The following is a 57671-nucleotide window of genomic DNA, read 5'->3' as shown; positions in this document are numbered from 1 at the left end:
ACCGCACTGTCTGATACCGCCGCTGCCATCGCGGATGCCGTGATCACCAGCCTCGCCGGTCCGGACGCGCGCCTGCGGGACGACCAACTCGAGGCGATCACCGCGCTGACCACCCGGCCGGCGGCCCGGGTGCTGGTGGTGCAGGCCACCGGGTGGGGGAAGTCGGCGGTGTACTGGGTGGCCACCGCGATTCTCCGGCGCGATTCGGCGGGCGGGCCGACTCTGCCCGGCGCCGGGAGCGCAGCGAGCGGGCCGACTCTCATCGTTTCGCCGTTGTTGTCGTTGATGCGTGATCAGGTGGCGGCGGCGGGGCGAGCCGGGTTGACGGCGGCGACGCTGAACTCGTCGAATATCGACGAGTGGGATGAGATCGAGGCGTCGTTGCGGGCGGGCGAGATCGACGTGTTGCTGGTGTCACCGGAGCGGCTGGCCAATCCCGGATTCGGGCGGCGGGTGCTCGACGCGATGGCCGGGCGCCTGGGTTTGCTGGTGATCGACGAGGCTCATGCCATCTCCGACTGGGGCCACGATTTCCGGCCCGACTATCGGCGCGTCTCGGATGTGTTGCAGTCGCTGAATCCGGCGACACCGGTGCTGGCCACCACGGCCACCGCCAACGAGCGGGTCACCGCGGATGTGGCCGCGCAACTCGGTGGGCAGACGTTGGTGTTGCGTGGTTCCCTCGCGCGGAAGTCGTTGCATCTGAACGTGATCGACGGACTGTCACCGATTCAGCGGTATGGCTGGGTGGCGCAGTATCTGCCGGAGCTGCCGGGGTCGGGCATCGTGTATGTGCTCACCGTCGCCGACGCCGATCGCCTCGTCGGCGCCATCCGCGCGGTGCACGGCGACGATTACCCGGTCGCGGCCTACACCGGGCAACTCGAGGGCGATACCCGTCATCGACTCGAAGATGCGTTGTTGCGCAACGAGATCAAGGCGTTGGTGGCCACCTCGGCGTTGGGGATGGGATATGACAAACCCGATCTGGGGTTCGTCGTCCATGTGGGTTCGCCGCCGTCGCCGGTGTCCTATTACCAGCAGGTGGGTCGCGCCGGGCGTGCGCTCGACGACGCGGTGGTGATGCTGCTCGCCTCGGCCACCGACGCGCGGATCTGGGAGCACTTTGCCACCTCGACCATTCCGGAGCCGACGCGGATGGCGGCCGTGCTGGACGCGTTGAACTCGTCGCCCGAACCGATGAGCGTGGTGGCGTTGGAGGCGCAGACCGGTCAGCGTCGTGGCCGAATCGAGTTGATGCTCAAGCAACTCGCAGTGGACGGCGCCACCGAACGCGGCCCGGACGGATGGTCGGCGACGGGGCGGGATTGGACCTTCGACGCCGCGCACTACGACGGTGTGCTTGCCGTTCGACGCCGCGAGGCCGACATCATGCGCGACTACGTGGCGGGCCGTCGATGCCTCATGCAGTTGCTCACCGAGTCACTCGACGATCCGGCGGCCGAGCCGTGTGGCCGGTGTTCGGTGTGCCTGGGACATCTCACCGACCCGCTCACCGCGGATGTCGACGCCACCGTGATCCGGTCGATCACCGCGTCGCTACGACAAGCGGCCCAGGTGCTCGAGCCACGCAAGATGTGGCCGGCCAAGAACGACTTCGGGCGGCGCGGACGGATCGCGGCGGCGGCGGCCGCCGAACCCGGGCGGGTGCTGGCGCACGCCGATGCGCCCGAATGGACGGATCTGTTGGCCGCGGCCCGCGATCATGACGAGCAGGCGGTGGCCGATCTGGGCGATGCGGCGGTCGCCACGCTGGCGGCGTGGGGTCGCGAATCGGGTCTGCGCCCGGAGGTCATCTGCTCACTGCGCCTGGGCGGCACATCCCTGGCCGAGGACGTCGCAGCGTACCTGTGTCGCGTCGGCAAGCGCGACGGCACGTCGTTGCCGGTGCGCCTGGGCGACCCGCCGCCGCGCGATGCCCCCGGCACCGTCGAGGCGGGGTACTGGCATGACCATCTCGGGCCGGCGCCCACCGAGGTCGCCGGCCGTTCGGTGCTGCTCGTCGTCGACGAGTCCCGCTCCGGTTGGGCGATCACCCTGGCGGCCGCACTGCTCCGGGAGTCCGGCGCAACCGCGGTGTTGCCGTTACTGATTCACCGGACGGTGTAGCGCGCTGACAGCGCCCGCCGCATCGCTGACAGCGCCCTCTCCACCGTTGACAGCGCTCTCGACGGTGCTGACAGCGCCACGCAGCGGGATCACCGAGCGCTGTCAGTGATCAGGTGAGCGCTGTCAGTGATCAGGTGAGCCGCGGGGCTTCGCCTCAGTCGTCGACGTATTCGGTGTAGCCGGTGGCGCGCAGGGCCGCCCGGATCTTGTCGGCGTCGGCGTCGAGTTGTTCCGGGGTGATGTCCTTGCGGGCGTTGCCGAGATCGAAGGTGTCCATGCTCAACGCCGGAAACACGTGGATGTGCACGTGCGGTACCTCGAGGCCGGCGATCAGCAGGCCCATGCGCGGTGCGTCGAAGGCCTCCCGTACGGCACGGCCCACCTTCTGCGCGACGTCGGCGAGGTGGGTGAAGGACGCGGTGTCCATCTGCTCCCAGTGATCGACCTCTTTGCGCGGCACCACCAGCACGTGGCCGGGGGTGACGGGCTCGATGGTCAGGAAGGCTACGGCCTGACCGTCACGCCAGACGAATCGACCGGGCAGTTCTCCGTTGATGATCTTCGTGAATACCGACGACATGACCCACAGTCTAGGGCCGGACACCCCACCGACAGTGGTGTTGGGGCCGATGTTCGGGGCGTTCGTCTCACCACGACGACCGGAGTTCACCGACGTGTTGATCTTTTGTTGTCGGAGGTCCGTGACATCCTGTGTGCTGTGAGTCGCCGAGCCTTCGATCCCGCCCGTGGTGCGCCCGCCGCTTCCGTCGACATCGTCGATGCGGCGCAGCGCTTCCCGCGGCTTCGCTACATGGGCTCGAAGTACCGACTGCTCCCGCACCTCGAACGCGCCTTCGCCGAGATCGGCGGCGCGACGGCGGTCGATGCGTTCTCCGGCTCCGGTGTCGTCTCGTACCTACTCAAGGCGCAGGGCTTTGCTGTGGCCAGCAACGATTTCCTGAACTTTCCGCACATCATCACGCGCGCGACGGTCGCCAACTCCTCGGTGCGGCTCGAACCCGATCTGATCGAGGAGATCTGTGGTCCCCCCGCCGACGACCGCGACTTCATCTCCTCGACGTTCGACGGCCTCTACTTCGACGCCGACGACCGCGCTTTCCTGGATTCGGCGTGGTCGCATATCGATCGGCTGCGCGGCTATCGACGCGACCTGGCCATCGCGGCGCTGGTGCTCTCGGCGGCACGCAAACAGCCACGCGGCGTGTTCACCTTCACCGATTCCACTCGCTACGCCGACGGCCGACGCGATCTGCGGATGTCGTTACGTGATCATTTCCGTCTCCGGTCGGCCGCCGAGTACAACGCGACGGTGTTCAGCAACGGTCTGCGCCATCACAGTTCCTGCGGCGATGTCTTCGACTTCGACGCCACCGCGGCCCTCGGGGGCGCCCCGGATCTGGTGTATCTCGATCCGCCCTACGCCCCGCCCACCGACGACAACGACTACATCAAGCGCTATCACTTCCTCGAGGGTCTGTCGGCGTACTGGCAGGGCATGACCATCATGGAGAACACCAAGACCAAGAAACTGCCGAAGCGGTTCACCCCGTTTGCCTACAAGCGGACCATCGAGGACGCCCTGGTGCGGACGTTCGAACATTTCCAGGACGCCGGCGCGATCGTGCTGTCCTATTCGTCGAACGCCCTGCCGGACGCCGATCGCATCACCGACCTGCTGGGCAAGGTGAAACCGTCGGTGGAGGTGATCGCGATCGACCACAAGTACAGTTTCGGCACGCACGCCGCCGCCACCCGCCGCGACGTCAACGAGTACCTCTTCATCGGACGCGACTGACCGCGATGGCCGACGCACCGGATTTCGACGAGTACCTGAAGACATTGGGACGCTTGACGTCTCACGTGGACCCGACGGCGTCGACGCCGGAGGCCGAGCACATCGCGGCCGCCACGGCCGGTCTCGGCGAACTCCTCGACACCGATATCGCCGGCCTCGCCGCGTGGGTCCGGGAGAATCCCGGCGACGTCCCGGTCTTGGGTCTGGCGATCGGACTGTCGCAGGAGAAGCTGAAGAATGTGCTGCGCGACCGATTCGACACGTCCGGCTGGCATGGCCTGGCGCGCAGCCGTCCGGTCGAACTGGTGACCTGGCTCGACGAGGAGTTCGATCTCGTCCGCATGCTGGCGGCGCAGATGCACCGGACCTATTCCTTCGCCGACATACTCGTCGCCCGCGCGGGTACCCGCCTGACGGCCACCCGGGCCGGGGCGTCGGGCCGCCGGATCGAAGACGAGATCGAGGACATCGCCCGCGACCTCGGCCTCGACTACACGACGCGATCCCGGTTCTCCGGCCGCAACGGACGCACCGCGCCGGCCGATCTCATCGTCGGCGATCCGTCGAGACCCGACATCGTGGTCGCGGCAAAGGGTTTCGATTCCACCGGGTCGAAGCTGACCGACGCGGTCCGCGAGATCGAGGAGATGGCCGAGGTACGTTTGCCACGCCAACTCGTGTTGGCGGTGATCGACGGGATCGGCTGGAAGTCACGTCAGGCCGATCTGCGTCGCATCCATCAACTCTGGGCGGACCGTCAGATCGACGGGATGTACACGCTGGTCACCCTCGACCGCTTCCGGGACGACCTCACCGACTTCGCCCGGCTACGGCAGTTGATCTGAGCAACCGCCACCTCAGTCGGCCAGGCGCGGCAGCCGCACCCAGAAGCAGGCACCCGATCCGGGCGTGGAGTCCACGCCGACGCGACCTCCGTGCGCACCGACGAGTGCGGCGACGATGGACAACCCCAAACCGCTGCCACCGCTGCCCTCACCCCGTGAGCGTGAGCTGTCACTGCGGTAGAAGCGTTCGAAGACGCGTGCACGTTCATCGGAGTTCAGGCCCTGCCCCGTGTCGGCGACGGTGACCACGACATCGCCGTTGCCGGTGGGGGATTCGTCGACGCCTACTCCGACGGTGATCGATGCGTCGTCGGCGGTGTGCATCACCGCGTTGTTGACGAGATTGCGGATCACCTGCACGAGCCGGGCCGAATCACCCAGCACCACAGGAGGTTCGGCCGATGGGATGACCTGCAACCGGATGTCGCGATCCGGCGCGGCCGCCCGCGAGGCCTGCACGGTGTCGGTCGCGAGCATCAGCATGTCCACCGGTTCGGAGAGCAGCGGACGTTGCGCGTCGAGCCGGGCGAGCATCAAGAGGTCCTCGACGAGGAGGGTCATCCGGCCCGCCTCGTCGTCGATGCGGCGCATCGCGTCGCCCGCGTCGGACACCGCGCCCTGCCGGTACAACTCGGCGAAACCCTTGATCGAGGTGAGCGGGGTCCGCAGCTCGTGGCTGGCGTCGGCGACGAATCGTCGCATCTTCTCCTCGGACTGCCTGGCCTGCTGTTCGGACGCGGCGGTGGTGGCGAACGCGTGCTGGATCTGCCCGAGCATCGTGTTGAGTGAGGCCGAGAGACTGCCCACCTCGGTGTTCTGCGGTCCGGGGGCCACCCGCATGTTGAGGTTGCCGGCGGCGATCGCGTGGGCGGTCTCCTCCACGCGGCGCAGCGGTCGCAGGCTGGATCGCACCAGCAGATAACTCAAGACGCCGAGCACCGCGACGACCGCCGCCCCGATCCCGAACTGTAGCCACATCAATCGCGACAAGGTCTTGTTGACGTCGGTCAGGGGTGTCGCGACGATCGCCGCGCCGTCCGGTCCGGTGGTCTTGACCACGCGCCACTGCGGCCCGTCACCGACGGAGTCGACGGTCGTCGGCGCCACGTTGGAGTCCGTCAGGCCGGAGACATCGGGTTCGGCGCTGAAGTCGGCAGCGTTGGAGATCACCAGACCGGAATTGAGTGTCGTCATCACAAAGTAGGGCGAGGGGGGACGGCGGGGACCGATCGGCGGTCCCTGCGAGGAACCCATGTCGGGGTTGCGGGGTTTGGCCCACCCCTCCGTCGCCGACACCAGCCCCTGGTCGGTGCGCGACATGAGATCCGAGCGCATCGCCGATGTCACGGCGATTCCGGACACCAGCAGTCCCACGGCCACCAGGATGAGGGTCAGTCCGACCAGCGAGATCCGCAGCGGCACGCCGCGGAGGCGTTTCGCCCCGGTGACAGTCGGGGCTGCCGCCGCCGCGCTCGATGCGGATGCCGTGCCGGACCGTACGTGCGACGCCGGGCCTCGTGCACCGGAGTGCACCGTGGCGCTCGGGCCAGCGGTCACCGCGGCTCCCGCATGACATATCCGACACCGCGCAGCGTGTGGATCAGTGGTGTGACGCCGTAGTCGAGTTTGCGTCGCAGGTACGAGACATAGGATTCGACGACGTTTACCTCACCGCCGAAGTCGTAGTTCCAGACGTGGTCGAGGATGCGCGGCTTGGACAGGACCGTGCCGGCGTTGACCATGAAGTACCGCAGCAGGGTGAACTCGGTCGGCGACAGCGAGATCAGCTTGCCGGCCTTCCACACCTCGTGCGTCTCGTCGTCAAGTTCGAGATCGGCGAAGGTGACCCGCGAGGTCTCTTTCGCGCTCGTCGAACCCGCTGCGCCGCAACAGAACCTGCAGACGCGCCACGACCTCTTCGAGACTGAACGGTTTGGTGACGTAGTCGTCGCCGCCGATGGTGAGGCCGTTGATCTTGTCCTCGATCGAGTCCTTGGCCGACAGATACAGCGCCGGTGCGGCGATACCGTCGGCGCGGAGTCGGCGCAGCAGCCCGAATCCGTCCATTCCCGGCATCATCACGTCAAGGACGAGGACGTCCGGTTTGAAGTTGCGGCACCGGTCGATCGCCTCCGGGCCACCCGCCGCGGTCTCGACCTCGTACCCCTGGAACTTCAGCGACACCGACAACAACTCACGAATATTCGCCTCGTCGTCGACGACGAGGACTTTCGCTCCCTGGCCAGATTCATTCACGCCTATCACCTCACACCTCCAGTCTGCCATGAGCCTGGACTTTGACTGGGAGCTATCTGTGAGGTCTGACCTGCGGCGATGAGTGTGTCCGGGTGCCGGCCGTCAGCCTGCCGTGAGGGCGGCGTCGAGCGCCGCCAGGGACTTCTCCAGGAATTCCGGTCCGAACGGCGGCATGCCGCCGATGTCGGCGCGCACGGATTCCGGGGTCCGTGACCAGTCGTAGGTGAGGGTGACCCGGGTGCCGTCGGCCTCCGATGCGAGGTGATAGCGCCACTCCCATCCACCGGGGCGGTGTCGACCGGCGTCGTCGATCTCGCCCGGCAGCCACGCGATGTCGGTGTCGGGAACGATCTCGCTGACGCGGTTGTGGACGACGTAGTGCCCGTCGGCCTTGTCGAAGTACATGTTCATCGCGAAGATCTGCCCGACCTCGGTGAGCGAGGCGGTGTCCACGGCGTCACGAACCCAGTCCGACGGCTCGGTGTCCTGATGTCTCGTCGGATCGCGCAGCAACGCGAAGACGTCCTCGGGCGCGGCGTCGACGAACCGCGAGACGACCATGGTCTCGGCTGCTTGGGAGGTGGTCATCAGGAGTCCTCTCCGTAGAAGTGCGCGATGTCGGCCGAGTCCGCCCAGCCGGAGTAGGTGGGTCGTTGCGGCCAACCGTCCGGCGAGTCCTGCCATTCCTCTTGCCTGCCCCACGGCAGCACGTCGAGCAGCGCGAAGCTGTGACCGAGTTGTTCGGTGCCGCGACCGTTGGTGTGCCAGGTGCGGTAGACCCGGTCGCCGTCGCGGAGGAATACGTTGATCGCGAATCCCTCGCCGGGTGCGGCGTCGACCTCGGACCCGAAGGTGGTGCCGGCTGCGGAGAACCATTCCATCCGGTTGCCGACGCGACGCCGGTAGGCCAGCGCCTCGTCGATCTGGCCGTTGGTCACGATGACGAATCGGGCGTCATAGTTGTCGAGGAACTCCAGCCGGGTGAACTGCAAGGTGTATCCGGTGCAGCCGGGGCACTGGAACTCTGCGCCGTCATTCGACATGTGGTGGTAGGTGATCAGCTGGGATCGGCCGTCGAAGATCTCGGCCAGGCTGATCGGGCCGTCGGCGCCGGTCAGGGTGTGGTTGGTTACCTCGACCATCGGCATGCGTCGTCGTTGGGCGGCGATCGCGTCGAGTTCGCGGGTGGCCGACTTCTCCCGGCGACGCAGGTCGTCGAGGGCCGTGCGCCAGGCGGCGTCATCGACCACCGGCGGCATCGCCTGCGGGTTCTTGGGCGTGGACAACTGGTCGTTCATGGCGGACTCCTCACCGTCGATGCGTGGTGGCCGCAGGCGTGACAACCGCGGCCCCGTACAGAGACCGACCGGTTCGGATCGCAGAACTCATCGCTGCTCTCGCAATCCGCGGACGAACGGGGCCGGGTAGCCGGGCCGGATCTGGGCGCCACCGAGCCAAGTGGCCAGTTCGTCCGCCCGATCGTCGACGGCGCGACGAGCGCCGGCGGGCAGCTTCTCGAAGAGATGCACCCGGATGCTCGTGTCGTCGTCGCGGTACCAGCCACCGACGATGCGACCGTCCCACCACACGGTCTGGCCGCCGTTGCCGTTGCGATCGAAGATGTGCTCGCCGTGTGGCCCGAGGTAGAAGTCGCGGATCTTGTGACCCATCGTGGTGGAATCCAGTTCCGGCAGCAGGACGGCCTGGGGTTCGAGATCATCGTCGTCGGGCGAGACGACGTCCTCGGCGAGGACGTACCCCACCGAGCCGTCGTCGAGTTCGACCTCGGCGATGTCGAGTTGCGCCAACGCCTGCCGCACCGCAGCCTTGGTCGAACCCAGCCACCACACCAGGTCGGATTCGGTGCCGGGGCCGAAGGACGCGAGCCAACGACGGACCATCGCTGCATACGCGGTCGCGGGATCGGGCGGATCGAGTTGCTCGCCGAGCCAATCCCGCATGGACGACCACGAGGGTCTCGACATATGCCATCCCGCCGAATTGGGTCCTCGCACAATGTCTCCCGCGGCACTCATCATGTTGATGATGCGCGGCAACATCGGGTTCGTGCCGCCGTACGACTTTCCCGGGCTCACGATGACCGTCCGGTTGAACTCGGGCAGGCGCTCGCGTATCTGCGACGATGTGAGAGTGACGCCGTCGACGAGTTCGGCGGCGACCGCCGTGCGCGCCGCGTCGATCCATCCGTCGGGATCGGTGCACCACTCGCTGCGGCGGAGATCGCGGAGCATGTTGGTGCGTTCGGATGCCGTCACCCGGGGGCCCACGGCACCCACCGCCTCCCGCAGGAGGTCGCGAGGAAACACGAAAAGCGTTCGGCGCATGGCCAACTGCTTGACCAGACTCCGGTCGACGTAGAGCGCGTCGTCCATCGATGCGGACGTAAATCCGTCGATGCGCGCCCACGCGGCGAGGTAGACGGTCGACGGTGTGGTGGAATGCAGGCCGACCATCGATTCGGCGGCCTCGACGACGGACGTCGCGCGTGTGTCGGCGGCCAGTCGGTGGCGGCGTAGCAACCGGTTTCGGCGGGCGCGGTCGGTGACTCTGGGACGCGTCATGATCACCCGTGCGGCGGTGCGGCGACCGCCTCGATCTCGACGAGTTGACCGTCGTACGGAAGTACGGTGACACCCATCATCATTGCCGGAGGAACGGTCTCGAACTCGGCGACCACCGCCTCCCACGCGACGTAGAGATCGGCCTGAAGTCGTTCCGCCACATAGATGGTCAGCTTGGCGACGTCGGCAAACGTGGCGCCCTGCTCACCCAGCACGGCCGCGAGGTTCGCCAGACATATCCGCGTCTGCCCCACCACATCACCGAATGCGCCGACCGCGCCGTTTTCATCGAGCGGACTGATACCCGCGGTGAAGATGAGCGACCCCGGCGACACCGTCGCGCTGTAGGGAAACCCACCGTCGTGCAGAACTGATGACCCATTGAGCCGTACTCGAGACATGCCGCCACTGTAGCCGCCCGCACCGACAATCCGGACCCGTTCCCATGTCGCCACTGACAGCGCTCGCCTCTTCGCTGACGGCGCTCTCGATATCGGTGACAGCGCTCTGGATCACGCTGACAGCGCTCTCCTCATCACTGACAGCGCTCTGTATTACGTTGACAGCGCTTTCGATTCCGTTGACAGCGCTTTCGATTCCGTTGACAGCAACCCAGTTTCGGTCGCGGCGACCTCACCCCACCGGTCGAGCCGACCCCATCCCGCCGGTCGAGCCGACCCCATCCCGCCGGTCGAGCCGGACGGAGCGATAGCGAAGTCCGAGTCGAGACCACGCAACCCAACGCTGGAATCTTCACCACCACAACACCTCCCGCGAAATCGACGCCCCATACCACACCCCACCGACAGAAAAGTCCGGTCGACGACGAGTTATCCACAGACCAAACGTTATGCACAGCAACAGGATTCACGAAACTGACCCTTGCCACGAACGGATATCCGGCGTACTGTGGTAAACATGACACCGGGGGAACTTGACACCACCATCGACTTCTTATCCGAACTCGACTACACCAACCGCAGCCTCACCCGCGACAACGCAAAGCACGCACTGCACGCCATCCTGCTCATCCGCAATCTCGTCGACCATCATGCGAGTGTGCTTGTCGGACTCTGCGATCACCTCAAGGTCGCAGAGAACGAGGGCCGCAAACTTCAAGAGCTACTACACGAATGGGGTGTCGCCCCGGCCTCGGCGTCTCGCATGATCCGACTGGGCACCACACCCGACATCGAGCGAGTGCACCGCCACACCGCGCTGGGCACGCTCTCGGCCGAACACGCCGACGCCATTGTCCGAGGATTGGCGCACATCGAGAAACGATCCGGCGAGCCCGTCACCACCGAAGAACGCGACGCCCACAGCATTGCCCTCCTCGGGCACGCCACCGCCGGGTTCACACCCGCCGAAATCCGCGACTACGCCAAAAGCCGAGGAAATCAGCAGGCCGATGACACCGACGGTTTACCCGCCGCTGAGGACCGTTCGATCAACACCCTGGACTTCCACGATTCCGATGATGGACGCCTCACGGTCACCGGCGATCTGCACGCCGTACTCGGGGAGAAGTTGAGGACGGCGATCGAAGTGTTGTCGGCGCCACGACCCCAACCCGACGGATCCCGCGATCCGCGTTCCGCGGGTCAGATGCGTGCCGACGCATTGGAGATCATCCTCGACACCGCCGCCCACGCAGCCCGAGGCGAGCACTGCGACGACGGACCACGCATGCCCACCGAGTTGGTCAACCTCACCATCCCCACCGGCACACCATCGTTGGCGTCGTTGCAGTTCATGGGATCGGTCACCGAAGCCACCGCCCGCAAACTGTGCTGCGACGCCACCGTCGGCGTCATGATCGTCAGCAAAGACGAGGTACCACTATCGCTCGGGCGCACCATCCGCTTGTTCAACCGGGCCCAACGACGCGCCCTGGCGCACCGGGATAAGGGGTGCATCAAGTGTGGAGCACCGCCCTCGCGGACCCAGGCGCACCATATCGTCCACTGGGTTGACGGCGGCGAAACATGTGTGGAGAACGGCGCTTTGCTCTGTTCGGCCTGTCATGACGATGTCCACCATAACGGATGGGACGTCGTCATGGGAGCCGATCACCACCCGTGGTTGATTCCACCGGAAAGTGTTGACCCGCAACGCAGGTGGCTGCGGTCGTATCACCGCCGGACCATGACGTTGGATGGATTTCCGGGTGCGGCATGATGATTCGGTTCCAGCCTTGGCTTGCGGGGCCTCCTTGCGTTGAGCTCCGTCGAAACGACACGGCTCGACCGACGGGCAAGGGCTCGACCAACGGGGTAAGACCCTCGCCCACAGATAGATAACAGACCAACCAACCCGCACCCGGCTCCGGCCGGGACCGCATCGGTACCTTGACAAGTCCACAGTGAAATGTGAATGCCGGGAACAGGTATCGCAGCTCGACGGCCCTCTAGTGAGGGTGCGTAGCACGCGATACCCATCCCTCAGGCGCTCAGGCGAGCGCTCATCCAGTCGATGGTCTGCATTCCGAAAAGGTCTGTACCCCAGCGGTACATGTTGGTGAGGAGTGTCAGCATGCTGCAGTCGGTGGGCTGATAGTCGACGCGGGTGCCGCCACGGCGGTACGTCGCGGCCAGGGCTCGGGCGTCGGCAGCGGGAACCAGCGACATGAACGAGTCGTCGCGGGCGCACGATGCGATCAGCACGGGCGCCTTGGGTGCCCTGGTGCCCAACTGATTGTCGCGATAGACATGCTGGAACTCGGGGATGTCGGCGGGGTTCCGGCCGTTGAACAAGACCGACAACGGCAGGAAGGGGGTGCCGAAGTATGCCGGCGTCTGGCACTGTGTGCGGAACACGTCGGCGAGGGCTTTGCCTGCCGGGCTGAGCTTCTCGTCGATCCGCATCTCCGGATATCGCGGTTCCAGACCCAACAGCGTCGCGAAGGCGAACCCGGATCCGATGGAACCGTCCGACGCGCGGATGAAGTTACGCTGATTGACGGCCATACCCTCGAGGATGGACCCGCGGATATTCAGTTCGGGCGCGTACCGATCCGCATTCTCGGCGGCGAAGGCCGCACCGACACCGCCACCGGCAACGCCGAACAACGCGATCGGCGCAGACGCCGACAGCCCCGCCGGAGAGGTAGCGATCGCGGCGCGCAATCCGTCGAGAAGCGTGTTGCCACCGAACCTTCCGGCGAAAACGCCATGCGGATCGGGATCGGCGTTGTTGCCGACGTCGCTGATGAGAACGGCGTAGCCCTTGCCGAACATCTGAGCCAACGGTCCGAGCGCCGACCACGTCGCACCGTCGAGCGGATCACGACCGGTCCACATCGTCGATGGATGGCAGTAGGCTCCGACGCTGTCATTGGCGAATTGGTAACCGACGATCGGCCGGTCGGCATTGTCGCGACCGTCGCGCGGGACCATCAGGATGCCGGTGCTGATGTCGGCCTCGTCGTGGAGTCCGCGGGTGACGTACATCAGCGCGTAGGCGTCGAGATTCCCCGGCCGGAACCCGGTGAACTGGACGTCGACCTTCTTGGCCTTCAGCAGCGTCCCGGGGCGTTCGTCACCACGCAGTCGTGGCTCGACATAGAACGGGTCGTCGGACACCAGCGGCGTGAAGATCTCCTGCGGGCTGGCCAGTCGACCTGAGGTGAAGGTCCCGACCACATACCCGTTGAACACCTCGGCGAGCTGTGGAGTTCGGTTCGGCGGACCGGCGTGGGCCACACCGGCGACAGAGGTCACCGCCGCAGCGGCGATGGCACACAGGACGACGATGACGGCCAGCATGGACCGCAGCACACTACGCACAGGTTCTCCCGGTGTCGGAATCATTCGCGTCGGACGAAACACATTCAGGCCGGTCCCCGACTCCTGACCGCACGGTAAGGAGAACCGAATGAGACGGAACATTAGCGACGTCTCACCGTCCGGGGCAACTTCTCCGGACGTGACTCACGTCACCGCGGGCTCATGCCGCGGTCATCGGAAGGCGAGGACCTCATCTCCCCACGCCGCCGCGATCCGATCGTCGAGGCCGTCGACGGGTCGGTCCTGCGCGGAGATCACCATCGAGGTACGCCGGTCCGGCGAGAAGGCAGACCAGTCGGTCCCACCCCGATGGCCGGGTACGCCATCACGCACGAAGGAACCCCACCGATCCAGCATGCGCTCGGCGACCTTCTCGCCCGTCGACCGCCCACCGAGTTTGTAGGTGATGTCCCGCGATCCGGTGGGCAGGTTGCCCCACATGTAGTTGAGCTCGGTTCCGTGGGTGGCTCCGAGGCGAAGCACCTTGTACATCCTCGGGGCCCAATCGAACCGATACAGGTACACCGGAACCCGAACCGAATGCGCGTGGGCCACCCAGATCGCCGGCATCCGGAACGCGAGATCGCGGGCAATCGCCAGGCCCGCGGCCTTCGGATGTCGCGGATACACACCGAGAATGCGTCGCTCGTCCGGAATCGACAGGTTCGGCTGCTCAATCGCGATGCGCTCGAACATCTTCCGGATCTGCGACAGGTCTATGGGCATCAGCGGTGACTTCATGTACCGGAACACCGCCGACTCGTCGCGGTTGCTGCCGATCAGCAGCGGCACCTGCATCGCCTCACCGGCCCGGTGCACGTCCAACGGATGCCGCGGGACCAGGTCACCGTCGACCACCGGAGCGAACGCCAGCACTCCCGGATCATTCTGCGGCACTTGGGCAAACGCGAGCATGCCCGCGGTCACCACCGCCGACGACGACGCGGTGGCCAACGACCCCGACACCGCGCGGTCAATCCGGTGCGCGACGTCGACCATCCGCTGGGTGTCGAATACCGTTGTGGCGGGCGAACTCTGCGCGATGGCGCGATGGAACAGGCCGCGGGCCGACGGGACGGTGAGCATGGTGGTGACGATGCCGCCGCCCGCAGACTCCCCGGCCAGGGTGACCTGCGCCGGATCGCCTCCGAATCCGGCGATGTTGTCGCGCACCCACGTCAACGCGGCCAGCACGTCGGACAGCGCGGCGTTGGGTTCGGCTCCGTCGATCACCGAACTCAGGTCGGTGAATCCGAAGGCGCCGATACGGTAGTTGATGGTGACGACGACGATCCCGGCTTCGGCCGCCATCCGCGCCCCGTCATAGAGCGGCTGACTCCCCGATCCGTACACATAGGCACCACCGTGCACCCACACCATCACCGGCCGCGGCGAATCCGACGGCACCGCCGGAGCCCAGACGTTCAGGAACAGGCAGTCCTCGTCCATCACCGGGTCGTCACCGAACACGATGACCGGATGTCGTTGCTGCGGACACACCGCACCGAATCGGTCCGCGTCGACCACCTCGGCGTGGGCGTCGACGGGCCGCGCCCGACGCCACCGGTTCTCCCCCACCGGCGGTGCGGCATAACGCATTCCGCGCCACACATCGACCGCACCCGCGCGGACACCGCGGTAGGGCCCCGACGTCGTCTCGACGATCAACGGTGGATCGGACACCACAGACATCGCCCGATCACGCGTCGCGTTCGATCGGGCACGACATGCACCGCGGGCCGCCGCGACCCCGGCCGAGCTCGGAACTCGACAGTCCGATCACCTGAATCCCGTTGTCGCCGAGAAACTTGTTGGTGGTGACGTTGCGTTCGTAACCGATCACCACACCCGGACTGACCGCGACGAAGTTGTTGCCGTCGTCCCACTGGGCGCGCGCCGCCTCGAGCCGGTCGATCGGCGCCTTGAGGACGCGCAGACGGTCCACCCCGAGGGCCTCGGCGACGGCGGCGAACAACTCGGTGTTCTCCGTCACGGTGAAGTGTCCCTGGTCACCGTGCGGGGTGAGTGTGTAGGACCGCAGCGTCTCGGGCAGATACGGGTAGACGCTGAACGCGTCGCGATCGATCTGCGTCATCGCGGTGTCCAGATGCATGAACGCCCGCTCCATCGGCAGTTCGACGACGAGCACCCGGTCGACCGTGCCCGCCTTGAACAGGCTCTCGGCGAGCACCTCGATACCCTGCGGCGCGGTGCGTTCGCTCATCCCGATCATCACCGTGCGGTTGCCGATCACCAGGATGTCACCACCCTCGATCGTCGCCGGTGTGTAGCGCATCGGGTCGTTGCCGTTGTAGAACGCGAACTCCTCCGCGGTGAACATCGGGTGGAAGTTGTAGATCAGCCGCGAGTTGATCGTCTCGCGCTGCCGCGCCGGCTTGGCCATCGGATTGAGATTGACACCCTCATAGATCCAGGCCGAATTGTCGCGCTGGAACAGATGATTGGGCAACGGGGCGAGCAGGAAGTCGTCGTCGTGCAGGCTGTCGAGCAGCAGACTGGACACACCCTTCAGGTAGGGCGCGGCCTCACGCTTGAGGATCCCACCGATGAGCAGTTCGGCGAGTTGCGCCGGCTCCCGCTCGTCGAGGAGTCGCTGCAGGGGACCGTCGAGTTCGGTACCGAACTGGGTCTCGGTGACCAACTCCGCCGTGAGTTCGTCCCGGGCGCCGTCCTGGGCCAGCGCGGTGGCGAGAAGATCCTGGTACAGGTACACGGTGACGCCCAGATCACGCAGGATCTGCTGGAACTGTTCGTGTTCCTCTTGCGCTTTCTCCGCCCACATCACATCGTCGAAGAGCAGACTCTTGACGTTGGCCGGGGTCAATCGGAGCAGTTCGATCCCGGGCTTGTGCAAAATGACCTGCTTGAGCTGACCGACCTCGGAGTCGACATGGAAAGCCATGAGATAACTCTAATCGCGCGCACAGCTGCACGCGGGACGATGTGAAACATCGCCGCCGGGCAGGCCGCACAGCGGTGCGACAACAACGTCGCACAACATGATCGGCCCGTCCGGCATGATCACCGAACGGGCCGAATCCGAGCCCCCTGTCGGGATTGAACCGACGACCGCTCGCTTACAAGGCGAGTGCTCTACCACTGAGCTAAGGAGGCATTGCTTGCGCGAGTATATCCGCCGCGCCGCCCGACGCCTCATCGGCACCAGCCAGGCCACGATCGACACGATCGAGCCCGGCAGCATCATGGTCGCGCCGCGCCGGCCGATCGACCGGTTCGACGTCGCGGCCATCACCGAGGTGCTCGATCTGGCCACCAAGATCGGTGCGGTGCTGCTCGATTCGGGCACCGGCGCGATCGACACCGCCACCCAGATCCGCTTCGTCGCCGGCGTCTACGGGCTCGACGACGTCGACGTCGACGTCACCTACAACACCATCGTGGTCAGTGCCCGACGCGGCGCGACGTTGCCGCCGATCACCACCATGCAGACGGTGCAGTACCGCTCGCTGGACTTCACCCGGCTCGCCCAGGTCGACCGGCTGATCCGACGGATACGGGATTCGGCGATCGCACCGTCGACCGCGCACCGGATGGTCGATGCGATCATCGCCGCACCCCACCCGTACCCGTACAAGGTGGCGACCTTCGCCTGGGGACTGATGGCGGCCGGGATCTCGGTCCTGCTCGGCGGTGGACCGCTGGTGGCTCTCTTGGCCTTCGTGACCACCGGTGTCACCGTCACCATCAATCGGCTGCTGAACCGCATCGGGACGCCGGTGTTCTTCCAGCAGGTGGCGGGCGGGTTCATCGCCGTGGTGCCGGCCGCGCTGGTCTTCGAGGGCGGGGAGCGCATCGGCATCGAGATCCTGCCCTCGCAGGTGATCGCCGCGGGCATCGTGGTGCTGCTGTCGGGGTTGTCGTTGGTGGGGTCGGTGCAGGACGCCATCACCGGTGCGCCGATCACCGGGGTCGCGCGGTTCTTCGAACTGCTGCTGATGACCGGCGGCATCATCGCCGGGGTCGGCATGGCCCTGCGGATGCTGGAGACCACCGGTCTCTACCTGCCGACGATCACCACATCCACCCAGTTCGCCGCCGTCGACGTCCCGGTGCGGGTCGCGGCCGGCGCGGTGGCCGCCCTCGCCTTCGCGTGGGCCAGCTATGCCGAGCGACGCGCCCTGCCCGTCGCGTTCGTCGCCGGGATGATCGGCGTCGGCGTGGTGGCGGGCTCCTCCTTCATCCCGGTCGGCGACGTGATCGGGTCCGGGATGGCCGCGGTCTGCGTCGGCATGCTCGGCGGTCTGCTCGCCCGGCGTGCCGTCACTCCACCCCTGGTGGTCGCCGTCGCCGGCATCACGCCACTGTTGCCCGGCCTGGCCGTCTACCGAGGTCTGTACGGCATTCTCAACGAACAGACCCTGGAAGGTCTGACCTGGGCGGCAAGCGCGTTGGGCGTCGGCTGCGCCCTCGCCGCGGGGGTCACGCTCGGCGAGTTCATCGCCCGCACCCTGCGCCGCCCACGAATCGCCGCCCCCGCCTGGGCGCGTCCGGCGCGCTGGCGACGCGGCGGCAACCGCAACGTGTGGTGACGCCCCGTCGTCGCCCTTCGCCAAACGGGTAATATGGGCAAGGTTGTCGCGTACGCCACACTGGCATAAGGAAGAGCACAGCGTGACGCCCACAGACGAACGAGTACGAGACCGCGTCCGCCCCGCGAACCGGGGCCCGACCAAAGGGACATGATGGCTGCAGCCAAGACCACCGACATCGCCGACGAAGAGCTGGAGCCGGTGGCCGACGAGACAGCCAGTTCCGCCCGCCGCGTCGTCGCCGCCTACGCGACCGACGCCGACGAGTGCCGGATGCTGCTGTCGATGCTGGGAATCGCGCCGGGCGAGAACGCCTGAGTCGTGACCTCCACCGACGCGGGGCCGAACAGCACATCGTCGAACACCGGTCACTCGGACTCTCCCGAGGACGGGGCGGAGTTCGTGGTGGTGGCCAATCGGCTGCCCGTCGACAAGGAGGTCGGCCCGGACGGTGAGGTGCGCTGGAAGCGCAGCCCCGGCGGTCTGGTCACCGCGCTCGAGCCGATCCTGCGCTCGCACACCGGCGCCTGGGTCGGTTGGTCCGGGATCGCCGACTCCGACGACAATCCGGAGGTCGAGGGCATCGGCATCCAGGCGGTGCCCCTGTCGACGCAGGAGATCGCCGAATATTACGAGGGATTCTCCAACGCCACCCTGTGGCCGCTGTATCACGATGTGATCGTCAAGCCCGAGTATCACCGCGAATGGTGGAACACCTACGTCGAGGTGAACCGACGTTTCGCCGAGGCAGCGTCCAGGGCTGCCGCGCACGGGGCGATTGTCTGGGTGCAGGACTATCAGCTGCAACTGGTGCCGAAGATGCTGCGGATGCTCCGTCCCGATCTGCGCATCGGTTTCTTCCTGCACATCCCGTTCCCGCCGGTCGAGTTGTTCATGCAGATGCCGTGGCGCACCGAGATCGTCGAAGGCCTCCTCGGTGCCGACCTCATCGGTTTCCATCTGCCCGGTGGGGCGCAGAACTTCCTCTATCTGGCGCGCCGACTGGCCGGGCAGGCCACCAGCAAGGGCACCGTGGGTGTCCGGTCCCGGTTCGGGGTCGTGCAGGTGGGATTCCGCACGGTGCGGGTCGGCGCCTTCCCGATCTCCATCGATTCCAGCGAACTCGACACGATGGCCCGCTCCCGGGAGATCCGCAAGCGGGCCGCCGAGATCCGTAAGGAACTCGGCAACCCCAAGACCATCCTGCTCGGCGTCGACCGCCTTGATTACACCAAGGGCATCGACGTCCGGTTGCGGGCATTGTCGGAGTTGTTGGCGGAGAAGCGCATCGACGCAGCCGACACCGTCATGATGCAGCTGGCCACGCCGAGCCGGGAACGGGTCGAGAGTTACATCCAGATGCGGGCCGGCATCGAACAACTCGTCGGCAACATCAACGGGACCTACGGCAGCGTCGGCCATCCGGTCGTCGAGTATCTGCATCGGCCGGTGCCACGCGAGGATCTGATCGCGTTCTTCGTCGCCGCCGACGTGATGTTGGTGACGCCACTGCGCGACGGGATGAACCTGGTGGCCAAGGAGTACGTGGCCTGCCGCAGCGACCTGGGCGGCGCGCTGGTGCTGAGTGAATTCACCGGCGCCGCAGCGGAATTGCGATCGGCCTATCAGGCTAACCCGTATGACCTGGACGGCGTCAAGGACGCCATCGAAGCCGCCGTCGTCCAGACCCCGCAGGAGGGTCGACGGCGGATGCGGGCCCTGCGTCGGCAGGTCCTCACCCATGACGTGGCCAAGTGGGCGGAGAGTTTCCTCGGCACCCTGGCGGCCACCGCGGAGACCACGTCGTCGGCCAATCGTGGTGTGCAACTGGTGAATCCGGACGACTCGGAGTCCTTCGCGTCCGAGCAACCCGGGTCCGACCGGTCCGAGTCCGAACAGTGAGCGCCACCGACCTCCCCGCCGAGGTCCGCCGAGTCCTGGAGGATGCGGCCACCGTTGAGCGGCTGCTGCTGGCAAGCGACTACGACGGATGCATCGCGCCGATCGTGTCACGCCCGCAGGACGCCGTTCCACTGCCCGAATCCATCGATGCACTGCGCGCGGCGAGTGCACTCGAGCGGACCTGGGTGGCTGTGATCTCCGGGCGCGCATTGTCGGACCTCGCGGCCCGCTCGGGCCTCGGCGACGACGCCGACATCACCCTGATCGGCAGTCACGGTAGCGAGTTCGACACCGGCTTCGAGCAGCCCGTCACCGCCGGACAACACGCCCTGCTCGACCGGATCGTCGACGAATTCACCTCCATCGCAGCGCAATTCGACGGTGTAACGGTGGAGACCAAGCCGATCAGCACGGCGCTGCACGTGCGCAACGCCGCCCCCGATGATGCGGCGGCCGCCCTGGACGCCGCGCGCCGCGGTGCTGCGTCATGGCCCGGCGTCGAGGCCACCGAGGGCAAGGCCGTGATCGAACTGGCCGTCATCAAGACGAGCAAGGGCCTGGCGCTGGACTTCCTGCGCGAACGCACCGGAGCCGACGTGGTGATCTATCTCGGCGACGACGTGACCGACGAGAAGGCCTTCGCACATCTTCGGCACGGGCAGGATGTGAGCATCAAGGTGGGCGGAGGCGACACTGCCGCCGAATACCGCATCGGCGACCCGCACGACGTCGCGGCGGTGCTCGCCCTCGTCGCGGAACGTCGCCGGGTGGCCGTCGCCGGCTGAGTTCGGGAGACCGGCGGCTCAGACCCGGCGCCCGGGCTCAGGACTCCGACGCCGGCACCGTCGCGGTGGTCACCAGCGGGTCGGTGACCGGATGGCGTTTCGCCGTCTCGCGGATCACCCGGTGCACGAACCCGAGTTTGCGCACCACCGGCTGCGGGATCTCGAACGGATAGAGCGGCCGCCGCCCCATCGCCTGGTTCACCCGATTGAACATGGTGGCCAACCACTTCCAGTCGTAGAGCAGCTTCTCGATGGGCTGATCGGCGTAGGACTCCAACGGCACGATGTCGCGGTCCATCGAGAACCGCACCTGATCGCTTTCGAGCATCAGCCCCGATTCACGGGCGGTGTGGATGGTGCCGGTGATGTGCAGGTAGTGCGCGAAGCACTCGGCGAAGTCCTCCCACGGGTGCATGGTGGCGTATTCGGAGATGTAGGAGTCCCGCCAATTGTCGGGCGGGCCTTCTCGATAGTGCCGTTTCAGCGCGTCGGCGTAACTCTGCCGTTCATCACCGAAGATCTCGCGACATTTGTCGAGATAGAGGTCGGCGCCCTCCCCGGTCTCGACGAGCACATTCTCGTAGTAGTGGCCGGATTCGTGCCGGAAGTGCCCCAGCATCGTGCGGTACTGCTCTCCGAGTTGCACGCGCAGCCGTTCCCGGTAGGCATCGAGGGTCTCGGCGAGATCGATGGTGATGACGCCGTTGGCGTGGCCGATGAGGACCTGCCGGCCCTCCGACAGGCTGGAGAGCAGATCGAAGGCCAGGCCGCCCTTGCTCCGCCAGTACGGTTCGACCGGCAACCCCAGATCGACGAGCTGGAAGACAAGCATCCGCAGATCGAAGGTGGTGGATGCGAGTTTCTCGCTGGCCAAGGTGTCACTGGGGTCGGGGCGCCGCCGCACCAACGAATCCGGGAAACACAGGCCGCGCAGGCCGGCATTCTCCTCCGACACCTCCGACAACGTCATCCAGTTGCAGCCGTTGCGATCCCAGTTCGAGCAGCGCTCCCAGCGCTGCCCGTCGATGTCGATGCCCTCCTCGGAGGCCACCACCAGGGTGCGGCTGGGCAGATGCACACCGACGGTGGTGCCGCATTGCGGACAGTTCTGATTGGCGAATCCCGACAGGGCGTTGCAGATCGGACACGTCAGCGCATGCACGATGCTCAGCCTATGCGGATCCGTTCCGATCCATCGTCGAAGGGTAGGTCGCCGCGCACCACCGCGGTCACCTGATAGGAGTCGAGGTTGATCGAGCCGCTGTGGTTGTCGAGGAAGGCGGTGTCGGCGGCGTCGCGTCCGGTCGAGATACGCACCAGACCCTGACGCGGCGCGAGGCGGGTGGCGTCGACGACGACCCATTCGCCATCGATCAATGCCTCGGCGACCGCGTGGAAGTCCATCGGATCGCAGCCCGGTGCATACACCGCCACCAAGCGTGCCGGGATGTTGAGCGCCCGCAGCAACGCCACCACCAGATGCGCGTAGTCGCGGCACACACCGGCGCCTGCGAGCAGTGTGTCGACGGCACCGTCGATCGGATCGCTGGCACCGGGGATGTAATCGAGGCGGTCCTCGACGTAGGCGGTCACCTGGTTGAGGAGTTCACCGTCGGGCAGCGAGGCATCGAACTGACCGGCGGCGAAGCCGAAGAACTTGTCGGCCTCAGCATATCGGCTGGGGCGCAGGTAGATCGACCGGTCGGTGATCTGCACGGCCACCGGGTCGGCCGGGGTCAGCACCGTGGCGCGGTAGTCGACCTGCACCAGCCCGGACTCCACCGAGAGGCGGTGGATGCGGCCACCGTAGGTGTCGAGTAGCTCCTCGACGTCGACCGACGCGCCGTCGACGGTCACCTCCAGTGACTCGTCGACGCTCAGTCCGGGCATGTGGGCGACGGCTATCTGCATCTCGAGTTCGGTGGGGGCGGTGACGGAGATGGACATCGAGGCGGCCACGTCACGTGGCGGGATTGTCATGACCACACGGTAAGGCAGAACGTCGCCGGCTGCGCGGGCGGCCGATCAGTGCACCGACATCGCGGCGACCGGATCGGCGTAGATGACGCTGAGTGCCACCACGATTGCCGCACTCTCCTGCACCGACAGCCCGAACCGGGACGGGGTGAGCTCCAGCGGCCACCCGATGGCCGACGCCGCGTCGAACGCCGCCTGCACCGGCGCGAGCCCCTGCGGGTGCGCGCCGAATGCCGCGCCGGCGACGACCACCGAGTCGGGGTTGACGGCGTCACGGAACTGCGCCACCACCTCGCCGAGGATGCGGGCCCGCTCGTCGACGATGCGTGAGGAATCCTCGCGGAGCCCGAGCCGTACCGCGGCGCGGCGTCCGACCTCGACGCCGACGACGTCCTGGAATCGCGTGGGTCCACCGCACAGGACCGGGGCCGACACCGGCACACCGGCGACCGATCCCGCGCCGCGGCTCGGTACCACCACCCGGCCGTCGACGGTCACCGCCATGCCGGTGGTTTCGCGCGCGTAGAAGAACAGTCCCAGATCCCCACCGCTGTGCGGCGAACTCAGCAGCAGTTCGGCCGCCGCCATCGCCTGGACGTGCTCGCACACCGACACCGGGACACCGAGGGCGTCGGCGAGTCGCGCGCCGATGCCGACCCGGCGCCAGCCGAGCAACGGATGTTCGACGACGCCGGTCGTGGTGTCGACGTGACCGCCGATCGCCACTCCACCCCACAGCAGGCGACGACCCGAGAACCGTTCGGCGAGTTCGGCCACCTGTGCGCACAACGCACTCGCAGCGGCGTCCGGATCGTCGTGCGGGGTGCGGACCGCGTGACTGTAGAGGGTGCGCCCACCGAGGTCGGCGATCGCCAGCAGGGTTCGTCGCGCACCGATATGCATCCCGGCCACGCAGAGGCGGTCGCGATCGAGCGTCAGCGGATACTTGGGCCGGCCGATCCCGCCGTGGTGCACGAGATCACGGCGTTCGACGACGAAGCCGAGTTCGGTCAGGGCGGTCACCTGTCGGTTGATGGTCGCCGGTGACAGTCCGCTCACCTGCGCCAGGGTGTCGCGCATGATCGGCGCACCCACCCGGATGGCCTGCAAAACCGTTGCCGCGGGCGAGGTCCCGACAGCCAGGGTCGCCGGGATCACCGTCTGCATGACAGATCAATCTAGGGCATGCCCGAACCGAAAGGGGTGCCATCGGCGCCGAGTCGTAAGCTGGCGACCATGAGCGAGTCCACACAACCCACCTCCGACAGCCGCATCGCCGTGGTCACCGGAGCCAGCTCCGGTCTCGGTGCGGCCACCGCCCGCGCCCTGGCCACACAGGGCTATCACGTCGTCCTCGGTGCCCGCCGCGTCGACCGCGTGCAGGCGCTGGCCGCCGAGATCGGGGGAACCGGAAGGCAACTCGACGTCACCGACGAGGAGTCGGTGGCACGGTTCGTCGACGGGCTGGATGCCGTGCATGTCCTGGTCAACAATGCCGGCGGCGCCAAAGGACTCGACCCGGTGGCCTCCGCCGACCTCGACGACTGGCGCTGGATGTGGGAGACGAACGTTCTCGGCACGCTGCGAGTCACCAAGGCGCTGCTGCCGGCCCTGGAGGCGTCCGGCGACGGACTGATCGTCACCATCACCTCCATCGCCGCGATCGAGGCCTACGACAACGGGGCGGGCTACACCTCGGCCAAGCACGCGCAGGGTGTCCTGCACCGGACCCTGCGGTTCGAGTTGCTCGGCAAGCCGATCCGGCTCACCGAGATCCTGCCCGGCATGGTCGAGACCGATTTCTCGCTGGTCCGTTTCGACGGTGATCAGGAACGCGCCGACGCCGTCTATCAGGGGCTGACCCCGCTGGTGGCCGACGACGTCGCCGAGGTGATCGGCTTCGTCGCGTCACGTCCACCGCATGTGAACCTCGACCAGATCGTGCTCAAGCCCCGCGATCAGGCCTCCGCGCGGCGCAACGTCAAGACCGGATAGCGGGTTCCGGATAGCGGGTTCAGGGCGCTGCGTCAGTTGGGTGCGCTCACCGACGACGGCGCCCCCTGCGGGGTGGCCGGCACCGACGAGGACCGCGGGGTGCCCTTGATCGCCGACATCGATTTCCAGGTCGGCCAGTCGAAGATCCAGTCAAAGATGTCGCCGTCGGCCTCCGAGAGGTCGATGCGGGTACCGGTCACCTCGACGGGATCACCGTAGATCGCGGTGTTGAAGTACTGCTGCGCGTTCTCCAGCGACAAATTGATGCAGCCATTGGTGACGTTCGACGATCCTTGCACGCCAACGGTTTCCGGGTTCGCGTGGATGAACTCGCCATTGTTGGAAATCCGGACCGCGTACCGTTCACGGACGTTGAAGTACCCCGCGGCCGGGTTGGACATGTAGAAGTCCTCGTGCTTCTCACTGACCACGTGGATGCCCGAGCGGGTGACGTTGCGGTCGAGGTCGCCCTCGCCGTAACTGCACGGCAGCGTCATCAGGGTGGCCCCGTCGCGGACCACCACGATCTGATGCGACGACGCCTCGGCCTTGACGATTTGCGAACGCCCGATGACGTAATCGCTGGTGACGTCGGCGGCACCGTAGGAACCGTCGCCGTGATCGAGGCCGTAGAGCTTGGCCGTCATGTGCACCTTGGTGCCGGGTGCGAAGTACTCCTTCGACCGCCAGTGCACACGCGACCCGTTGTCCTCGCCGAGCCACGCCCAGGAACCCTCGGTCTCCGGGGTGGTGGTCACCGTCAGCGCCCGCTCGACGGCCTCCTTGTCGGTGACGGTGCCGTCGAACTTCAGGATCAGCGGCGCCGCGATCCCGACCTCCTGGCCGTCGGCGATGTTGACCACCAGGTTCAGCTGGGTCTGTGGGGCCAGGGTGGTGAACGATCCCTCGACCGGCACCGACAGGCGATCCTGGCCGACGGCGCTGCCCTCCCACGTGTAGGTGGTGTCGTAGCCGAGTGGTTCGTTGACGGTGAAGGTGGTGCGGTCCTCCGACAACGTTCCCGCCACCGACTTACCCCGCGGATTGAGCAGTTTCACGTCCGGATTGAGCGTGCCGCCGGATGCCTTCACCTCGAACGTCGAGGTGGGATTGGGGGCATCCGGATCGTCGAGGGCGGGCGTATAGGTGACCTTGACCGTCGGCTCCCGCGATTCCTGCGCGGCCGGGGTGTCGGTGGATCGCCCGCACGCGGCGGCGACGAGTCCGGCGGTGGCCAGACCGGCCGCGGCGAGAACCGTGCGGCGGTTGGGAATCGGGTACGTAGTCATGACCGAACCAGCGTACCGAGCCGATCTGAGGAAACGCTCCCTGCCAGCTGTGATCGCAGTCAGGTGAGCGACGCCGCGGATGCCGGTGAACCCCGCAGGTGCGCCCGTTCTCCGTCGTGGTCGAAGATCGACAGGATCTCGGCCGGACCGTCCTGCGGCGCGATGGAATGCGGCACGGTGCACGCGAACTCGGCGGCGTGACCTGCGGGAATGATGATCGTCCGTTCGGCCAGGCGCAGCCGGACCGTTCCCGAGAGGACGGTGAACCACTCGTGACCCGGATGCACCCGCAGCTGCCGCGCATGCTTTTCGACGGTGGGGTCCATCCGCATCTTGGCCACCACGACCCCGGCCGGCGTCGCATCCCGTGACAGAGGCCACACGGTGATCCCGTCAGTGGTGTGGGGTTCGGGGCGGATGACGACGTCGGTGTCGGCGACCGGCTCGACCAGCACGTCCAGTGAGGTGCCCAGCGCGCGGGCGATCGGCACCAGCTGATCCAGCGCGACACGACGATGTCCGGTCTCGATGCGGCTGAGTGTGGAGGGGCTCAGGTGGCATCGGTGCGCCAGCGAGTCGAGGGTCCAGCCCTTGGCGACGCGCATCGCGCGGATCCGTTGCCGCACGACGGTGTCGATGTCGGGGTCGATGTCGTCGAGTTCGCCCACGTCGGGCTCCGCCCCGTCGATCTCGGCCTCATCCATTTCTTGCGTCATGGGCAAGAGTGTATGCCGAATCGACAAGTCGCCGCTAGCGTGGCAGTCATGGGGACACATCACCACCAACACCACGCACAGAGTCACGGGCACGAGCACGGGCACGGGCACGGGCACGGGCACACCGACCACGACATGGGCGAACTCCTGGAACTCGACGCGGCCGTCGTCGGGTCCTATCTCGCCGACGTGACCGATCTGATCACCGCGGCGCTGCGGCGTACCCCCGAGGTCGTCGTCGACCTGGGCGCGGGCACCGGCGTCGGTACCCGCGCGCTGGCCGCCGCGTTCCCCGGCACCGAGATCGTCGCCGTCGACGCCTCGCTCGAGATGGCCGCCCGACTTGGCGCGAACACACCCGCCGCGCGAATCGTGATCGCCGACCTCGACGACGGATGGCCCGCCGACATCGGTGATGCCGACGTCATCTGGGCGTCGGCATCGCTGCACCACGTCGCCGATCCCGCCGCACTGCTGCGCGCGGCCCGCGACCGCCTGCGCCCGGGTGGCGTCCTCGCGGTGATCGAGATGCCGCATCAGCCACGTTTCCTGCCCGAGCCACCCGACGGCACCGGCGTCGAGACCCGGATGGAGGCGATCATGGCCGGACGCGGCTACAACTCGTTCCCCGACTGGACCGGCACCATCGTCGACGCCGGCTTCGCGATGGCCGGCACCCACACGATCACCATCGACATCCCCGAGACGACCGATCTGACCCGGGCCTACGCCCACGCCTGGTTCGCCCGGGTGCGCGCGGGCCTCGCCGACGACCTCGCCGCCGAGGATCTCGCCGCCGTCGACGACCTGCTCGGCGGGGGCCCGGCCTCGCTCGCAACCCGCACCGATCTGCACATCCGCACCGGGCGACTCGTCTGGATCGCCCGCACATCCCACGACACACCCCACGACGAGGAGCCCTCATGACCACATCCGAGACCGACATCCCCACACACGTCGACGCCCTCATCGTCGGCGGCGGCGCGGCCGGGCTGGCCGCAGCCGTCGCGCTGGCCCGATCGTTGCGCTCGGTGCTCATCGTCGACGCCGGCCATCCCCGCAACGCACCGGCCGACGGCGCGCACAACCTCCTGGGACGCGAGGGCATCTCGCCCCTCGAACTCCTTCGGCTCGGCCGGGACGAGGCCCGCGGATACGGCGCACACATCGTCGAGGGCACCGTCGCCTCGGTGACCCGATCGTCCGTCGACGGCGAGGTGGGCTTCGTCGCCCGGACCGCGGCCGGCGACGAGATCACCGCACGACGGCTGCTGCTGGCCGGCGGCCTCGTCGACGAACTCCCCGACGTGCCCGGCCTGACCGAGCTGTGGGGACGCGACGTGCTGCACTGCCCGTACTGCCACGGCTACGAGGTACGCGGGGCACGCATCGGCATTCTCGGCACCGGTCCCATGGCGGTGCATCAGACCCTGCTGTTCTCGCAGCTCAGCGACCACATCACGGTGATCGATCAGGGTATGCCGACGCCCAGCGCCGACGAACGCGCACAACTGGCGGCACTCGGCATCGACGTCGTCGCCGGTCCCGTCGTCCGGCTGGACTCGACCGACGGCAGGCTGCGGGCCGCCGTCCTCGCCGACGGCCGCGAGATCGGCCTCGGCGCGCTCGTCGTCGGTCCCCGGATGGTCGCGCGCGACGGCCTCTACGAATCGCTCGGCGGCACGTTGCAGGAGAACCCGATGGGCACGGTCGTCCCGACGGAGTTCGGTGGCCGCACCCCCGTTGACGGCGTGTTCGCGGCGGGCAATGCCGCCGACCTCGCCGCACAGGTCGGCGCGTCGGCCGCGGCCGGGGTCCAGGCCGGCGCGTTGATCAACGCCGACCTGATCCAGGCCGATGTCCGACGACGCGTGCTCGCGACCGCCGGGTGAGGTACTCGACGGGGTGAGTGACTCGGCCGTACGACCTACTCGGGGAATCCCTCGAGCACCGCGCGACTTCCCGACAGTCCCAGACGCGTCGCCCCGGCCGCGATCAGCTCGGCGGCGAAGCGTGCGTCCCGGATACCACCGGACGCCTTGACCCCGACACTGTCCGGGACCGCGGCACGCATGATCTCCACGGCCCGCACACTCGCCCCGCCGGCCGGATGGAAGCCGGTGGAGGTCTTCACGAAACTGGCCCCGGCCGCCACCGACCGTCGGCACACCTCGACGAGGGTGACCTCCCCGGCGAGTTCGAGCAGGGCCGCCGATTCCACGATCACCTTGAGGACGGTGTCGGCGCCGACCGCCTCACGCACGGTGAGCACGTCGGCGAACACCTCGTCGAACTCACCGGCCAGCGCGGACCCCACGTCGATGACCATGTCCACCTCGTCGGCACCGGAATCGACGGCCAGCCGGGCCTCGGCCGCCTTGACCAGCGAATGGTGTTTGCCGGACGGGAATCCGGCGACGACGCAGCTGCGCTGCGCACCGGTGTCGATGGGCAGCATCGACGGCGACAGGCAGACCGCGTAGACGCCGAGGTCGGCGGCCTCGGCGACGGTGGCCCGCGCGTCGGCGCGGGTGGCCTCGGGCTTGAGCAGGGTGTGATCGACGAGGGCGGCGACGTCGTCACGGCGGAGGTCGGTGGTGGTCACGATGTCGAGCTTGGCACACTTGAGGATCGTGACCACCGCTGTGCCCGCCCCGACCGTGTCCGCCACCACCGACCGCCGCTACGTCCTGACCCTGGGATGCCAGGATCAGACCGGGATCGTCGCGCGGATCTCGACATTCCTGGCCGAGATCGGCGGCTGGATCACCGAGGCGGCCTATCACTCCGACGAGGACTCCGGCTGGTTCTTCACCCGGCAGGCGGTGCGGGCCGACTCGGTGTCGCTGTCGCTCGACGAGGTCCGCACCCGGTTCGCCGAGGTGGCCGCCGAGTGGGGCCCGCAGACCGAGTGGAAGCTCACTGACACCGGCGAGCGCAAGTCGGCGGTCCTGTTGGTCAGCAAGGAGAGCCACTGCCTGACCGATCTGCTTGGTCGCGCCGACCGCGGTGAGCTGCCGGCGACGGTGTCGGCGGTCGTGGGTAATCATCCGGACCTGCAGGAGCTCACCGAACGTTTCGGGGTGAGGTTCCACCATGTGCCGTTCGCCGGTCCTGACGGTCGCTCCAGCGCCCGCTCCAAGCGCGCGGCCTTCGATCAGGTGGAGGCGATCGTTGACGGCTACGCCCCCGACGCGGTCGTGCTGGCCCGGTTCATGCAGATCCTGCCGCCGGAACTGTGCGAGGCGTGGGCCGGACGGGCGATCAACATCCACCACAGCTTCCTACCGAGTTTCATCGGCGCCCGCCCCTACCATCAGGCATTCGCCCGCGGCGTCAAATTGATCGGCGCCACCTGCCATTACGTGACCGCCGACCTCGACGCCGGGCCGATCATCGAACAGGACGTCACCCGAATCGACCATTCCGACGCGGTCATCGACATGGTCCGGCAGGGCCGTGACATCGAAACCCTGGTTCTCGCACGGGGATTGCGCTGGCATCTGGAGGATCGGGTTCTGGTGCACGGCCGAAAGACCGTGGTGTTCAACTGATCTCGGCATCAGACAGCCGATCGGAGCACCGTCAGAAGCCGCCGAAGTCGCCACCGCCACCGAAGTCGCCGAAACCACCGCCCCCGAAATCACCACCGCCGAAGTCCCCTCCCCCGGCGTCTCCACCACCGTCGCCGTAGTCGCCGTTACCACCGTCGCCGTAATCACCGGCACCGCTTTCAAAGGCCGCGGCGTTGTAGCCGACGCCGGCCATGCCGGAGAACAACGACGAGAACAGCAGCATCGATCCGACACCCCACGCACCGGCGACCAGTGCGGGTTTCCACCAGGGTTCCGAATACCACCCGGCCGGCACCGGACGGCCCGCGACCCGGCCGCCCGGATAGTAGTTGGGGGTCGCCGACGACGGCTTCGGCGAGGCCGCCACGGTGCGGCCCTCGAATTCGATGGCGCGGTCCTCGGTCACCGCGCCGGCGCTGCGCTGACCGTCGAGTTCGGGGATCGCCGGACCGGGATCCATTCCCATCGACGTGCGCGCGGCACGGATGTAGTACAGACCTTCGATCGCGGTCTGTTTGGCCAGCCGGGCCTGCGCGGGACTGGCCGCCTGATCGATCTGAGAGCCGGCCGCGGTGAGCCGCTCGGACGCGTCGGCGAGGGCCTGCTTGGACGCGGGCGAATCACCGACGAGCATGTACACCTGACCACCGAGACGTTCGATGACCTGCCGGGCGTCGGCCTTGGCGTCGTCGAGGGTGCGGGCGGTGCCGGCACCGGACCGCTGTTGGAACAGCACCACCACCCCCACCACGAGCAGGATGACGATGGCGATGAGCAGTAGCTGTCCCACGGGAGCCTCCGGGAGGGGTTCGAGAATCGGACATCTCCCAGCGTACCGACGTGGCCGGACACACCTGGGGCGTCAGGTCAGCGAGCAGCCCTCCGACTGGTTACCCGAGCTGGTGGTGGCGCCGGTGAGGTCGACGTCGGTCCCGGAGACGGCGAAGTCGACGCCCTGGTCGGTCACCTTCAATGACTGCACCTGGATCTCCTTGGTGAAGTCACCGAACAGGCTGTCACCGAAACCGTCGACGAACTGCTGCGCAAAGTCGGCGGGGATGCCGAAGACGAAGGCGTTGGCCTGCTCGACCTGGAAGTGCACCTGTCCCTGATCGACGACGGGTTTGATGGTCAGGCTGACCGGCACCGGGAAGATGGCGACCTGCACGGTCGCATCGACCTTGACGGTCCCGTCGGTGGAGTTGCCGACCACCGAGGTGACCTCGGCGCCGCTGGGCAGGAGCGCATTCTGATCACCGGATCCGCCGGTGCCGTTACCGCCACCGCCACCGCTCGATGACTGCTGGGCGCTCAGATCGATCACCCGCTGGAACGGCACATATCCGGTGCCCGACAGCGACGAGATCTTCAGGGCGTCGCCGTCCTGACTGAGGCCGTCGGCGCGCGCATGCAACCGGATTCCGGTGGAGCCGTCGTCGGCGGTGTCGACCTGCACGTACGGGAAGTCGTTCGAGAACTTCTGCAGCAGAATGGGTTTCTTGCTCAACGACACACTGGTCGACTGGCCGGTCAGTGAACCGAACTGGCTCTCCAGGCAGTCGGTCACGCGGCTGCGCAGAAACAGTTCGGTGCCAACCAACGCGATCACGACGACGAGGATCACCCCGACCGCGCCGAGAGCGATGAACTTGCCCTTCCCACCGCGGCGTGGGGATGTCGTCACCACACCGGTGGACTGCGGCCCAGCACCGGTCTCCGGTCCGACCGGATTCTCACCGGTCGGGAACCGTGAGGTCCCCGTCGGCGCCTCCCATCCGGCCGCCGGCGGTGGTGTGACCGGTGAGGTCGTGGCCGCCGAGACGTCGGAGTAGGCCCGGGCGTGCTGCGACGTCGACGCCGGTTCCCATTGTTCGGTGGCCGCTGACGTCTCTTGTTCGGTGGCCGCTGACGCCTCGTCAACGGTGGGGCGATCGACCTTCTTCGTCGAATCCGGGTCCTGCGGAGTCCGTTCGGTGCCCGGACCCTCGGTCTCGTCGGCCATGCATTCCGTCCTAGCGTTTCTCGGCTGTGGGTGGTCCCCAGTCGGTTCTCGTTCGATCCGTGTCGCTCAGATGCTGTGCGATGCCGGCGATGCAGTGGTGTGAAAAGTTCGCCGATTCGCGAGCACCGCGAGCTGTTCGCGGGCTGTGGTGACGACATCCAGATCGATGTCGTGTACCCCGATGTGACGCTCCCCCCGATATGACGCGACCACGCTACCGAAGGGATCTGAGATTTGGCTATGTCCGGTCCCGGTCGGCGCCTTGGCCTTCCGGGCCGCCTCCGCCACCGGTACCGCCTGCCCGACGGCGACCACGAATGACGTCGAATCCAGTGCCCGCGCCGTCGCCAGGGTGCGCCACTGATCGACCTTGCCGGGGCCCGCGCCCCAGGACGCCGGCACCACGATGACCTGCGCACCCTCGGCGGCCAGCGTGGTGAACAGCTCGGGGAACCGGATGTCGTAGCAGGTCGCCAGTCCGACGGTGATCCCGTCGACGTCGATGCTCACGGCGGTGTCACCGGGTGCGACGGTCTCGGATTCGCTGAATCCGAACGCGTCGTAGAGGTGGATCTTGTCGTAGCCGGTGCAGGTGCCGTCCGGGCCTGCGGCGATGAGTGTGTTGGCCACCCGGCCGTCATCGGCGGGGGTGAACATGCCGGCGACGATGGTGAGGTCGTGTTCGCGGGCGAGGTCGGCGATGCCGGTGGCCCACGGACCGTTCAGTGGCTGCGCCACCGGTCCGAGCGGGACACCGAAGCGGCACATCATCGCCTCGGGGAACACCACGAGTCGCGCGCCGTCGGCGGCGGCCTCCCGGGTCGCGTCGGCGACAGCGCGGAGATTGTCGGCCGGGTCGGTTCCGGAGTTGATCTGGGCCATCGCGATGCGCATGCGGCCAACCTACCCGTGTGGTGCGACACACTCCCAGGGCACCGTCAACAGATTGTCGACGACGCGGCGTCGGCTGATCGCGACGTCGACACCGGCCGCCCGCATCGACCGCAACGTCTGCGCCCATCGGGCCCGCGGCCCGAACACCGTGTGCCCGGCGGCGTTGTCCCAGCAGCGATCGGCCAGGGTGAGCAGGTCGTGGATGCGTTCGCCGGGCACGTTGCGGTGGATGAGCGCCTTCGGGAGCCGTTCGGCGAGATCGGAGGGACGGTCGGAGTGCCGGGGAGACCAGCACAAGGTCAGGCTGCGCGGGCCGTCGGCGTCCAGCAGCACCCAGGTACAGCGACGGCCGATCTCGTCGCAGGTGCCCTCCACGATGAGCCCGCCCGGTGCGAGCCGGGCCTGCATCCGCGCCCAGGCCGGGCCGACCTCGGCCTCGTCGTATTGACGCAGCACGTTGAAGGCCCGCACCAGACGCGGTCGCAGGCCCGCGAGTTCGAAGCCGCCGACGGCGAAACGGACATCATGACGAGGCGGGACGACGCGGTCCGGATCGATTTCCAGTCCGACCATCTCCAAATCGGGCGCCACCGCGCGCAGACGGTGAGCCATCTCCACGCAGGTGTCAGGGCGGGCACCGTAGCCCAGGTCGACGACCAGGGGCCGCGGCGACGTGGTCAGCGCGCCGATGACCGCCGGGTCGTGCGCCATCCACCGATCCACCCGGCGCAGCCGGTTGATGTTGGTGGTGCCGCGGGTGATGCGGCCGGCCGGCTTTCCCGACGCGGGGTTGCGGTCAGAGATTCTTGTCGATCCAGTCCTTGGCGTATTCCGCCTCGGCGCGGAACAGGTCCACCAGATTGACCAGCATCAGCTGCTCGAGCTTGCCGTTGATGAACGGGATGAAGACCTTCACCTCGGACGTCTTGCGGATCGTGCATCCGGTGTCGGTGGGGAACAGTTCCTGCCAGCCGGTCAGGCTGCCCGGGCCGGCCGGGATGGAGGCGGTGTAGTCACCCTTGGTGTTGTCCGGGTCGAACGGACCGAAGGTCTCCTCGCGAGTGATCACCATGTCCTTCATCAGGACGGTCTGAGCGATCGCGGGGAGCTGGTCGCGGCCGATGTGCTGCTTGAGCACCACCTTCATGCCGGTTTCATCAGCGCGGAAGTCCTCCACCTCGCAGTGCGGGGAGATCATCTGGAAACCCGCCATCATGTCATCCCAGTACCTGCGGGTCATCTGCGCTTCGTAGAGCTTCTCCGCAGGATGGGTGTAGCGAGCGGAGTAGCTGAGACGTCGTGCCATAACGGTCAGGTTACGTCAGCGGTGAGCGGCCTCCCAAGTCACCGTCTTCTCCCGCTCGTTGTCGAGGAGTTCCACCAACTGCTCGATGACGGCGGTTTCGATCTTGCCGCCGACGAACGGGATGCCCACTTTGGCACTGCCGGTGTAGTCGACGTTCGCCGGATCACCGGTGGCGGTGAAAGCACCCTCGACGTGGGCCGGGGCGCCGGTCACCGACGCGCTCATGGTGCCGGTGAGCACGTTTCCGTCGAAGCCGAAGGTCATGGTGCGCGGGATCTCCAGATCACCGGGACGGACCTTGGTGACCACCGACGGCAGCCGGTCCTCGGGCACACCCTGCTGCAGTTCGACGTGGACGTCGGTGCCGTCGATCCGGAACGAGATCAGCTTGCCGTGGCTGGAGTTGGTGGCCTCGAGCAGGCCGTGCCAGTACTGCTCGTCGGAGACGAGTTCCCAGTACCGGGCGGTGGAGAAGGGAAAGGACACCGAGTGCTTGAGCGAGCTCGCCATGGCAGAGAGATTACTCGACGGACCAGATCTCTTGACGGCCCAGATCCCTTGACGGCCCAGATCCCTCGACGGGGCAGACCGCTTGACGGGGCCGCGGGTTACGGTGGGGCCGTGACCGAGACACCGCTGCAGCGCAGCGTCCCGCTGGCCCGGCTGACCACGTTGCGGGTCGGCGGTCCGGCGCGAGCACTGATCCGCTGCACCGATACCCGTTCGGTCGTCGAGGAGATCCTGGGTGCCGACGCCGAGTCCGAGCCCGCCCTGGTGATCGGCGGCGGTTCGAATCTGGTGATCGGCGACGACGGCTTCGACGGCACCGCCATCCGCATCGAGAGTTCCGGCATCGACTTCGGCACCGGCCGCGAATCGGGCCGCGCGCACGTGACCGCCGACGCCGGGGTCGTCTGGGACGATCTGGTGGCGGCCACCGTCGACGAGGGCTTCGGCGGGCTCGAATGCCTGTCGGGTATCCCCGGATCGACCGGCGCCACCCCCGTCCAGAACGTCGGCGCCTACGGGGTGGAGGTCGCCGACATCCTGCGCAGCGTGCACGTTCTCGATCGTCGCTCGGGCACCCTGCGGTGGGTCTCGCCCAACGAACTCGGTCTGGCCTACCGCACGTCGCGGCTCAAGCACCGCGACGACATGATCGTCGTCGCGGTGTCGTTCTGGCTCGACGACGCCGGGCAGAGCCGGCCGCTGCGGTACCGGGAACTCGCCGATGTCATGGGGGTGGAGCGCGATTCGTCCGCCGACGCCGCCGCGGTCCGCGATGCCGTGCTGTCGCTGCGCCGGGGCAAGGGCATGGTGCTGGACCCCGATGATCACGACACCTGGAGTGCCGGTTCGTTTTTCACCAACCCGATCATCTCGGCCGACGACGCCGCTGCGGTACTCGAACGCATCCACACGCGCGTGGGTCGCGACATCTCGGTGCCGTCGTATCCGGCCGATGACGGCGTGAAACTGTCCGCCGGATGGCTGATCGAGCGAGCCGGCTACGCCAAGGGCTATCCGGGCCCGGGATCTCCGGTCCGGTTGAGCACCAAACACACTCTGGCACTGACCAATCGGGGTGGCGCGACCGCCGAACAGATCCTCGATCTGGCCCGCGATGTCCGCGACGGCGTCGCCGGGGCCTTCGGCGTCACCCTCGCACCCGAACCGGTGTTGGTTAACTGCGTCCTGTAACCGGTTGCCGCAGAATCGTTTTCCGACGATCCTCCGGCGTCTTACGGAAGTCACTCAGATAGATCTCGTGGTGGCGGCCGGTCATGGTCAACCCGTTGTCGGGGATGAAGCTGTCGTGCATCTCGGCGAGGACGGACCCCTCGTCGTCGAAGGATCCGACGTGCAGCGTCTGGACGCAGCGTCCCTCCGACATGGACTCGACACGCAGGTCAGCGATCCGGGGAGCCGCACCCTTGGCGCGTACCGCCGCGATGGCGTCGTCGATCAGATCGGCGGTGACCCAGTCGGGCACCATGATCATCAACGTCCAGGACCACCGCGATTTGTCCCGGGCCCGGGTGAACGAGGTCATGTCCTCGGCCCACCACAGTCCCTCGAGTGGTGGCACGACGTAGTCGCGGCCGAGGCGGCGTTTGCTCCCGAACTTGCAGGCATAGGCCACCGGGTACATCGTCTCGATGGCCTCCGCGAACACCTGCGTCGTGTTGGGGTCGCCGTGACCGTCGATCATCAGATAGGCCATGTCGGGAATGTCGACGATCCGGAACCGCCCGCGTCGCGCCCGGTAACAGTCCAGATCCTTCTTCGGGTCGGCCTTGCCGCGCGGTGACGATGCGGTGGCCGGGCCGGTCATCGTCAGCGCTGCCCGACGGGCGCTGACAATGTCTGCGCCGCTTGCCGTTCCAGGATCTCGTCGACGCGACCCGCCGCCTCGATCGGCGACATGTGCCCGACACCGGGCAGCACCACATGCTCACGCAGATGACCGTGGCCACGCAGGATCTCGGCGATCTGCTCGGCGTGGGCGGGTGGGGTGAGTCGGTCCTCGTCGCCGACGATGACGGTGGTCGGCACCGTCAGCGCCGCCAGTCCGGCGCGCACGTCGAGTCGTCCCATCGCCGATCCCCAGCCGGCCCGTGCGCGCGGCGGGCAGGCGGCGATCATCGTGTCGACGAATTCGACGTGGGAGGCGCGAGCCGCCGACCCGAGGGCGACGTAATGCGCGAATCGGCCCGAGTACGCCGTGTGCGGCAGCGGCACCGGTGCCGAGGTGAAGGCGCGGTTGATGGCCGGAACAAAGGGGCGGGTGTACCGGGGGAGGCCGGTCGGCAGGAGCAACGTCGAGTTGACGACGTTGTGGGCGGCGGTGGAGGCCAGGACCGCCGACGCCGCGACCGTGGGAACCTTCTCCGGGAACTGCGCGGCCCACGACATGATGGTCATCCCACCCATACTGTGCCCGACGAGCATGGCGCGACGGCCCGGCGGGACCACCGCGGCCAGCACGGCGTCGAGGTCGCGGCCGAGCATGTCGATGGTCGGTCGGGCCCGACCCAGTTCACTGCGACCGTGCCCGCGCTGGTCGTAGACGACCACCGTGTGGGTGCCGGCGAGGTGATTGATCTGAGCGTTCCAGAAGGCTGTGTTGCACGTCCACCCGTGAACCGCGACGACGACGTCACCGGTGTCCTCGCCGCGGGGACCGTGGATCTCCACATGCAGTCGGGTGCCGTCGACGGTGGTGACCATCCGGCGTTCCGGTTCGGTCCGGGGCGCCACCAGTAAGTCGTCCGGCCCGTCGTCGACGGCCAACTCGGCACGCAGCACGTCGCGGGCCAGAGCGCCCACGATGGTCCCCACGCCGACGGCGGCCCCGGCCGCCACGGCTGCTCCGGTTCCGGCCAACCAGTGACGTCGACTCATGTCCGCATCCACTCCTTCGCCGCGTTGACCACGGCGTCGTCCGGTGTGGCGGTTCGGTCACGCCCCTATTCGGGGACGGTGTCGGACTCCGGTGTGGGGCCATTCGACCGTTCCACCACAGCATCGTTCGATGTCACACTACTTGTTGTCACATCGATTTCGCCATCCTCGCCGGTGACGGCGGCTTCGGCGACGTCGAAGTAGGTCGAGGCCTCACCGAGCGCTCGGGTGATCTCCTCGTCGAGGGCCTTGCGGAAGGTGGTCTCGACGATCTCGTGCGCCATCGGCCGCACGGTCTGGATCAGGTCGGCGACACCGCTGATCTTGGACTCGTCGAGATCCGGCAGGTTCTCGTTGAGGTATTTGTCGGTGATGATCGAGACGAAGCTCTTCGCCGCGTCCTCGAGGTCGTTCTGCACGCGGACGAATCGGTCGAGCAGAACGTCGATGTCGATACCGCTCTTGACCAGCACCTCGGCCCCCTCGAGGACCTCGGGGTTCTTGATGGCGTAGTGCGCGCCGTCCTTCACCAGCAGTCCGAGCTTCTGACTCAGCGCGATCGACTTCTCGCTGGCGTTGAGCGACTTGCGCAGTTCGGTGAAGGTGATGGTGGCCGCCCGCTTGAAGGTGCGGAACCGCCCGCCCTTGGTGGGTGCGCCGCGCAGCACGTGCTCGACCTTCATTCCGTAATGCGCGGCGTGCAGCAGCTCGCTGATGGTCGCGAAGGTGTAACCGCGTTCGAGCATGCGCGAGATCAGATTCAGCCGGACCAGGTGGTCCTCGGAGTACCAGCCGGTGCGACCGCGGATCACCGGCGGCGGCAACAGACCCCGGTCCTGATACACCCGGATATTGCGGACGCTGACCCCCGATGCCTCCGCCAGGTCGTTGATCCGATACTCAGCCACGGTGGCCAGTGTATTCCGCGCCCGACCGCGAACCGACGAGCCACACCACGCCGAACACGCCGCGGTGTCCGATCATCATGCGGCCAGGAGCGTCATCCCGGTCGCGATCAACAGCCCGACCTTGACGACCTCGGCGGCGACATACACCAGGTGCGCATGACTGCGAGGCCCGTCGATGACGACCTCGCCCGCCAGCACCGCATCCGACCGGCGATTGAGGGCGGGCCGGATCGCGAGGACCTGCACACCGAGGAGAACCACCGCCACCACCGCGAGAATGCCCGCCGCGTCCGCCACCAACCCGGCGGACACCACCGCGACGACGAGCACGACGGCCCACACCATCTCGAATGCATTGAGCGCGCGGAACACCAGCCGCCCGATGCCCAGGCCGAGGGGAATGGTGATGCCGGGAGCCCGGAACTTCAGCGGGGCCTCGACGAAGGAGATGGCCACGACCATGCCGAGCCACACGAAGGTGACGGCGACGGCCACCGCCTGCGCTGAACTCACCGCGAACCACCGCGGACCAGCTCGGGACCGAAGGTCTCGTAATGAATGTGGTCCTCGGTGACCCCGCGGGCCAGGAGTTCATCGCGCATCGAGGAGAGAAATCCGGCCGATCCGCACAGCATCGCCTCGACACCGGCAGGTACGTCGATGTCCTCCAGCGAGATCGGACCCGATCGCACGCTGTCGGAGATCAGATGATCGACACCCTCCCGGTACCACTGGATCAGGCGCGCGGACTCCAGGGAATCGACGAGGTCGGCCAGTCGACCCCGATGGGGTTGCGCCGACCGCGATCGATCGGCGTGCATGACCGTCACCGGCCGGGTCGAGCCGGTACCGGCCAGCGCGGACAGCAGCCCGATCACCGGCGTACACCCGATACCCGACGATGCCAGGAGTAGTGGCGAATCCCCCTCGGGCAGAACGAGATCACCGAAGGGTGTCGACATCCGCAGCGAGTCACCCTCGAAGACGTTCTCGTGCAGGTATCCCGACACCTCGCCGGCGAGCTTCACACTGAACTGCCACTCGCACCGCTCGTCGGCGGGACCGATCAGGCTGTACTGACGGATCTGGTGGGCGCCGTCGGCCAGCGGCACCTGGATCGAAACATACTGCCCTGGAACAAAACCGGGAAGTCGAGCATCGGCCGGGTCGGCGACGGTGAAGGACACCACATCGGGAGCGGTCTGAGTCCGGTGGGTCACGATGAGGTCATGCCAGACCTGCCCGTCGACGACACCGGCGGCCGCATAGAGATCCGCTTCCTGACCGATCAGGAGATCGGCCATCTCCCAATACAATTCATCCCAGGCAGCCGCGACCTCCGCAGTCACCACCGAACCCAGGACGTCGACGATCGCCGCGAAGAGATGTTCGTGGACAACCGTGTACTGGTCCCGGGTGACCCCGAGCGAGGCATGCTTGTGGGCGATCCGGTCGAGGATGAACCGCTGCCGCGGCAGATCCTCGTCGAGTTGTAGTTGTGCGAACGCGGCGATCGACCCGGCCAGCGCCATCGGCTGCTCCCCCGTCGTCTGATGGGTTCGGTTGAACAGATCGTCGAGCAGGTTCGGGTGCGCGGCGAACAGCCGCCGATAGAAGTTCGGGGTGATCTCGCCGAGGGCCCCCGACACTGCGGGCAGCGTCGCGGCAATGACCTCTCGTGATGTCTGACTGAGCATGGTGAACTCCCTTTCTGTTGCGGCGGGCGCCCCCATGGGCCGCCGATCGATATGCGGATGTGGCGTCACTGCGCGGTGCGGTCACCGCCGGCCTCGGACCGGTCACCGATGGTGAGACGCAGGAGGACGGCACCGGCGGGATCGGCGACGAGATCCCCGATCGTGTGCGCATCCAGGGATTCAAAGAAGGCCCGACGGGCGCGGGCGAGCGCCCCACGAAGGGCGCACCCGTGCCGGAGTGGACACGGGGTGGGGCCCTCGCAGTCGATCACCTCGCCGTCGCCTTCGAGTCGCGACGCCAGCCATCCGACGCGGGCGGTCCGCCCCAGGTCGGTGATCACCAGGCCCCCATTGCGGCCGCGGCGCGCATGCACCACGCCGAGCTCCGACAGTCGCACGACGACCTTGGCGACGTGCGTGTACGGCACCGCGAGCGCCGTCGCCAGATCCTTCGAGGTGACCGACTCGTCAGGACGGGCCGCCAGACGCATGACGACGCGGAGGCCGATGTCGGTGAACCGCGTCAACTGCATGGCACCCAGACAACCATAATTTGCATCTGGGATGCATATTATTTTGAGTGACCCCTGTCACGAGCGGGAGATGGGCACGCCGGCGCCACCGGCGGCGGAAATGACACCGCCGGAAATGACATCGCCGGAAATGACATCGCCGGAAATCGAAATGACACTGCCCGTGTCGTCGCGGTGACGGACACGGGCAGTGCGGGCGAGTTCGAAGCGTTCGGCGAAACGGAGTCGGGGGACGTCAGTTCAGCTTGCGGAACCAGGACTTGTTCTGGATGGCGTCGACTCGTTTGCGCACGTCAACGAGGTAGACCAGGGTCGCGACGATCGCGGCGATGGCCAGGATGCCCATGATCCCCGAGGCGAAGAAGCCGAAGAACACGAGCACGATGGCCGAGGCGGCGAGGATCGACACCCAGATGACCTTCGATTGCCGGTCGACCGCGGTGAAGGCGTCCGGACGCTGGACCGCCGCATGGATCAGGGCGACCACCGCAGCGAGTGCAGCGGCAATGCTGATGACCAGGATGAGGATCATTTGTCCCGTGGCCATCGCCGAGAAGAAGTTCATGATGTCCGAGTCTACGGGTCAGACGTGCGAACGCGGAGGTAGGCGACGCGCCGAGCGGTCCTACGCTATGAGCGCGGTGTCCGCTTGGCCGGAGCTTTCTTGGCCGGCGCCTTCTTGGCGGCGGTCGTCGTGGCCGGAGTTTTCTTGGCGGCGGTCGTCTTCTTGGCAGCCGTCGTCTTCTTGGCAGCCGTCGTCTTCTTGGCAGCCGTCGCCTTCTTCGCCGCGGTCGCCGTCGTCTTGGCCGGAGCCTTCTTCGCAGCCGGAGCCTTCTTCGCCGCGGTCGTCGTCTTGGCCGGAGCCTTCTTTACCGCTGTCGTCTTCTTGGCGGCGGTCGTCTTCTTGGCGGCCGTCGTCTTGGCCGGAGCCTTCTTCGCCGCCGCCGTCGTCTTGGCGGCGGTCGTCTTCTCCGCCGCCGTCGTCTTGGCCGGAGTCTTCTTCGTGGCAGTCGTCTTGGCCGGAGCCTTCTTCGCCGCTGTCGTCGTCTTGGCCGCCGTCGCCTTCTTGGCCGCCGGCAATTCCGGAGTCGCCGCGGCGGAACTCATTCCGACACCACGGGCCGCGCGTTCACCGACGAGCCTGGTCTGGGTGGCGATGGTGCCCAGCGCGTCTTCGGTGAGCGCGACCGCGTCGGTGTACACCTTCTCGAGTTTGGGAAGGTTCTCCTCGACCAGCGGTTGGGACTTGAGTTTGCCGAGGACCTCCTCGCTGCGCTCCGACAGCGACGTGAGCAGGGCCGCCGCGACGGCGAGGTAGGCGTCGGCCACCTTGCGGAGCTCTTCCGGGGTGAATCGGGCGCGCAGTTCGTCGATCTCTTCGGGCAATTCGATCGGCAACGACGACAGCTTCGCCTTCGCCTCCTCGAATGCGGCGAGCGCGGCCGCCAGCGCGTCATCGACCTTCGACTGGGCACCTTCGACGGTGTCGGCCAATCGGGCCTGGGCGTCGTCGCGAGACTCCGACAGTTTCTCCTGGGCGACGCCGATCGATTCGAGAACCTTGGTTTGTGCCTCATCGACGGCGTCACCGATCTTCGCCTGCGCCTGCTCGGTGGCTGCCTCTCCCCGCTCACGGAACTCGGTCAGCAATGCCGACACCTGGCCGAGGGCGGTGGACAACGGATTCTCGGACATGCTCCTCCTGCGGTGGTGTCAGTCTTTCGAGCGATCACTCATGTGGGTCCGCCCCGGCAGCGTCGTCGACGCCGGCGGCATTTTCCTTTCGGAAGGATTCGTAGATCTCGAGCAACATCTGTTTCTGACGCTCGCTGATGGAGTCGTCGGCGATCAACGCGTCACGCACCGGGCTGGCCGGTCGTTCTTCGAGGATTCCGGCCCGAACGTACAGCACTTCCGCCGATACCCGCAGGCCCTTGGCGATCTGGGCCAACACGTCGGCCGACGGTTTGCGCAGGCCCCGTTCGATCTGCGACAGGTACGGATTGCTGACCCCGGCGCGCTCGGCGAGTTGACGCAGTGACACCTCGGCCGACAGTCGTTGCGAGCGGATGAAGGCACCGATGTCCTGTGCGGCGGTGGCCACCGCATCCGAGGCGACGGCGGTGACCGCTTCGACGGTCTGCGTCACGCCACCCACGTCGTCACCGGCCGAGGTGTCCTCGTCCGGGGCGTCCGCTGCGTCGGGTGTCGGTTCGTCGCTCACTGGAGCCAGTATCGACTCAGGTGCTAACTAGTGCAAGCACTGCTGCATGCGGCCGTCGCCGGGTCAGTGGAAGATCAGCACCGAGATCGTGTAGATCGCCAGCCCCGCGAGCGAGCCGACGACGGTGCCGTTGATCCGGATGAACTGCAGGTCACGGCCCACCTGCAACTCGATCTTGCGGCTGGTGTCCTCGGCGTCCCAGCCTCGCACCGTCTCGGTGATCACCGAGATCACCTCACGCGAGTAGTTCACAGCGACGTGATTGGCGACACGTGCGACCCACCCGTTCATCTTCTCCTGGAGGGGCCGATCGTCGCGGATTCGCCGACCGAGATTGATCGCCGCGTCGGCCAATGTGTTGCGCAGGGTGCTGTTGGGGTCGGCGAGCATCTGTTCGATGACGGCCTTGCCGGTGTTCCACGCCGTCGACGCAGCGTCGGCCACCTCGTCACTGCCGATCAGTTCGTGTTTGATGGCCTCGAACTTGGCGACCATCTCCGGGTCGTACTGCAGGTCGTGGGCGAACTGCTGGACGAACTGATGCATCGAGCGCCGCATCTCGTGATTCGGGTCGCTCTTGACCTTGTAGGTGAAATCGACCAGCTCACGGTAGATTTTGTCACCCATCAGAGTGGTGACGAACTTCGGTTTCCACGCCGGGCCGACATCGCTTTCCACGACCCGGTCGATCAGCGCCTGACTGCCCAGTGCCCAGTCGTGCGCTCGATCGCACAGCAGTTGGAAGACCGGTTCAAGACGCTCCTCGTCGATCAGCTGGTGCAGGATGCGGCCGATCGGTGGTGCCCATTCGGGCTCGGCGGCCCAGCGCAGTGCGGCCTGGATGAACTGCTCGATGTCCTCGTCGCGCAACATCTCCGAGGCAAGTTTGATGGCACGCGCGGCCTCGTCGGAGACACGTGGCGCATTGGCCGGATCGGCGAGCCAGGTGGCCACCCGCCGGGGCAGGTCGAGTTGCTCGGCGCGTTCCTCGATGACGGCCGGGGTCATGAAGTTCTCTTCGATGAACCCGCCGAGCTGATCGCCGATATCGTCCTTCTTCTTGCGGATCAGCGCGGTGTGCGGAATCGGCAGGCCCAACGGATGACGGAACAGTGCGGTGACGGCGAACCAGTCGGCGAGCGCACCGACCATTCCCGCCTCCGACGCCGCGCGGACATATCCGACCCAGGCGGCGACGGCGTCACCGTCGCGGTTCTCGAGGTAGCGGGTGAATAGATAGATCACCGCGGCCACACCCAGCAGGCTGGTCGCGATGATCTTCATCTTGCGCAGTTCACGGCGACGGCGCTCGTCGCCGGAGGAGCCTCCGGCTGCGAACCCCGGCGACTTGGTGGGCTTTGCGTGACGCCCCCCGGACGCTGCATGACGACCCGCGACGTCCCGACTCAGTGTTGACACCCGTCCAGTCTTACCTATCGGCACCGACTACTCTGGCCGGGTGATGGCAAATCGCCCCAATCCCGCGTCGGCGGCTCGTGCGGCGGTGTCGGCGGCGGCGAACGTGACGCGCGGCTTCGAGCAGGCCATCCTGGGCACATCCGGCGACGACCGGGTCAAGCCGGACGGCCGGCGGCAACGCTGGGAGAAGCACAAGCAGGCCCGTCGCACCGAACTCACCGACGGCACGATGGCCGCGATCCGGGAACTCGGCGCCGATGTCGGCATGGACGAGATCGCCAGGCACATCGGCGTCTCCAAGACCGTGCTCTACCGCTATTTCAGCGACAAGAACGACCTCGGGGTGGCCACGACCATCCGGTTCTTCGAGACCACCCTGATGCCGCGGTTGACCGAGACGATCACCGACGATGTCGACGAGTACACCCTCACCCGCACGGTGATCAGCGTGTATGTGCACGCCGTCGCCGACGAACCCGAGTTGTATCGCTTCGCCATCTCCGCGTCGCCGACGTCGTCGGTTACCTCGGCGGAGTCGGAGAAGCTGGTCGCCCAGTTACTGACCGCGACCATCATCACGCGTCTGGACGAACGGGGCGGCGACACCACGGGCGCCCAGGTATGGGCCTACACCCTGGTCGGCGGCATTCAGCGGGCCGTCGACTGGTGGATGGCCGATCATCCGATCGCCGTCACCGAACTCATCGATTACCTGACGATGATGGTGTGGAGTTCGATCGTCGGGGTCGCCGGGGTGAACGGCTCCCGTGAGGCATTCGTGACGGCACCGCCTCCGCTGCCCGATCCCCTGGCCGACGCCACCACATCGGAGGCGGAGTGACCGAGCGTCGCGTCGCCCTGGTCACCGGCGGAAGCCGGGGCGTGGGACGGGGCGTGGCCACCGCGCTCGTCGACGCCGGGTGGACGGTTTATGTGACCTCGCGTCGTGGTGTCGGCCCCGACGGCACCCACGCGCTGGCCTGCGATCATCGTGACGACGCAGCCGTCGCCGAGGCTTTTGCGACGATCTCGGGTGCGGCCGGGCGCCTGGATCTGCTGGTGAACAACGCGTGGGCGGCGCCGAAGGGATTCGGTGGTTTCTCCGAACCCTTCTGGAAGCGCCCGGTGTCGGATTGGGACACGCTGATCGGTGTCGGGCTGCGCGCCCACTACGTCGCGTCGGTGTACGCCGCGCGGGCGATGGTCGACGCCGGGTCGGGTCTGATCGTCAACATCTCGTCGTTCGGTTCCCGTGGTCATCTGCATTCGGTGCTCTACGGCATGAGCAAGGCCGGGCTGGACAAGATGGCCGCCGACATGGCGACCGAACTCGAGGGCACCGGAGTCACCGCGATCTCGTTGTGGCTCGGCCTCATTCGCACCGAATTGCTGCTCTCGCTCGGGGTCGACGAGTTCGCCGGTTTCTCGCTGAGCCGCGCCGAGGACCCGGCGTTCGTCGGCCGGGTGATCGCAGCGTTGGCCGACGACCCGGCTTTGGCGTCGCTGAGTGGACACACCGTCATCGGCGCCGAGTACGGACGGGATCACGGGATCGTCAACAACGATGGTGCACAACCGGATTCGCACCGCGAAGCGTTCGGCGGCGGCGGGCTGTATCCGCCGAAGTGAACGTCGACCACCCCACCGCCCGGTAGGCTCTCCTGGACGTCGACGAGGAGGTCGTGAGGCAATGGGCAAGAACGGCAACAAGAACGGGCACGCGAAGTCCCCGAAGTCCACGACCGGCTGGTCCGCGCCGCCGACCACCGCCCTCCGGGTCGCCCACACCGGACCGATCGCCGGCTTCGACGCCGACTCGACCCCCGGATTCGACGGTGACCGCGAACTCGGCGAGACCCTCCTGACCGAACGCGGCACCGTCCTCGCCGACCTGCAGGAGTTGTTGTACGCGAACGGCCGCGCGGGCGATCGCCGGTCGGTGCTGCTGGTCCTGCAGGGGATGGACGCCGCGGGCAAGGGCGGGATCGTCCGCCACGTCGGCGGCCTTCTCGATCCCCAGGGCCTGGCCATCAAGGGTTTCGGCAAGCCCACGCCCGAGGAACTCCAGCATGACTTCCTGTGGCGCATCCGCAACGCGCTGCCACCCGCCGGACGTATCGGCGTCTTCGACCGGTCGCACTACGAGGACGTCCTGCCGGTCCGGGTGCACAATCTGGTGCCGGAGTCGGAGTGGTCGGGGCATTACGACATCATCAACCAGTTCGAGTCCGAACTGATCGACGCCGGCACGACGATCATCAAATGCGCTCTGGTGGTGTCGAAGTCGGAGCAGAAGGCACGTCTGACCGAACGTCTGGAGCGGCCGGACAAGTACTGGAAGTACAACCCCGGCGACATCGACGAACGCGCCTACTGGGACCAGTACCTCGAGGCGTATCAGGCGATCTTCGACCGGTGCGACTCCGATGACGCGCCGTGGTACCTGATCCCGGCCAACCGCAAGTGGTTCTCCCGACTCGCGGTCTGCGAACTGCTCATCGACGCACTGTCCGGACTCGATTTGGATTGGCCGCCCGCAGATTTCGAGGTCGAGGCGGAGAAGAAGCGGGTCGCGGCACTGGACGTCTAGCAAGGTGGGAGTTGCGCGTTCGGCTCCCATATACACGGAATGCATTGCGTGCGTATGAGAGTTGAGCATGCGAGTGGATTACGCGCCACGTCAGGCCGGTCGCCGCAACACCCCGTGCGCCACCAGTCCGACGACGATCGCCCAGAACGCCCCGCTGATCCCCCAGAACGTGACGCCCGCCGCAGCGGTGACGAAGGTCAGTGCCGCCGCGATGCGGAACTCGTCGTGGGCGAAGGCACCCAGCAGGGCGTTCGCGAAGGTCGCCAGCAGCGCCAGTCCGGCAACGGATTCAAGGAGTCCCTGCGGTGCGATGGCGGTGATGGTGACGAGCACCCCGGACAGCCCGGCGAGCACCAGATACGAGATGCCGGCGGACACGCCGGCGATCCAGCGTCGACTCCGGTCGGCACCCGCCTCCTCACCGGCGGCGAGTGCCGCCGACAGTGCGGCCAGGTTGATGGCGTGCCCGCCGAACGGTGCGCCGATCACCGTTCCGGCTCCGGTGACGAACATGGCCGGACGCCAGGGTGTTTCGTAGCCGAAGGATTTCAGGACGGCGACGCCGGGCACATTCTGTGACGCCATGGTGACCACGTACAGCGGGACGGCCAACCCGATGATCGCCGAGACGTCGAAGGAGGGTGTCGTCCAGGCGATCTGCGGCCACCAGTCGATGGCGACGCCGTCGTCGATTCCGTGCACCCCGACGTAGGCACCGATCACCACGAGTGCGGTCACCAACGCCAGCGGAAGCGCCCAGCGGGTCAACCATCGGGTCGCGGCGAGCCAGACCATCAGGATCGGAAGAGTCAGCAGCGGTTGCAGTGCAAGCGATTTCATCGGCGCCAAGCAGAGCGTGAGCAGCACCCCGGCCAGCATCGCCTGCGCGATCGGCGTCGGGATTCGCCCGATGAGATCTCCGAGGGCCGGGATCAGACCGGTTGCGAGGATGAGCACGCCGACGACGAGGAAAGCCCCGACCGCCGCCGACCATCCGGCGTGATAGTCGGCGCCGGCGGCCACCAGCATCGCCGCGCCCGGCGTCGACCAGGCCAGCGTGATGGGTTTGCGGGTCACGACGCACAGGACGACGATGCCCACCGCGAAGGTGACGGTCAGGGCCAGCAGCCCCGACGCGGCCTGCTCCGACGACGCCCCGACCGCCCGCAACCCGGCGACCACGACCACGAAAGACGAGGTGAATCCGACGAGCGCGGTGATGATTCCGGCCGTGATGGGTTCGCTCATCGAGGGCGCTCTGGTGGTCACGTCGGCCAGCATAGCGTGTATCGTTCTGTTTACAGAACGATGGGAAGGACGGTGGAACCGTGCCCGACAACGATCCGGATGCCACCGCCGCCCGCCGCCGGGCGATCGGCGACCGGATCGCCGGCCTGCGCTCCGCACGTGGGATGAGCCTGTCCGCATTGGCCCGCGCCGCCGGCATCGGCAAGGGATCTCTCTCCGAACTCGAAGCGGGACAACGCAACCCCACCATCGACACGCTCTACGCCGTCGCCGGACCACTCGGCGTCACGCTGTCGGCACTACTCGGCGAGGACGCGGGCACCGAGGGCTCCGGCACACACCTGTCGGCGCGACTCCTGAACGTCGAGCATCATCCCGACGGCGCGACGACCGAGGTCTTCTGGCTCCGGGTGTTGCCCGGCGGCATCCGCACTTCACCCCCACACGGCGACGGCGTCGTCGAACATGTGCACGTGGTGTCCGGACTCCTGACCGCCGGCCCGACGGGGGCCGAACGGTCTGCCGGACAAGGTGAATCGCTGCAGTGGCCCTCCGACACCGAACACACCTACCGCAGCGACGACGGCGCCCTGGCGGTCCTGACGATCCACTCGCCGGCCCGGCCCTGAGAACAAAACAGCACAGAGAACACGACACCAAGACAACACGACACGACCCCCCGCGGAAAGCATCCGCGGGGGGCCGTGTCTGTGGTCGGTCGTGCCGATCAGGCCTCCGGGCCGGTGGCCTTCTTCGCCGGAGCCTTCTTGGCGGGAGCCTTCTTGGCGGCGGCGATCTTCTTGGCCGGTGACGAGTTGGCGGTACGCGCCTTGCCCTCGACGGTGCCGGCGGCTCCGTCAACCTTCGACGCGGCGGTGGCCGAGTTGGCCTTGATGGTCTGACCGGCTTCGGTCACGGCCTCGCCGGCCTCGTCAAGCTTCTCGCCGACCTCGAGGGCGGCCTCGTCGATCTTTTCGCCGAGCTTGTCGGCGGCGTCGTCGAGCGCGTCGCTGGCCTCGCCCACGCGGGCGCCGACCAGTCCGGCGATCTTCGCAGCCTGCTCACCGACGGAGCGGGTCTGGTGCGATACCACTCCGAGGGCGTCCTCGGTCAGGTCGACAGCGTCGTTGTAGGTCTTCTCGGCGCGGGTCAGGCCTTCCTGGACCATCGGCTGCTGACGCAGACGCTCGAGGGTCTCCTCGCCGCGCTCGGCCAGCGAGTTGTAGAAGCTGGTCGCGAGTTCGACGTAGGGCTCGACGAACTTCGTGATCTCCTCGGTGGTCAGCTTCGCGCGGATCTCGTCGATCGAGGGAACATCCTCGGGCAGGCTGTTCAGCTTGGTGCGGGTTTCCTCGAGCTTGGTCTTGGACTCCTCGAAGCGCGTGGTCGCGCTCTCGGTGGCGGCCTCGGTGCGCTCACGCAGCTGCGTGACGGCATCGGTGACCTGCTGCAGGGCCAGATCGCCCGCACCGACCACGGCATAGAAGGGATTCGCAAGGGTACGTTCGGTGGTGCTCATATCGGCCTCCTTGATAAGGGTTTGGCAGAAGTATTGCGGCGCAAGTATTTTCGGGCAACAGATCAGGTGGGTGATCAATGACCGCCGGTCGGGGATCACTCGTGCAGCGCTTCCACCTACCAGTATCCACTTCTCGCTAGCAATTGCAAGCAGATTGTTAGCACGGTCATAAAGAGTACAGGCGTACCACATCGCGGGATCGACGGAGACCGGCTCCGGATATCCGAAAAGCTTTTCAGCACAGTCGATTACGCACGTGCCTCGCACCCGCTCGAAAATCGGCCCACCGCCGAGGCCCGCGCAGACGTGCACTCACTCCGAGTTCAATATCTCGCATTCGAGATATGCCATATCCTATCGGGCGGCGTTGGGGGACGCGTAGTCGTAGAAGCCGGCACCGGCCTTCTTGCCGAGCCGCCCCTGCGCGACCATGCGCGCCAGGATGGGCGGCGGGGCGTAGAGGGGCTCACCGAATTCCTCGTACATCCCCTCGGCGATCACCTTGACCGTGTCCAGACCGACCAGATCGGCCAGCCGCAACGGACCCATGGGGTGCGCACAGCCCAGCACCATACCCTTGTCGATGTCCTCGGCCGCGGCAAAACCGCTCTCCACCATGCGGATTGCCGACAGCAGGTAGGGAATGAGCAGTGCGTTGATGATGTAGCCGGATCGATCGGCGGAGCGAATGACCTGTTTGCCCAGGACCTCGCTGGCGAATGTCTCGGCCCGATCGGCGACCCCCGGAGCGGTCAGCGGGGTGAACACGAGCTCGACGAGCGGGAGTACCGGAACCGGGTTGAAGAAGTGCATGCCGATGACCCGGCAGGCGTCGCCGGTGGCCTTGCCGAGGACGGCGATGGGGATCGACGACGTGTTGGAGGCGAGTACCGCGTCGGGGTCGGCGACCACCTTGGCGAGCGAGGCGAAGATCTCGGTCTTGACGCCCTCGTCCTCGATGACGGCCTCGCACACCATCTGCCGATCGGAGAAATCGCCGAGATCGGAGGTGAATCGCAATCGGCCGACGGCCTGTTCACGTTCCCGCTCGGTCAGTTTGCCCGTCGACACGCCACGGTCGAGCGACCGCAGGATGCGGGACCGGCCGGCCGACACCGCCGCCTTCGTCGGCTCGAACACGAGGACGTCGACGTGGGCCCGCGCGCACACCTCGGCGATCCCGGAGCCCATCTGCCCGGCGCCGACGACACCCACACGCGAGATCATCTCACCGGACACAACCAGACTCCTCACAGATCACCCAGATGCCGACAGGCGGCCCGCAGCGAAGGCCGCGGACCGCCTGTCTTGTCAACTCCGAAACCGCGTACCTGCGGTCTGACCGAGTTCCTAGTGGAACTGGCCTTCCTCGGTCGAGCCCTTGAGAGCCGCGGTCGAGGTGTTGGGATCGACGGTGGTGGCGATCCTGTCGAAGTAGCCGGCACCGACCTCACGCTGATGCTTGGTGGCGGTGTAGCCACGGGCCTCGGCAGCGAACTCGCGCTCCTGCAGATCGACGTAGGCGGCCATCTGCTCACGGGCGTAGCCGTAGGCCAGGTCGAACATCGAGTAGTTCAGGGCGTGGAAGCCGGCCAGGGTGATGAACTGGAACTTGAAGCCCATGGCGCCGAGCTCGTTCTGGAACTTCGCGATGGTCGCGTCGTCCAGGTGCTGCTTCCAGTTGAAGGACGGGCTGCAGTTGTAGGCGAGCAGCTGGTCCGGGAACTCGGCCTTGACGGCCTCGGCGAACTGGCGGGCGACCTCGAGGTCGGGCTTACCGGTCTCCATCCAGATCAGGTCGGCGTACGGGGCGTAGGCCTTGGCACGCGCGATGCAGGGCTCGATGCCCTTCTGCACGTTGTAGAAGCCCTCGGAGGTGCGCTCACCGGTCACGAACGGCTTGTCGCGATCGTCGACGTCCGAGGTGATCAGGGTGGCGGCCTCGGCGTCGGTACGGGCGACGACGACGGTCGGGGTGTTGGCGACGTCGGCGGCCAGGCGGGCCGAGGTCAGGGTGCGGATGTGCTGCTGGGTGGGGATGAGCACCTTGCCACCGAGGTGACCGCACTTCTTCTCCGAGGCGAGCTGATCCTCCCAGTGGGTACCGGCGGCACCCGCGGCGATCATCGCCTTCTGCAGTTCGTAGACGTTGAGGGCGCCACCGAAGCCGGCCTCACCGTCGGCGACGATCGGGACGACCCAGTTGTCGACCGCGTTGTCACCCTCGACGCGGGCGATCTCGTCGGCACGCAGCAGCGCGTTGTTGATGCGACGCACCACCTGGGGCACCGAGTTGGCCGGGTAGAGCGACTGGTCGGGGTAGGTGTGGCCGGAGAGGTTCGCGTCACCGGCGACCTGCCAACCGGACAGGTAGATGGCCTTGAGGCCCGCGCGCACCTGCTGCACGGCCTGGTTACCGGTCAGAGCGCCGAGAGCGTTGATGTAGTTGTCACCGTTCACGCCCTCCCACAGGATCTCGGCGCCACGCTTGGCGAGGGTGTGCTCCTCGAGGACGTTGCCCTGGAGTTCGGCCACCTGCTCGGCGGTGTACTCGCGCTTGATGCCCTTCCAACGCGGGTTGGTGTCCCAGTCCTGCTGGATTTCCGCGGCGGTGCGGGGCTTTCCGACGTTGCTCATTAGCCACTTCGCTTTCGTTGTGCTGCTCGGCCGACGTAAGGGGCCGTGGGTGGTTGCGCCGGTACGGCGAACCCTTCTGACAGACATCCGGGGGCTCGGTTGCGAACTCTCCGTAGCTCTCCGGCGGTGTCTGCAATCAAGAGTGCCACAGGGCAAACCCGCAGGTCCAGTCGGGTTTATCGTGCGAAAGGCCGCCAGCTTTCGCGAAGATTTTGCAAATCTTGCGAAGGTGAGAGTGTGAAGACACCCGGCCACGCTCGCAAAAAGTACGCGCGTACTGGGTTTTTCCCATCGTACGTGGCCGACCCGACGTGCACACGCCGAGGCGCCCTGGCCGCACACGGCGTCGTCCGCCCCTCACCCGCTGTGACGGGATTCACAGGCAAACGCCGAAGGGCCGGTGTCCTCCCCGCGACCACGCCGGTTCACGGCATGTGATCAGCGCCGACACCGTCGTCAGGTGTGACCTTGCGCCGCGGTGGTCACGGCGGTGCCGAATAGCGTGACGAACTCCTCGCGGGACATCGGCGGACGTGCCACGGGCGCCGGTGCAGGAGGCCGCACCGCGTCGGTGGTCTCGCCCGACACCGTCAACGACACCGTCGCCGGCGACCGCACCGGCACGCCACCGGGCCGGGTGAGCAGCGCATATCCGCTGTAGGAGACGGCGGTCTGCACGCCCTTGTCGGGAAGGGTGGTGGTGGTCGCCGACTCCACGACGTGCATCTGTTCGACGTCGTCGGCGTGATCGGTGAGTGGCGGCTGCGGCAGGACGGTCGACACGGTGACGATCGTGGTGCCGGCCAGGTTGCCCTGCCGGATGGTCGTCTCGGTACGCGCGCAGGCTCCCGTGGTGGCGGCGATGTCCGCACCGAGATCGCGTGTCTGCATGGTCACCAATTCGACGAGATTCCCGAAACCCGACTGGGCACCGAGGACCGCGGTGTCGGCCTCGGTCAGCCGATGATTGAGGTCGGCGTCCGCAGTCGGCCGGCACTGCGGCGGGGTGACGGTGGTCGACTGTGCCGCCGACAACTGCGTCGCGTTGGCGTCGATCAACTGCTTCACGGGCAACTGCACCGGGGTGAAGCCGGCCGGCAGCCCGGCCGGGTCGAGGAGCAGATCCGCGGGGGCCACCGAGGCGGCCGGGACCGTCGTCGCCTCGTGGGAGCATCCCGCCGCGAGGGTCGCCGTCGCCGACAGCGCCACCATCACCCCGAGGGTCCCGACCGTCGATCTGCGCCGAAGAGCGCGCTGCACCCGCACGCGGTCACCGTATCCTGTGGAACACACGCCCTGGCACAAGGAGGTGGGGCGATGCCGAAGACGTATGTGGGCTCTCGCCTGCGTCAACTGCGCTCCGAGCGCGGGTTGTCCCAGGTCGCACTGGCCCAGACCCTGGCGATCTCACCGTCGTATCTCAACCAGATCGAACATGACGCGCGGCCGCTGACCGCGGCGGTGTTGGAGAAGATCACCCAGACCTTCGGGGTCGACGCGGGATTCTTCGACTCCCAGGACGATGTGCGTCTCGTCGCCGAGCTGCGCGAGGTGCTCCTCGACGACGACGTGGAGGCACCCGATGCCGCCCACGACGCGCAGGGGATCAGCACCATGGTCTCCGGTCATCCCGAGATCGCGGCCGCCATGGTGAACCTGTATCGCCGCTACCGGATCGCCACCGATCAGCTCGCCGCCGCCACCGACGAACGCGGCGACCGTTCCATGCGCGGCGCGATCAGCGCCCCCCACGACGAGGTCCGCGACTACTTCTCCCAACGCCGCAACTACATTCACGAGCTCGACGTGGCGGCCGAGGAGATGACCACGCGGATGCGGATGCACTCCGGCGATGTGCGCCGAGAGATCATCGACCGGCTCGAGAAGCGCCACGGCGTGACCGTCGCCCGCCGCGTCGACCTCGGCGACTACGTGCTGCATCGCTTCGATCCGGCCTCGCGGCGCCTCGAGGTGTCCGCGGCGTTGTCGGCGGGACAACGGGCCTTCAAACTGGCCGCCGAACTCGCCTACCTGGAATACGGCGACCTGATCGGGCAACTCGTCGACGAGGGCAACTTCAGCAACGACGACGCACGCTCGCTCGCCCGCTACGGACTGGCCAACTACTTCGCCGGCGCGGCACTGCTCCCCTACGCCCAATTCCACGGCGCCGCAGAAGATTTCCGCTATGACATCGAACGCCTCTCGGCCTTCTACGCGGTCAGTTACGAGACCGTATGCCATCGCCTGTCCACCCTGCAACGCCCCAACCTGCGTGGCATCCCGTGGTCGTTCGTCCGCGTCGACCGGGCCGGCAACATGTCGAAACGGCAGTCCGCCACCGGATTTCACTTCTCCGCATCCGGTGGCACCTGCCCGCTGTGGAATGTGTACGAGACGTTCGCCTCGCCGGGCAAGATCCTCACCCAGATCGCCGAGATGCCCGACGGCCGTGAGTATTTCTGGATCGCCCGCACCGTCGAACGACGCGCCGCGCGCTTCGGCCAACCGGGCAAGACCTTCGCCATCGGCCTCGGCTGCGAACTACGCCATGCCGCCCGCGTCATCTACTCCGACGGCCTCGAGATCGGACCGCAGGCCCGCATCACCCCGATCGGCGCCGGCTGCCGCGTGTGCGAACGTCAGAGCTGTACCCAACGCGCCTTCCCGTCACTGGGCACCGAGTTGCGGATCAACGAGCACGGCTCGACGGTGTCGCCGTATATGACGGTGTGACTCACTGTCGGCGCAGATGCTCGGTCGGCGCCGCGCCGTCGCCGGGGTCGACCCGTCCGTCGGCCGCCAATCTGAGCCGGGTTGGATGCCAACCACTTTCGCGCAGATACATCGGAGTACTCGGGGTACATGAACGCCTCGACGAAGATCGGCTTTCTCATCTCCGATGTTCTGCACATGGTGACCGGCGACGAGACCCTGAATGTAGTACTGCCCCTCCGCAGCCTTGGGCGCCAGTGCAATTAACGCATTCCGCCGGGCTCGACCTCGACGAATGCTGCCGAAATCGTCTTGGCGGCTGGGAAGGTGTTCACGTCGAAAACACTGATGTCTCCCAAGGTCTTTCGGAAGTTCACGGCGTCGACATCCTGCGGTGTGTGCGCGAACCAGTCCGACAGAAGAAACGTGAAATTCTCCGAGAAATCCGGGTCACCTAAGACCAGCAAGAACTCGACGCCACCCCTCGAGCCCCTGGATCGAGTGCGGGAGCCCGGCCTCGAAGTTCCACAGATCGCCCGGCCTTGACGTCATCGATGAATGAGCGTCCGTGCTCGTCAATCGCCGTCACGCGACAGCGACCGACCAGCACCGAGCCCCACTCGGATTCCTTGTGCCAGTGCAGTTCTCGGTATGCCTCTGGCTCCAGTGCCATGTTCACGCCAGTGACGTCGGTGGACGCGTGGGTAGTCAAGTGGTCCTTTTTCGGAACTGGCACAGAATTGAACACCGCGCCATTGAACACCGCGTCCTGGAGTGGTCGACTTCGGATCGGCGTGGTCTCACGCTTGGTGATCAAGGAGCCTGCCGAATGGCCTGCTTCTCGGCGGGTCTCTCCAGGACCACCACGGCGTACGCGTGGTGGCGACACAGCCTTGGAGTTCACGAATCGACGTCTGGGCGTGGCGAACGTCGATCGATGGGGTTGCATCGGCGAAGTCTGTGTGTGTGTGTGGGTGCGTTCTTGGTCATCGGGTGGATCGGCCCTGGGGTCGGCCCTCGTCGGTGCCGGTGGCAGCGGCGATCGGCCTGGGGAGTGCGGTCGGCGACCAGATTCGCAAGGCGCGTCCGGTGATTCGCCGGTAGACGTACTCCGCCACGAAACTGAGCACCAGCACCACGATCAGGGTAATCCAGGTGCTCGCGGGTCCGGTGGTGATCGCATAGCCCAACAGCAGGCAGAACAGTGCAAGATTCAGCACGATGGCCAGAACAAGAATCCATTTGTTCGCACCGGTGTCACGATGCACTCGCAGGTGGCCGACGCTGACGGTACCGTAGACGATCAGGAAGGCCAGGCTCGCCATCTGTCCTACCGCTGCCAGCGGGAAGAATATGACAAAGGCACAGGTCAGGGCGCCTGCAAGCAAGAGGCCCCAGGTTCCACTGCGCCATACTCCACGAGCGAAATACGACGGCATCTCACCAGTTTTCGCGACGGTGAACGCTAGATTGGCGTCGCCGAACAAGGTCGCATTCACCCCTGACGCGGTCGCCAACAACGCAGCAGCACCGACTACCACGAACCCGAACTGACCCAGTACGGCGCGACCCGCGTCGGAGCGCACATGCCCCTGATTGGTCTCGATATCCGACAGCGACATCACCATCACCACCAGCGAACTGACCACGACGTAGACAAGAATCACAATGAACAGGGACTGGTACATGGCGCGCGGCAATTGTTTCACCGGGTTGCTCATGTCACCGGCCGAATTGGTGACCACACCGAATCCCTCGTAGGTCACATAGAGCAGTCCCGCGGCAAAGAAAATTCCGATGATCCCGTCGCCACCCACCTGATCGAAACGCCCGGGCTCGGCTTTGAAGCAGGCAGCCACGACGAAGGCGGCAATGATCGCGAGTTCGGTGGCGATCACAAACATCTCGGATCGGCCGACCAGTTTCGAGCCGAGCACGTTGACCAGGATCAGTACCACGACCAGGCCGACCCCGATGGCCTTTCCCGACCATTCCGGGGTGTCGAAGGGCAGTAGGTGACGTGCGTAACCGGCGAACCCCGCTGCGTAGAGAGCCATCGCGATGATCCAGCCGAGGAACTGGAAAATGTTGAGACCACCCGCGACGATTCCGTCACCGAAGCACCGGATCAGAAATTCCGCAGCGCCACCGCGACTCGGAAATCGGGCCCCGAGCTTGGCATACGAGTACACACTGAAGAGCGAAACCATGCCGCCCACAAGAAAGCCACCGGTAGCCACACCCCAGCGGTCTGATCCGTCCCGGTGTTTCCGGAGGGTTCGTCTCAAGGGAGAATGAAACCTATGGCAGCGGCAGGATCGAAGCGGTACTCGGCTGAGCTGAAGCG

At 66.8% G+C, this 57671-nt stretch carries 56 protein-coding genes, 1 tRNA gene and 1 pseudogene (1 of these 58 running past the window's edge); 18 read left to right on the top strand and 40 right to left on the bottom strand.

The genetic code is table 11. From position 1 onward, the window contains the following. A protein-coding gene (locus ACWETB_RS10810; protein ID WP_452211044.1) for a RecQ family ATP-dependent DNA helicase crosses the window boundary here: on the top strand, positions 1-2130 show its 3' portion. The gene continues 9 nt to the left of window position 1, outside the view; the window shows 2130 of its 2139 coding nt (coding positions 10-2139); its start codon lies off the left edge, out of view; its stop codon occupies positions 2128-2130. 154 nt (positions 2131-2284) lie between these two features. Here the strand turns inward: ACWETB_RS10810 and ACWETB_RS10805 are convergent, their stop codons facing one another. Continuing rightward, on the bottom strand, positions 2285-2710 hold the full coding sequence (locus ACWETB_RS10805) for an HIT family protein (RefSeq protein ID WP_348804619.1): 426 nt from the start codon (positions 2708-2710) through the stop codon (positions 2285-2287). A 231-nt stretch (positions 2711-2941) separates the two neighbouring features. Here ACWETB_RS10805 and ACWETB_RS10800 point away from each other — a divergent pair, with 231 nt between their 5' ends. Both ACWETB_RS10800 and ACWETB_RS10795 read left to right on the top strand, forming a co-directional pair. After that, a complete protein-coding gene (locus tag ACWETB_RS10800) occupies positions 2942-3946 on the top strand; it encodes a DNA adenine methylase (protein WP_348804877.1) in 1005 nt (334 codons plus the stop codon). 5 nt (positions 3947-3951) lie between these two features. Further along, on the top strand, positions 3952-4791 hold the full coding sequence (locus ACWETB_RS10795; RefSeq protein ID WP_449742153.1) for a hypothetical protein: 840 nt from the start codon (positions 3952-3954) through the stop codon (positions 4789-4791). A 12-nt stretch (positions 4792-4803) separates the two neighbouring features. On the opposite strand, the gene ACWETB_RS10790 is transcribed toward ACWETB_RS10795, so the two are convergent. From ACWETB_RS10790 to ACWETB_RS10765, 6 genes and pseudogenes are all read right to left on the bottom strand, one after another. Further along, positions 4804-6213, bottom strand: coding sequence for a sensor histidine kinase (locus ACWETB_RS10790; RefSeq protein WP_449742440.1), 1410 nt, complete (start codon positions 6211-6213; stop codon positions 4804-4806). A gap of 131 nt (positions 6214-6344) precedes the next feature. Beyond that, positions 6345-7077: pseudogene (locus tag ACWETB_RS10785) on the bottom strand (response regulator transcription factor). Between the two features lie 72 nt (positions 7078-7149). Next, complete coding sequence (locus ACWETB_RS10780; RefSeq protein ID WP_449742155.1) at positions 7150-7635, bottom strand: SRPBCC domain-containing protein; 486 nt, start codon at positions 7633-7635, stop codon at positions 7150-7152. Further along, positions 7635-8345, bottom strand: a complete 711-nt coding sequence (locus tag ACWETB_RS10775) for a DUF899 family protein (protein WP_452211041.1) — start codon at positions 8343-8345, stop codon at positions 7635-7637. Before ACWETB_RS10775 ends, ACWETB_RS10780 begins: the two co-directional genes overlap by 1 nt. An 87-nt stretch (positions 8346-8432) precedes the next feature. After that, positions 8433-9629, bottom strand: coding sequence for a winged helix DNA-binding domain-containing protein (locus tag ACWETB_RS10770; RefSeq protein ID WP_452211039.1), 1197 nt, complete (start codon positions 9627-9629; stop codon positions 8433-8435). Positions 9630-9631: 2 nt separating this feature from the next. Continuing rightward, positions 9632-10030, bottom strand: a complete 399-nt coding sequence (locus tag ACWETB_RS10765; RefSeq protein WP_449742158.1) for a RidA family protein — start codon at positions 10028-10030, stop codon at positions 9632-9634. Positions 10031-10547: 517 nt separating this feature from the next. On the opposite strand from ACWETB_RS10765, the gene ACWETB_RS10760 reads away from it, so the two are divergent. Continuing rightward, complete coding sequence (locus ACWETB_RS10760) at positions 10548-11810, top strand: DUF222 domain-containing protein (RefSeq protein ID WP_452211037.1); 1263 nt, start codon at positions 10548-10550, stop codon at positions 11808-11810. 263 nt (positions 11811-12073) lie between these two features. Here the strand turns inward: ACWETB_RS10760 and ACWETB_RS10755 are convergent, their stop codons facing one another. From ACWETB_RS10755 to ACWETB_RS10740, 4 genes are all read right to left on the bottom strand, one after another. Continuing rightward, positions 12074-13396, bottom strand: a complete 1323-nt coding sequence (locus ACWETB_RS10755) for a lipase family protein (RefSeq protein WP_452211192.1) — start codon at positions 13394-13396, stop codon at positions 12074-12076. Between the two features lie 192 nt (positions 13397-13588). Next, positions 13589-15109, bottom strand: coding sequence for a carboxylesterase/lipase family protein (locus ACWETB_RS10750; protein WP_452211035.1), 1521 nt, complete (start codon positions 15107-15109; stop codon positions 13589-13591). Between the two features lie 7 nt (positions 15110-15116). Then, the gene (locus ACWETB_RS10745) at positions 15117-16340 is read right to left on the bottom strand and encodes an arginine deiminase (RefSeq protein ID WP_449742161.1); all 1224 of its coding nucleotides are present in this window, start codon (positions 16338-16340) and stop codon (positions 15117-15119) included. Positions 16341-16480: 140 nt separating this feature from the next. Continuing rightward, positions 16481-16552, bottom strand: a tRNA-Thr gene (locus tag ACWETB_RS10740). Positions 16553-16557: 5 nt separating this feature from the next. On the opposite strand from ACWETB_RS10740, the gene ACWETB_RS10735 reads away from it, so the two are divergent. The 4 genes from ACWETB_RS10735 to otsB all read left to right on the top strand — a co-directional run bounded on the left by ACWETB_RS10735 (position 16558) and on the right by otsB (position 20675). After that, the gene (locus ACWETB_RS10735) at positions 16558-17988 is read left to right on the top strand and encodes a threonine/serine ThrE exporter family protein (protein ID WP_452211033.1); all 1431 of its coding nucleotides are present in this window, start codon (positions 16558-16560) and stop codon (positions 17986-17988) included. A gap of 150 nt (positions 17989-18138) precedes the next feature. Further along, positions 18139-18306 (top strand): hypothetical protein, encoded by a 168-nt coding sequence (locus ACWETB_RS10730; protein ID WP_014358961.1) that lies wholly within the window; start codon positions 18139-18141, stop codon positions 18304-18306. A 3-nt stretch (positions 18307-18309) separates the two neighbouring features. Beyond that, complete coding sequence (locus tag ACWETB_RS10725; RefSeq protein WP_452211031.1) at positions 18310-19890, top strand: alpha,alpha-trehalose-phosphate synthase (UDP-forming); 1581 nt, start codon at positions 18310-18312, stop codon at positions 19888-19890. Then, entirely contained in the window at positions 19887-20675 is a 789-nt protein-coding gene (otsB, locus tag ACWETB_RS10720; RefSeq protein ID WP_449742164.1) for a trehalose-phosphatase, read from the top strand. Before ACWETB_RS10725 ends, otsB begins: the two co-directional genes overlap by 4 nt. 37 nt (positions 20676-20712) lie before the next feature. Here otsB and ACWETB_RS10715 read toward each other — a convergent pair whose 3' ends face one another. From ACWETB_RS10715 to ACWETB_RS10705, 3 genes are read right to left on the bottom strand one after another with little or no spacing between them, the layout of a single operon-like run. Continuing rightward, positions 20713-21837 (bottom strand): zinc-binding metallopeptidase family protein, encoded by a 1125-nt coding sequence (locus tag ACWETB_RS10715; protein ID WP_449742165.1) that lies wholly within the window; start codon positions 21835-21837, stop codon positions 20713-20715. A 5-nt stretch (positions 21838-21842) separates the two neighbouring features. Continuing rightward, positions 21843-22655: a transglutaminase-like domain-containing protein gene (locus ACWETB_RS10710; RefSeq protein ID WP_452211028.1), complete on the bottom strand. Its 813-nt coding sequence runs from the start codon at positions 22653-22655 to the stop codon at positions 21843-21845. 45 nt (positions 22656-22700) lie between these two features. Continuing rightward, complete coding sequence (locus ACWETB_RS10705; RefSeq protein WP_449742167.1) at positions 22701-23819, bottom strand: ROK family protein; 1119 nt, start codon at positions 23817-23819, stop codon at positions 22701-22703. 69 nt (positions 23820-23888) lie between these two features. Here ACWETB_RS10705 and ACWETB_RS10700 point away from each other — a divergent pair, with 69 nt between their 5' ends. After that, positions 23889-24647, top strand: a complete 759-nt coding sequence (locus ACWETB_RS10700) for an SDR family NAD(P)-dependent oxidoreductase (protein WP_452211026.1) — start codon at positions 23889-23891, stop codon at positions 24645-24647. Between the two features lie 32 nt (positions 24648-24679). On the opposite strand, the gene ACWETB_RS10695 is transcribed toward ACWETB_RS10700, so the two are convergent. After that, entirely contained in the window at positions 24680-25936 is a 1257-nt protein-coding gene (locus tag ACWETB_RS10695) for a L,D-transpeptidase (protein ID WP_449742169.1), read from the bottom strand. Between the two features lie 59 nt (positions 25937-25995). Then, a complete protein-coding gene (locus ACWETB_RS10690) occupies positions 25996-26586 on the bottom strand; it encodes a helix-turn-helix domain-containing protein (protein ID WP_449742442.1) in 591 nt (196 codons plus the stop codon). 201 nt (positions 26587-26787) lie between these two features. On the opposite strand from ACWETB_RS10690, the gene ACWETB_RS10685 reads away from it, so the two are divergent. After that, a complete protein-coding gene (locus tag ACWETB_RS10685; protein ID WP_452211024.1) occupies positions 26788-27579 on the top strand; it encodes a class I SAM-dependent methyltransferase in 792 nt (263 codons plus the stop codon). Next, positions 27576-28544 carry an NAD(P)/FAD-dependent oxidoreductase gene (locus tag ACWETB_RS10680; RefSeq protein WP_449742171.1) on the top strand — a complete coding sequence of 323 codons (969 nt, stop codon included), beginning with the start codon at positions 27576-27578 and terminating at the stop codon, positions 28542-28544. The genes ACWETB_RS10685 and ACWETB_RS10680 overlap by 4 nt, the downstream gene beginning before the upstream one ends. Before the next feature lie 35 nt (positions 28545-28579). On the opposite strand, the gene deoC is transcribed toward ACWETB_RS10680, so the two are convergent. Beyond that, on the bottom strand, positions 28580-29257 hold the full coding sequence (gene deoC / locus ACWETB_RS10675; RefSeq protein WP_449742172.1) for a deoxyribose-phosphate aldolase: 678 nt from the start codon (positions 29255-29257) through the stop codon (positions 28580-28582). A 28-nt stretch (positions 29258-29285) separates the two neighbouring features. Between deoC and purU the strand changes: the two genes are divergently transcribed. Next, complete coding sequence (gene purU / locus ACWETB_RS10670; protein WP_449742173.1) at positions 29286-30206, top strand: formyltetrahydrofolate deformylase; 921 nt, start codon at positions 29286-29288, stop codon at positions 30204-30206. Between the two features lie 31 nt (positions 30207-30237). Here the strand turns inward: purU and ACWETB_RS10665 are convergent, their stop codons facing one another. From ACWETB_RS10665 to ACWETB_RS10640, 6 genes are all read right to left on the bottom strand, one after another. Next, a complete protein-coding gene (locus ACWETB_RS10665) occupies positions 30238-31017 on the bottom strand; it encodes a DUF1542 domain-containing protein (RefSeq protein ID WP_452211021.1) in 780 nt (259 codons plus the stop codon). A gap of 72 nt (positions 31018-31089) precedes the next feature. Further along, positions 31090-32229, bottom strand: coding sequence for an LmeA family phospholipid-binding protein (locus ACWETB_RS10660; RefSeq protein WP_452211019.1), 1140 nt, complete (start codon positions 32227-32229; stop codon positions 31090-31092). 66 nt (positions 32230-32295) lie between these two features. Next, entirely contained in the window at positions 32296-33123 is an 828-nt protein-coding gene (locus ACWETB_RS10655; protein ID WP_449742176.1) for a carbon-nitrogen hydrolase family protein, read from the bottom strand. A 9-nt stretch (positions 33124-33132) separates the two neighbouring features. Next, positions 33133-33885: a class I SAM-dependent methyltransferase gene (locus ACWETB_RS10650; protein WP_449742443.1), complete on the bottom strand. Its 753-nt coding sequence runs from the start codon at positions 33883-33885 to the stop codon at positions 33133-33135. A gap of 34 nt (positions 33886-33919) precedes the next feature. Beyond that, on the bottom strand, positions 33920-34429 hold the full coding sequence (locus ACWETB_RS10645; protein WP_348804594.1) for a DUF2505 domain-containing protein: 510 nt from the start codon (positions 34427-34429) through the stop codon (positions 33920-33922). A gap of 15 nt (positions 34430-34444) precedes the next feature. Next, complete coding sequence (locus tag ACWETB_RS10640) at positions 34445-34939, bottom strand: DUF2505 domain-containing protein (RefSeq protein ID WP_449742177.1); 495 nt, start codon at positions 34937-34939, stop codon at positions 34445-34447. 111 nt (positions 34940-35050) lie between these two features. Here ACWETB_RS10640 and ACWETB_RS10635 point away from each other — a divergent pair, with 111 nt between their 5' ends. Then, entirely contained in the window at positions 35051-36130 is a 1080-nt protein-coding gene (locus ACWETB_RS10635; protein ID WP_449742178.1) for a UDP-N-acetylmuramate dehydrogenase, read from the top strand. On the opposite strand, the gene ACWETB_RS10630 is transcribed toward ACWETB_RS10635, so the two are convergent. The 10 genes from ACWETB_RS10630 to ACWETB_RS10585 form a co-directional block, all read right to left on the bottom strand. Further along, positions 36114-36764 (bottom strand): GyrI-like domain-containing protein, encoded by a 651-nt coding sequence (locus ACWETB_RS10630; protein WP_449742179.1) that lies wholly within the window; start codon positions 36762-36764, stop codon positions 36114-36116. The two genes, ACWETB_RS10635 and ACWETB_RS10630, sit on opposite strands and share 17 nt — an antisense overlap. Before the next feature lie 2 nt (positions 36765-36766). Further along, positions 36767-37834: an alpha/beta fold hydrolase gene (locus tag ACWETB_RS10625; protein ID WP_452211015.1), complete on the bottom strand. Its 1068-nt coding sequence runs from the start codon at positions 37832-37834 to the stop codon at positions 36767-36769. A gap of 65 nt (positions 37835-37899) precedes the next feature. Beyond that, on the bottom strand, positions 37900-38742 hold the full coding sequence (locus ACWETB_RS10620; RefSeq protein ID WP_449742181.1) for a MerR family transcriptional regulator: 843 nt from the start codon (positions 38740-38742) through the stop codon (positions 37900-37902). A gap of 75 nt (positions 38743-38817) precedes the next feature. After that, positions 38818-39255: a hypothetical protein gene (locus tag ACWETB_RS10615; protein ID WP_452211013.1), complete on the bottom strand. Its 438-nt coding sequence runs from the start codon at positions 39253-39255 to the stop codon at positions 38818-38820. Further along, on the bottom strand, positions 39252-40439 hold the full coding sequence (locus ACWETB_RS10610) for an FAD-binding oxidoreductase (protein WP_449742182.1): 1188 nt from the start codon (positions 40437-40439) through the stop codon (positions 39252-39254). Before ACWETB_RS10610 ends, ACWETB_RS10615 begins: the two co-directional genes overlap by 4 nt. A 65-nt stretch (positions 40440-40504) precedes the next feature. Next, a complete protein-coding gene (locus ACWETB_RS10605) occupies positions 40505-40972 on the bottom strand; it encodes an RrF2 family transcriptional regulator (protein ID WP_449742183.1) in 468 nt (155 codons plus the stop codon). Positions 40973-41207: 235 nt separating this feature from the next. Then, a complete protein-coding gene (locus tag ACWETB_RS10600; protein WP_348804585.1) occupies positions 41208-41537 on the bottom strand; it encodes a DUF2516 family protein in 330 nt (109 codons plus the stop codon). A gap of 65 nt (positions 41538-41602) precedes the next feature. Next, entirely contained in the window at positions 41603-42667 is a 1065-nt protein-coding gene (locus tag ACWETB_RS10595) for a heparin-binding hemagglutinin (RefSeq protein ID WP_452211010.1), read from the bottom strand. A 34-nt stretch (positions 42668-42701) separates the two neighbouring features. Further along, complete coding sequence (locus ACWETB_RS10590) at positions 42702-43196, bottom strand: helix-turn-helix domain-containing protein (RefSeq protein ID WP_449742185.1); 495 nt, start codon at positions 43194-43196, stop codon at positions 42702-42704. 63 nt (positions 43197-43259) lie between these two features. Beyond that, complete coding sequence (locus tag ACWETB_RS10585; protein WP_449742444.1) at positions 43260-44606, bottom strand: DUF445 domain-containing protein; 1347 nt, start codon at positions 44604-44606, stop codon at positions 43260-43262. A 52-nt stretch (positions 44607-44658) separates the two neighbouring features. Between ACWETB_RS10585 and ACWETB_RS10580 the strand changes: the two genes are divergently transcribed. The 3 genes from ACWETB_RS10580 to ACWETB_RS10570 all read left to right on the top strand — a co-directional run bounded on the left by ACWETB_RS10580 (position 44659) and on the right by ACWETB_RS10570 (position 47205). Continuing rightward, positions 44659-45456, top strand: a complete 798-nt coding sequence (locus ACWETB_RS10580; protein ID WP_449742445.1) for a TetR/AcrR family transcriptional regulator — start codon at positions 44659-44661, stop codon at positions 45454-45456. After that, complete coding sequence (locus tag ACWETB_RS10575; protein ID WP_449742186.1) at positions 45453-46244, top strand: SDR family NAD(P)-dependent oxidoreductase; 792 nt, start codon at positions 45453-45455, stop codon at positions 46242-46244. Before ACWETB_RS10580 ends, ACWETB_RS10575 begins: the two co-directional genes overlap by 4 nt. A gap of 61 nt (positions 46245-46305) precedes the next feature. After that, a complete protein-coding gene (locus ACWETB_RS10570; RefSeq protein WP_452211008.1) occupies positions 46306-47205 on the top strand; it encodes a polyphosphate kinase 2 family protein in 900 nt (299 codons plus the stop codon). A gap of 90 nt (positions 47206-47295) precedes the next feature. On the opposite strand, the gene ACWETB_RS10565 is transcribed toward ACWETB_RS10570, so the two are convergent. Then, positions 47296-48495: a benzoate/H(+) symporter BenE family transporter gene (locus tag ACWETB_RS10565; protein ID WP_449742446.1), complete on the bottom strand. Its 1200-nt coding sequence runs from the start codon at positions 48493-48495 to the stop codon at positions 47296-47298. 38 nt (positions 48496-48533) lie between these two features. On the opposite strand from ACWETB_RS10565, the gene ACWETB_RS10560 reads away from it, so the two are divergent. After that, positions 48534-49082 carry a helix-turn-helix domain-containing protein gene (locus ACWETB_RS10560; RefSeq protein WP_452211006.1) on the top strand — a complete coding sequence of 183 codons (549 nt, stop codon included), beginning with the start codon at positions 48534-48536 and terminating at the stop codon, positions 49080-49082. Between the two features lie 98 nt (positions 49083-49180). Here ACWETB_RS10560 and ACWETB_RS10555 read toward each other — a convergent pair whose 3' ends face one another. The 4 genes from ACWETB_RS10555 to ACWETB_RS10540 all read right to left on the bottom strand — a co-directional run bounded on the left by ACWETB_RS10555 (position 49181) and on the right by ACWETB_RS10540 (position 53875). Further along, complete coding sequence (locus ACWETB_RS10555) at positions 49181-49972, bottom strand: heparin-binding hemagglutinin (protein ID WP_452211004.1); 792 nt, start codon at positions 49970-49972, stop codon at positions 49181-49183. Between the two features lie 354 nt (positions 49973-50326). Beyond that, positions 50327-51211, bottom strand: a complete 885-nt coding sequence (locus ACWETB_RS10550) for a 3-hydroxybutyryl-CoA dehydrogenase (protein WP_452211002.1) — start codon at positions 51209-51211, stop codon at positions 50327-50329. A 111-nt stretch (positions 51212-51322) separates the two neighbouring features. Next, the gene (gene aceA, locus ACWETB_RS10545) at positions 51323-52609 is read right to left on the bottom strand and encodes an isocitrate lyase (RefSeq protein WP_449742190.1); all 1287 of its coding nucleotides are present in this window, start codon (positions 52607-52609) and stop codon (positions 51323-51325) included. Positions 52610-53065: 456 nt separating this feature from the next. Then, positions 53066-53875 carry a hypothetical protein gene (locus tag ACWETB_RS10540; protein ID WP_348810268.1) on the bottom strand — a complete coding sequence of 270 codons (810 nt, stop codon included), beginning with the start codon at positions 53873-53875 and terminating at the stop codon, positions 53066-53068. Between the two features lie 51 nt (positions 53876-53926). Between ACWETB_RS10540 and ramB the strand changes: the two genes are divergently transcribed. Next, positions 53927-55345 (top strand): acetate metabolism transcriptional regulator RamB, encoded by a 1419-nt coding sequence (gene ramB, locus ACWETB_RS10535; protein ID WP_348810267.1) that lies wholly within the window; start codon positions 53927-53929, stop codon positions 55343-55345. A 433-nt stretch (positions 55346-55778) separates the two neighbouring features. Here ramB and ACWETB_RS10530 read toward each other — a convergent pair whose 3' ends face one another. Both ACWETB_RS10530 and ACWETB_RS10525 read right to left on the bottom strand, forming a co-directional pair. Further along, positions 55779-55997, bottom strand: coding sequence for a cupin domain-containing protein (locus ACWETB_RS10530; protein ID WP_452211189.1), 219 nt, complete (start codon positions 55995-55997; stop codon positions 55779-55781). A gap of 313 nt (positions 55998-56310) precedes the next feature. Then, the gene (locus ACWETB_RS10525) at positions 56311-57534 is read right to left on the bottom strand and encodes an APC family permease (RefSeq protein WP_452210999.1); all 1224 of its coding nucleotides are present in this window, start codon (positions 57532-57534) and stop codon (positions 56311-56313) included. Positions 57535-57671 lie beyond the last annotated feature (137 nt).

Source organism: Gordonia sp. NPDC003950 (assembly GCF_053605205.1).
The sequence above is the reverse complement of the archived record's forward strand: the minus strand, read 5'-3'. Positions and strand labels throughout refer to the sequence as shown.

Bases quoted from the DNA above. Each gene is read 5' to 3' on its own strand.
- ACWETB_RS10580 (WP_449742445.1), top strand. From the start codon at position 44,659: ATGGCAAATCGCCCCAATCCCGCGTCGGCGGCTCGTGCGGCGGTGTCG.
- ACWETB_RS10780 (WP_449742155.1), bottom strand. From the start codon at position 7,635: ATGACCACCTCCCAAGCAGCCGAGACCATGGTCGTCTCGCGGTTCGTC.
- ACWETB_RS10710 (WP_452211028.1), bottom strand. From the start codon at position 22,655: ATGACAATCCCGCCACGTGACGTGGCCGCCTCGATGTCCATCTCCGTC.
- ACWETB_RS10570 (WP_452211008.1), top strand. From the start codon at position 46,306: ATGGGCAAGAACGGCAACAAGAACGGGCACGCGAAGTCCCCGAAGTCC.
- ACWETB_RS10745 (WP_449742161.1), bottom strand. From the start codon at position 16,340: ATGGCTTTCCATGTCGACTCCGAGGTCGGTCAGCTCAAGCAGGTCATT.
- ACWETB_RS10705 (WP_449742167.1), bottom strand. From the start codon at position 23,819: ATGCAGACGGTGATCCCGGCGACCCTGGCTGTCGGGACCTCGCCCGCG.
- ACWETB_RS10605 (WP_449742183.1), bottom strand. From the start codon at position 40,972: ATGCAGTTGACGCGGTTCACCGACATCGGCCTCCGCGTCGTCATGCGT.
- ACWETB_RS10610 (WP_449742182.1), bottom strand. From the start codon at position 40,439: ATGCTCAGTCAGACATCACGAGAGGTCATTGCCGCGACGCTGCCCGCA.
- ACWETB_RS10755 (WP_452211192.1), bottom strand. From the start codon at position 13,396: ATGCTGGCCGTCATCGTCGTCCTGTGTGCCATCGCCGCTGCGGCGGTG.
- ACWETB_RS10805 (WP_348804619.1), bottom strand. From the start codon at position 2,710: ATGTCGTCGGTATTCACGAAGATCATCAACGGAGAACTGCCCGGTCGA.
- ACWETB_RS10775 (WP_452211041.1), bottom strand. From the start codon at position 8,345: ATGAACGACCAGTTGTCCACGCCCAAGAACCCGCAGGCGATGCCGCCG.
- ACWETB_RS10655 (WP_449742176.1), bottom strand. From the start codon at position 33,123: ATGCGCATCGCGATGGCCCAGATCAACTCCGGAACCGACCCGGCCGAC.
- ACWETB_RS10730 (WP_014358961.1), top strand. From the start codon at position 18,139: ATGATGGCTGCAGCCAAGACCACCGACATCGCCGACGAAGAGCTGGAG.
- ACWETB_RS10595 (WP_452211010.1), bottom strand. From the start codon at position 42,667: ATGTCCGAGAATCCGTTGTCCACCGCCCTCGGCCAGGTGTCGGCATTG.
- ACWETB_RS10685 (WP_452211024.1), top strand. From the start codon at position 26,788: ATGGGCGAACTCCTGGAACTCGACGCGGCCGTCGTCGGGTCCTATCTC.
- ACWETB_RS10680 (WP_449742171.1), top strand. From the start codon at position 27,576: ATGACCACATCCGAGACCGACATCCCCACACACGTCGACGCCCTCATC.
- ACWETB_RS10625 (WP_452211015.1), bottom strand. From the start codon at position 37,834: ATGAGTCGACGTCACTGGTTGGCCGGAACCGGAGCAGCCGTGGCGGCC.
- ACWETB_RS10695 (WP_449742169.1), bottom strand. From the start codon at position 25,936: ATGACTACGTACCCGATTCCCAACCGCCGCACGGTTCTCGCCGCGGCC.
- ACWETB_RS10530 (WP_452211189.1), bottom strand. From the start codon at position 55,997: ATGGCACTGGAGCCAGAGGCATACCGAGAACTGCACTGGCACAAGGAA.
- ACWETB_RS10765 (WP_449742158.1), bottom strand. From the start codon at position 10,030: ATGTCTCGAGTACGGCTCAATGGGTCATCAGTTCTGCACGACGGTGGG.
- aceA (WP_449742190.1), bottom strand. From the start codon at position 52,609: ATGAGCAACGTCGGAAAGCCCCGCACCGCCGCGGAAATCCAGCAGGAC.
- ACWETB_RS10640 (WP_449742177.1), bottom strand. From the start codon at position 34,939: ATGGCGAGCTCGCTCAAGCACTCGGTGTCCTTTCCCTTCTCCACCGCC.
- ACWETB_RS10750 (WP_452211035.1), bottom strand. From the start codon at position 15,109: ATGTCTGTGGTGTCCGATCCACCGTTGATCGTCGAGACGACGTCGGGG.
- ACWETB_RS10700 (WP_452211026.1), top strand. From the start codon at position 23,889: ATGAGCGAGTCCACACAACCCACCTCCGACAGCCGCATCGCCGTGGTC.
- ACWETB_RS10800 (WP_348804877.1), top strand. From the start codon at position 2,942: ATGGGCTCGAAGTACCGACTGCTCCCGCACCTCGAACGCGCCTTCGCC.
- ACWETB_RS10555 (WP_452211004.1), bottom strand. From the start codon at position 49,972: ATGAGCACCACCGAACGTACCCTTGCGAATCCCTTCTATGCCGTGGTC.
- ACWETB_RS10795 (WP_449742153.1), top strand. From the start codon at position 3,952: ATGGCCGACGCACCGGATTTCGACGAGTACCTGAAGACATTGGGACGC.
- ACWETB_RS10660 (WP_452211019.1), bottom strand. From the start codon at position 32,229: ATGGCCGACGAGACCGAGGGTCCGGGCACCGAACGGACTCCGCAGGAC.
- ACWETB_RS10770 (WP_452211039.1), bottom strand. From the start codon at position 9,629: ATGACGCGTCCCAGAGTCACCGACCGCGCCCGCCGAAACCGGTTGCTA.
- ACWETB_RS10760 (WP_452211037.1), top strand. From the start codon at position 10,548: ATGACACCGGGGGAACTTGACACCACCATCGACTTCTTATCCGAACTC.
- ACWETB_RS10525 (WP_452210999.1), bottom strand. From the start codon at position 57,534: ATGGTTTCGCTCTTCAGTGTGTACTCGTATGCCAAGCTCGGGGCCCGA.
- ACWETB_RS10645 (WP_348804594.1), bottom strand. From the start codon at position 34,429: ATGGCACGACGTCTCAGCTACTCCGCTCGCTACACCCATCCTGCGGAG.
- ACWETB_RS10600 (WP_348804585.1), bottom strand. From the start codon at position 41,537: ATGAACTTCTTCTCGGCGATGGCCACGGGACAAATGATCCTCATCCTG.
- ramB (WP_348810267.1), top strand. From the start codon at position 53,927: ATGCCGAAGACGTATGTGGGCTCTCGCCTGCGTCAACTGCGCTCCGAG.
- ACWETB_RS10630 (WP_449742179.1), bottom strand. From the start codon at position 36,764: ATGACCGGCCCGGCCACCGCATCGTCACCGCGCGGCAAGGCCGACCCG.